The sequence below is a fragment of the Sedimenticola hydrogenitrophicus genome, from assembly GCF_025175675.1.
Classification (GTDB): domain Bacteria; phylum Pseudomonadota; class Gammaproteobacteria; order Chromatiales; family Chromatiaceae; genus Sedimenticola; species Sedimenticola hydrogenitrophicus.
The window spans coordinates 1-57,150 of the sequence record NZ_JANIOA010000030.1 but is presented as its reverse complement, the minus strand read 5'-3'; the positions used below and the strand labels follow the sequence as shown (position 1 = coordinate 57,150).

51 protein-coding genes and 1 tRNA gene are annotated in these 57,150 nt (G+C 62.6%); 20 read left to right on the top strand and 32 right to left on the bottom strand.

All coding sequences use genetic code 11. From position 1 onward, the window contains the following. Positions 1-144 precede the first annotated feature (144 nt). The 9 genes from phoU to NPX02_RS15445 all read right to left on the bottom strand — a co-directional run bounded on the left by phoU (position 145) and on the right by NPX02_RS15445 (position 9,985). Entirely contained in the window at positions 145-873 is a 729-nt protein-coding gene (gene phoU, locus NPX02_RS15485) for a phosphate signaling complex protein PhoU (RefSeq protein WP_260294674.1), read from the bottom strand. A 3-nt stretch (positions 874-876) separates the two neighbouring features. After that, on the bottom strand, positions 877-1,623 hold the full coding sequence (gene pstB / locus NPX02_RS15480) for a phosphate ABC transporter ATP-binding protein PstB (RefSeq protein WP_335342331.1): 747 nt from the start codon (positions 1,621-1,623) through the stop codon (positions 877-879). 217 nt (positions 1,624-1,840) lie between these two features. Continuing rightward, positions 1,841-3,139 carry a phosphate ABC transporter permease PstA gene (gene pstA / locus NPX02_RS15475; protein ID WP_260294670.1) on the bottom strand — a complete coding sequence of 433 codons (1,299 nt, stop codon included), beginning with the start codon at positions 3,137-3,139 and terminating at the stop codon, positions 1,841-1,843. Then, positions 3,132-4,520, bottom strand: coding sequence for a phosphate ABC transporter permease subunit PstC (pstC, locus tag NPX02_RS15470; RefSeq protein ID WP_260294669.1), 1,389 nt, complete (start codon positions 4,518-4,520; stop codon positions 3,132-3,134). The genes pstA and pstC overlap by 8 nt, the downstream gene beginning before the upstream one ends. 120 nt (positions 4,521-4,640) lie before the next feature. Beyond that, positions 4,641-5,687 carry a PstS family phosphate ABC transporter substrate-binding protein gene (locus NPX02_RS15465; RefSeq protein ID WP_260294681.1) on the bottom strand — a complete coding sequence of 349 codons (1,047 nt, stop codon included), beginning with the start codon at positions 5,685-5,687 and terminating at the stop codon, positions 4,641-4,643. A 738-nt stretch (positions 5,688-6,425) separates the two neighbouring features. Beyond that, entirely contained in the window at positions 6,426-7,724 is a 1,299-nt protein-coding gene (gene phoR, locus NPX02_RS15460; protein ID WP_260294668.1) for a phosphate regulon sensor histidine kinase PhoR, read from the bottom strand. Next, positions 7,721-8,419, bottom strand: a complete 699-nt coding sequence (gene phoB / locus NPX02_RS15455) for a phosphate regulon transcriptional regulator PhoB (protein ID WP_260294667.1) — start codon at positions 8,417-8,419, stop codon at positions 7,721-7,723. The genes phoR and phoB overlap by 4 nt, the downstream gene beginning before the upstream one ends. Positions 8,420-8,551: 132 nt before the next feature. Then, positions 8,552-8,884 (bottom strand): DUF2782 domain-containing protein, encoded by a 333-nt coding sequence (locus NPX02_RS15450; RefSeq protein WP_260294666.1) that lies wholly within the window; start codon positions 8,882-8,884, stop codon positions 8,552-8,554. 387 nt (positions 8,885-9,271) lie between these two features. Then, complete coding sequence (locus NPX02_RS15445) at positions 9,272-9,985, bottom strand: LOG family protein (protein WP_260294665.1); 714 nt, start codon at positions 9,983-9,985, stop codon at positions 9,272-9,274. A gap of 208 nt (positions 9,986-10,193) precedes the next feature. On the opposite strand from NPX02_RS15445, the gene rep reads away from it, so the two are divergent. Then, positions 10,194-12,203 carry a DNA helicase Rep gene (gene rep, locus NPX02_RS15440; RefSeq protein ID WP_260294664.1) on the top strand — a complete coding sequence of 670 codons (2,010 nt, stop codon included), beginning with the start codon at positions 10,194-10,196 and terminating at the stop codon, positions 12,201-12,203. A 301-nt stretch (positions 12,204-12,504) separates the two neighbouring features. On the opposite strand, the gene NPX02_RS21510 is transcribed toward rep, so the two are convergent. Further along, on the bottom strand, positions 12,505-13,065 hold the full coding sequence (locus tag NPX02_RS21510) for a c-type cytochrome (protein ID WP_335342588.1): 561 nt from the start codon (positions 13,063-13,065) through the stop codon (positions 12,505-12,507). 444 nt (positions 13,066-13,509) lie between these two features. On the opposite strand from NPX02_RS21510, the gene NPX02_RS15430 reads away from it, so the two are divergent. From NPX02_RS15430 to NPX02_RS15385, 10 genes are all read left to right on the top strand, one after another. After that, positions 13,510-13,586, top strand: a tRNA-Arg gene (locus tag NPX02_RS15430). A 407-nt stretch (positions 13,587-13,993) separates the two neighbouring features. Beyond that, positions 13,994-14,341 carry a metalloregulator ArsR/SmtB family transcription factor gene (locus NPX02_RS15425; protein ID WP_260294663.1) on the top strand — a complete coding sequence of 116 codons (348 nt, stop codon included), beginning with the start codon at positions 13,994-13,996 and terminating at the stop codon, positions 14,339-14,341. 37 nt (positions 14,342-14,378) lie between these two features. Beyond that, positions 14,379-15,479, top strand: coding sequence for an ACR3 family arsenite efflux transporter (gene arsB / locus NPX02_RS15420; RefSeq protein ID WP_335342587.1), 1,101 nt, complete (start codon positions 14,379-14,381; stop codon positions 15,477-15,479). Between the two features lie 2 nt (positions 15,480-15,481). Next, on the top strand, positions 15,482-16,399 hold the full coding sequence (locus tag NPX02_RS15415; protein ID WP_260294662.1) for a sulfurtransferase: 918 nt from the start codon (positions 15,482-15,484) through the stop codon (positions 16,397-16,399). A gap of 129 nt (positions 16,400-16,528) precedes the next feature. Further along, positions 16,529-17,536: an ArsJ-associated glyceraldehyde-3-phosphate dehydrogenase gene (locus NPX02_RS15410; RefSeq protein WP_260294661.1), complete on the top strand. Its 1,008-nt coding sequence runs from the start codon at positions 16,529-16,531 to the stop codon at positions 17,534-17,536. Between the two features lies 1 nt (position 17,537). Then, positions 17,538-17,984, top strand: a complete 447-nt coding sequence (locus NPX02_RS15405; RefSeq protein ID WP_260294660.1) for a C-GCAxxG-C-C family protein — start codon at positions 17,538-17,540, stop codon at positions 17,982-17,984. Beyond that, positions 17,981-19,282 (top strand): organoarsenical effux MFS transporter ArsJ, encoded by a 1,302-nt coding sequence (gene arsJ / locus NPX02_RS15400; protein ID WP_335342586.1) that lies wholly within the window; start codon positions 17,981-17,983, stop codon positions 19,280-19,282. Before NPX02_RS15405 ends, arsJ begins: the two co-directional genes overlap by 4 nt. Before the next feature lie 55 nt (positions 19,283-19,337). Continuing rightward, the gene (gene sigZ / locus NPX02_RS15395) at positions 19,338-19,868 is read left to right on the top strand and encodes an RNA polymerase sigma factor SigZ (RefSeq protein WP_260294659.1); all 531 of its coding nucleotides are present in this window, start codon (positions 19,338-19,340) and stop codon (positions 19,866-19,868) included. Positions 19,869-20,014: 146 nt separating this feature from the next. Further along, positions 20,015-21,076 (top strand): permease, encoded by a 1,062-nt coding sequence (locus NPX02_RS15390; RefSeq protein WP_260294658.1) that lies wholly within the window; start codon positions 20,015-20,017, stop codon positions 21,074-21,076. Between the two features lie 138 nt (positions 21,077-21,214). Continuing rightward, positions 21,215-21,508 carry a thioredoxin family protein gene (locus NPX02_RS15385; RefSeq protein ID WP_260294657.1) on the top strand — a complete coding sequence of 98 codons (294 nt, stop codon included), beginning with the start codon at positions 21,215-21,217 and terminating at the stop codon, positions 21,506-21,508. A gap of 61 nt (positions 21,509-21,569) precedes the next feature. On the opposite strand, the gene NPX02_RS15380 is transcribed toward NPX02_RS15385, so the two are convergent. From NPX02_RS15380 to NPX02_RS15370, 3 genes are read right to left on the bottom strand one after another with little or no spacing between them, the layout of a single operon-like run. Further along, positions 21,570-22,307 (bottom strand): ABC transporter permease, encoded by a 738-nt coding sequence (locus tag NPX02_RS15380; protein ID WP_260294656.1) that lies wholly within the window; start codon positions 22,305-22,307, stop codon positions 21,570-21,572. After that, the gene (locus NPX02_RS15375) at positions 22,304-23,266 is read right to left on the bottom strand and encodes an ABC transporter ATP-binding protein (protein ID WP_260294655.1); all 963 of its coding nucleotides are present in this window, start codon (positions 23,264-23,266) and stop codon (positions 22,304-22,306) included. Before NPX02_RS15375 ends, NPX02_RS15380 begins: the two co-directional genes overlap by 4 nt. Before the next feature lie 19 nt (positions 23,267-23,285). Continuing rightward, the gene (locus NPX02_RS15370; RefSeq protein WP_260294654.1) at positions 23,286-24,224 is read right to left on the bottom strand and encodes an MBL fold metallo-hydrolase; all 939 of its coding nucleotides are present in this window, start codon (positions 24,222-24,224) and stop codon (positions 23,286-23,288) included. A 134-nt stretch (positions 24,225-24,358) separates the two neighbouring features. On the opposite strand from NPX02_RS15370, the gene NPX02_RS15365 reads away from it, so the two are divergent. The 4 genes from NPX02_RS15365 (at position 24,359) to NPX02_RS15350 (ending at position 29,559) form a co-directional block, all read left to right on the top strand. Next, positions 24,359-24,985: a Crp/Fnr family transcriptional regulator gene (locus NPX02_RS15365; RefSeq protein ID WP_260294653.1), complete on the top strand. Its 627-nt coding sequence runs from the start codon at positions 24,359-24,361 to the stop codon at positions 24,983-24,985. A 416-nt stretch (positions 24,986-25,401) separates the two neighbouring features. Beyond that, complete coding sequence (locus tag NPX02_RS15360) at positions 25,402-25,854, top strand: archease (RefSeq protein ID WP_260294652.1); 453 nt, start codon at positions 25,402-25,404, stop codon at positions 25,852-25,854. Positions 25,855-26,063: 209 nt separating this feature from the next. Then, positions 26,064-27,272, top strand: coding sequence for a GGDEF domain-containing protein (locus NPX02_RS15355; RefSeq protein ID WP_260294651.1), 1,209 nt, complete (start codon positions 26,064-26,066; stop codon positions 27,270-27,272). A 244-nt stretch (positions 27,273-27,516) separates the two neighbouring features. Next, the gene (locus NPX02_RS15350) at positions 27,517-29,559 is read left to right on the top strand and encodes a methyl-accepting chemotaxis protein (RefSeq protein WP_260294650.1); all 2,043 of its coding nucleotides are present in this window, start codon (positions 27,517-27,519) and stop codon (positions 29,557-29,559) included. A 13-nt stretch (positions 29,560-29,572) separates the two neighbouring features. Here the strand turns inward: NPX02_RS15350 and NPX02_RS15345 are convergent, their stop codons facing one another. Genes NPX02_RS15345 through NPX02_RS15335 form a run of 3 tightly spaced genes read right to left on the bottom strand, consistent with a single transcriptional unit; the run spans position 29,573 to position 33,194 of the window. Next, positions 29,573-30,904, bottom strand: coding sequence for a sigma-54-dependent transcriptional regulator (locus NPX02_RS15345; RefSeq protein ID WP_260294649.1), 1,332 nt, complete (start codon positions 30,902-30,904; stop codon positions 29,573-29,575). Further along, on the bottom strand, positions 30,901-32,364 hold the full coding sequence (locus tag NPX02_RS21505) for a sensor histidine kinase (RefSeq protein ID WP_260294648.1): 1,464 nt from the start codon (positions 32,362-32,364) through the stop codon (positions 30,901-30,903). Before NPX02_RS21505 ends, NPX02_RS15345 begins: the two co-directional genes overlap by 4 nt. Then, positions 32,361-33,194 carry a substrate-binding domain-containing protein gene (locus NPX02_RS15335; RefSeq protein WP_260294647.1) on the bottom strand — a complete coding sequence of 278 codons (834 nt, stop codon included), beginning with the start codon at positions 33,192-33,194 and terminating at the stop codon, positions 32,361-32,363. The genes NPX02_RS21505 and NPX02_RS15335 overlap by 4 nt, the downstream gene beginning before the upstream one ends. Before the next feature lie 367 nt (positions 33,195-33,561). Here NPX02_RS15335 and dsrO (NPX02_RS15330) point away from each other — a divergent pair, with 367 nt between their 5' ends. From dsrO (NPX02_RS15330) to NPX02_RS15310, 5 genes are read left to right on the top strand one after another with little or no spacing between them, the layout of a single operon-like run. Further along, entirely contained in the window at positions 33,562-34,305 is a 744-nt protein-coding gene (gene dsrO / locus NPX02_RS15330) for a sulfate reduction electron transfer complex DsrMKJOP subunit DsrO (protein ID WP_260294646.1), read from the top strand. A 2-nt stretch (positions 34,306-34,307) separates the two neighbouring features. Beyond that, complete coding sequence (nrfD, locus tag NPX02_RS15325) at positions 34,308-35,261, top strand: NrfD/PsrC family molybdoenzyme membrane anchor subunit (protein ID WP_260294645.1); 954 nt, start codon at positions 34,308-34,310, stop codon at positions 35,259-35,261. Between the two features lie 11 nt (positions 35,262-35,272). After that, positions 35,273-37,798: a molybdopterin-containing oxidoreductase family protein gene (locus NPX02_RS15320; RefSeq protein WP_260294644.1), complete on the top strand. Its 2,526-nt coding sequence runs from the start codon at positions 35,273-35,275 to the stop codon at positions 37,796-37,798. Next, a complete protein-coding gene (locus NPX02_RS15315) occupies positions 37,795-38,505 on the top strand; it encodes a TorD/DmsD family molecular chaperone (protein WP_260294643.1) in 711 nt (236 codons plus the stop codon). Before NPX02_RS15320 ends, NPX02_RS15315 begins: the two co-directional genes overlap by 4 nt. Continuing rightward, a complete protein-coding gene (locus NPX02_RS15310; protein ID WP_260294642.1) occupies positions 38,492-39,187 on the top strand; it encodes a tetratricopeptide repeat protein in 696 nt (231 codons plus the stop codon). The genes NPX02_RS15315 and NPX02_RS15310 overlap by 14 nt, the downstream gene beginning before the upstream one ends. A 91-nt stretch (positions 39,188-39,278) precedes the next feature. On the opposite strand, the gene NPX02_RS15305 is transcribed toward NPX02_RS15310, so the two are convergent. From NPX02_RS15305 to dsrO (NPX02_RS15230), 16 genes are all read right to left on the bottom strand, one after another. After that, a complete protein-coding gene (locus NPX02_RS15305) occupies positions 39,279-40,604 on the bottom strand; it encodes a sigma-54-dependent transcriptional regulator (RefSeq protein WP_260294641.1) in 1,326 nt (441 codons plus the stop codon). After that, the gene (locus tag NPX02_RS15300; protein WP_260294640.1) at positions 40,601-42,040 is read right to left on the bottom strand and encodes a sensor histidine kinase; all 1,440 of its coding nucleotides are present in this window, start codon (positions 42,038-42,040) and stop codon (positions 40,601-40,603) included. Before NPX02_RS15300 ends, NPX02_RS15305 begins: the two co-directional genes overlap by 4 nt. Further along, entirely contained in the window at positions 42,037-42,918 is an 882-nt protein-coding gene (locus NPX02_RS15295; protein ID WP_260294639.1) for a substrate-binding domain-containing protein, read from the bottom strand. The genes NPX02_RS15300 and NPX02_RS15295 overlap by 4 nt, the downstream gene beginning before the upstream one ends. Positions 42,919-43,106: 188 nt before the next feature. After that, on the bottom strand, positions 43,107-43,937 hold the full coding sequence (locus tag NPX02_RS15290) for a hypothetical protein (RefSeq protein ID WP_260294638.1): 831 nt from the start codon (positions 43,935-43,937) through the stop codon (positions 43,107-43,109). Positions 43,938-44,269: 332 nt separating this feature from the next. Next, complete coding sequence (locus NPX02_RS15285) at positions 44,270-44,737, bottom strand: rhodanese-like domain-containing protein (protein WP_260294637.1); 468 nt, start codon at positions 44,735-44,737, stop codon at positions 44,270-44,272. Positions 44,738-44,778: 41 nt separating this feature from the next. Continuing rightward, the gene (locus NPX02_RS15280) at positions 44,779-45,531 is read right to left on the bottom strand and encodes a hypothetical protein (protein WP_260294636.1); all 753 of its coding nucleotides are present in this window, start codon (positions 45,529-45,531) and stop codon (positions 44,779-44,781) included. 13 nt (positions 45,532-45,544) lie between these two features. After that, entirely contained in the window at positions 45,545-46,489 is a 945-nt protein-coding gene (locus NPX02_RS15275) for an Mrp/NBP35 family ATP-binding protein (protein WP_260294635.1), read from the bottom strand. Further along, positions 46,486-47,568, bottom strand: a complete 1,083-nt coding sequence (locus tag NPX02_RS15270; RefSeq protein WP_305792898.1) for an Mrp/NBP35 family ATP-binding protein — start codon at positions 47,566-47,568, stop codon at positions 46,486-46,488. Before NPX02_RS15270 ends, NPX02_RS15275 begins: the two co-directional genes overlap by 4 nt. 183 nt (positions 47,569-47,751) lie before the next feature. After that, positions 47,752-48,036, bottom strand: coding sequence for a hypothetical protein (locus tag NPX02_RS15265; protein WP_260294634.1), 285 nt, complete (start codon positions 48,034-48,036; stop codon positions 47,752-47,754). 142 nt (positions 48,037-48,178) lie between these two features. Next, positions 48,179-49,342 carry a 4Fe-4S binding protein gene (locus tag NPX02_RS15260; protein WP_260294633.1) on the bottom strand — a complete coding sequence of 388 codons (1,164 nt, stop codon included), beginning with the start codon at positions 49,340-49,342 and terminating at the stop codon, positions 48,179-48,181. Next, positions 49,333-49,767: a methylglyoxal synthase gene (locus NPX02_RS15255; RefSeq protein ID WP_260294631.1), complete on the bottom strand. Its 435-nt coding sequence runs from the start codon at positions 49,765-49,767 to the stop codon at positions 49,333-49,335. Before NPX02_RS15255 ends, NPX02_RS15260 begins: the two co-directional genes overlap by 10 nt. 394 nt (positions 49,768-50,161) lie before the next feature. Then, a complete protein-coding gene (locus NPX02_RS15250; RefSeq protein ID WP_260294630.1) occupies positions 50,162-51,316 on the bottom strand; it encodes a glycosyltransferase in 1,155 nt (384 codons plus the stop codon). Beyond that, positions 51,313-52,035, bottom strand: a complete 723-nt coding sequence (locus tag NPX02_RS15245; RefSeq protein ID WP_260294629.1) for a TorD/DmsD family molecular chaperone — start codon at positions 52,033-52,035, stop codon at positions 51,313-51,315. Before NPX02_RS15245 ends, NPX02_RS15250 begins: the two co-directional genes overlap by 4 nt. Before the next feature lie 97 nt (positions 52,036-52,132). Beyond that, positions 52,133-54,802, bottom strand: coding sequence for a molybdopterin-containing oxidoreductase family protein (locus NPX02_RS15240; protein WP_260294628.1), 2,670 nt, complete (start codon positions 54,800-54,802; stop codon positions 52,133-52,135). Positions 54,803-54,812: 10 nt separating this feature from the next. Beyond that, entirely contained in the window at positions 54,813-55,700 is an 888-nt protein-coding gene (gene nrfD, locus NPX02_RS15235) for an NrfD/PsrC family molybdoenzyme membrane anchor subunit (RefSeq protein ID WP_260294627.1), read from the bottom strand. Positions 55,701-55,711: 11 nt separating this feature from the next. Then, the gene (gene dsrO / locus NPX02_RS15230) at positions 55,712-56,434 is read right to left on the bottom strand and encodes a sulfate reduction electron transfer complex DsrMKJOP subunit DsrO (protein WP_260294626.1); all 723 of its coding nucleotides are present in this window, start codon (positions 56,432-56,434) and stop codon (positions 55,712-55,714) included. Positions 56,435-57,150 lie beyond the last annotated feature (716 nt).

The window sequence follows — 57,150 nt, the reverse complement described above, 5'->3', positions numbered from 1 at the left end:
TAATTTCGCAGTACCGAGGGCGTAACTGGGCCACGCTGGCAAGGCACGCTTTGCAGGCAATGGCCGTTCCCTTGCCAAAAAGCGTAACGCCGCCAGCGGGGTCCAGTTGCGACCGAATACCGAAACTTATTTTTGCGCGAGCCCTTACCTCAGCGACGCGGCGATCTCCGCCTCCACCGCCTCCAGATCCTTGTGACGGACGTCCTTGCCCTTCACCAGAAACACCACATAGCGACTGATATTCTTGGCGTGTCCGCCGATGCGCTCCAGGCCACGCAGCCCCAGTACCACATCCACCATGTGACCGACACTGCGGGCATCCTCCATAATGAAGGTGGAGAGGCGACGCAGGGCCGAGCGGAAATCATCCGAGACCACACCGTCACGCCGGATCACATCCAGTGCCCGATCGAGATCCAGCTCATCGAAGGCCATTACCGCATCCCCCACCATGTCATTGACGAACGCCGCCATCCTGATCAGGTCCTGCAGCAACTGGTGGTTGGGCGGCGGCGCATCGCCCTCGTAGAAGCGGATCGTCAGGCGTGCCAGGCGCCGTGCCTGGTCGCCGATGCGCTCCAGATCGCCGACGATCTTGGCTATCGTCATAATCTCCCGCAGATCCCGCGCCATCGGCTGACGTTTGGCGATCAGCCGCAGGATCTCCTCGTCCGCCTTGATGTCCAGGGCGTCGATCTCACGATCGCTGACAATCACGCGCTGGGCCGCAACGACGTCCTCGTCTTCCAGTGACTGAATCGCCTCCCGTACCTGCTTGCAGGCCAGATCCTTGATCTCGATCACCAGCTGATGCAGGTGATTGAGGTCCTTGTTGTAGCTGCTGACGATGTGGCCGTCGGTCATTTCATTCATACCTTATCCGAACCTTCCGGTTATGTAGTCCTCCGTCAGGCGATGACGGGGGGTGGTGAAGATGTCATCGGTCTTGCCCACCTCGACCAGCTCGCCGAGGTGGAAATAGGCGGTGCGCTGGGAGACGCGCGCCGCCTGCTGCATGGAGTGGGTGACGATGGCGATGGTGTACTGCTCGCGCAGCTCATCGATCAGCTCCTCGATCCGGGCGGTGGCGATCGGGTCCAGGGCCGAACAGGGCTCATCCATCAGGATCACCTCCGGAGCCACGGCGATGGTGCGCGCGATGCAAAGCCGCTGCTGCTGTCCTCCCGACAGACCGGTACCCACCTCATCCAGGCGGTCCTTCACCTCATCCCACAGCCCCGCCTTCAGCAGCGCCTGCTCGACCACCTCATCCAGGTCATTTTTATTGCTGGTCAGACCATGGATACGCGGCCCGTAGGCCACGTTGTCATAGATCGATTTGGGGAACGGGTTGGGTTTCTGAAACACCATCCCCACCTGGGCGCGCAACGGCACCACGTCCAGACCGCTGTCATAGATGTCCTGATCATCCAGCCGGATCTCGCCCTCCACGCGGCAGATGTCGATGGTGTCGTTCATCCGGTTCAGGCAGCGCAGGAAGGTCGACTTGCCGCAGCCGGACGGGCCGATCATGGCAATCACCTCGTTCACGCCGATGTCCAGGCTGACATTGTTGATCGCCAGCTTGTCGCCGTAGTAGACATTCACATTGCGCGCGGTCATCCGGGGGTCGGCGGAGGTGATGTCACCCACCGTGCCGTTGATCGCCCGCGCGTCGTCCGCGACCGGGCTGAAACCGGCGGTGATGACACCCTTTCGGGCTGCGCCCAAGGCTACCGTGTCTGGTGTTATGCTCAACATTTCGTCACTCCTGTTCTGCATTCAGCTATCTGCTCTGTTACTGCTCGTCAATTCAATATCCGCCCTGTATCGGCAGCGCTTACCAGCGGCGTTCGAAGCGCTTGCGCAAAATGACCGCAATCACATTCATCAGGATCAGGAAGCCCAGCAGCACCATGATGGCGGCCGAGGTCTTCTCCATGAAGGCCCGTTCCGGGCTGTCGGCCCAGAGGAAGATTTGCACCGGCAGTACCGTGGCCGGATCCATGGGCCCGCCGGGAATATCCACGATGAAGGCCACCATGCCGATCATCAGCAGCGGCGCGGTCTCGCCCAGGGCTTGGGCCATGCCGATGATGGTGCCGGTCAGCATGCCGGGCATGGCCAGCGGCAGGACGTGGTGAAACACGGTCTGGGTGCGCGAGGCGCCAATACCCAGGGCCGCCTCGCGGATCGACGGCGGCACCGCCTTCAGCGCCGCGCGGCTGGCGATAATGATGGTCGGCAGGGTCATCAGGGTCAGCACCATGCCGCCCACCAGCGGGGCCGAGCGCGGCAGGCCGAAGAAGTTGATGAACACCGCCAGGCCGAGCAGGCCAAAGACGATGGAGGGCACCGCCGCCAGATTGTTGATATTGACCTCCACCAGGTCGGTCCAGCGGTTGCGCGGGGCGAACTCCTCCAGATAGAGCGCCGTCGCCACACCGATGGGAAACGACAGCAGCAGGGTGACGATCAGGGTGTAGAGGGAGCCCATCACGGCACCGCCGATACCGGCCAGTTCCGGCTCGCGTGAATCGCCGCCGGTGAGGAAGCCGAGGTTGAACTGCTTTTCGATCGCCCCGCGGGCCTCCAGCTGCTCCACCCAAGCGAGCACCCGGTTCTTGATACGACGCTCCGACTCCGGCGCGTTGCGGTCGATACGCCCCTTCACCAGCATGTCGATATCGTCATCCGCCGGCAACCAGAGCGCCTGGCGGCTACCGATCAGTTCAGGATCACTCATCACCCGTTGCCGCAGCACCAGGGCGGCCCCGCTGCTGACCATGCCATAGAGTTCGCGCTTCTCGCCACGCCCCTTCACATCCGGGTACAGGGCCCGCAACGCGGACTTGACCAGGGCGGCGTAATCGGCCGCCGACAGCGTGGCGGGATCGCGCTCCCCGGCCGGATCGATCACCTCCTGGCGGTACTCGATATCCAGCAGGATACGGGTCTGATAAAAGGCGCTATAACCTTGACTGATGATATTCAGGAACATCAGGGCGACAAACAGCAGGCCCAGGATCACCGCGGCCAGACCAAAGCGGCGAAAACGGCGCTCCCGGTTGTAGCGCTGCTTGAGGGTGGCATTGACCCGGTCAATGGTGCGGGTCTGATCGACTGCAGGCTTATTCATAGGCTTCCCGATATTTTCTCACCACGTGCAGGGCCACCACATTGAGTACCAGGGTAATGAGGAACAGCAGTAACCCCAGGGCGAAGGCGGCCAGGGTCTTGGGACTGTCGAACTCCTGATCGCCCACCAGCAGGGTGACGATCTGTACCGTTACCGTGGTCACGCTCTGCAGTGGATTGGCGGTCAGATTGGCCGACAGTCCCGCCGCCATCACCACGATCATGGTCTCGCCGATGGCGCGGGAGACCGCCAGCAGGATACCGCCGACAATCCCGGGCAGGGCCGCCGGTAGGATCACCTTGCGCACGGTTTCCGAATGGGTGGCGCCGATCCCCAGGGAGGCGTCACGCATGCTCTGGGGCACCGCGTTGATCACATCGTCGGAGAGCGACGAGATGAACGGGATAATCATGATGCCCATCACCAGACCGGCCGCCAGGGCGCTCTCGGATGAGACATCCAGGCCCAGCAGCGCGCCGTTGTCGCGGATGAAGGGGGCCACGGTGAGTGCGGCGAAGAAGCCGTACACCACGGTCGGAATACCCGCCAGGATTTCCAGCAGCGGCTTGGCCCAGGCGCGGAACCGGGCACCGGCATACTCGGACAGATAGATTGCCGACATCAGGCCGATCGGCACCGCCACCAGCATGGCAATCAGGGCGATCAGCAGGGTGCCGGCAAACAGGGGGATGACGCCGAAGGCACCCGAGGACCCGACCTGGTCCTCGCGGATGGCCATCTGCGGACTCCAATCCAGACCGAACAGGAACTCGCCGATGGGCACCATTTCGAAGAAGCGAATCGACTCGAACAGCACCGAGAGGACGATACCCAGGGTGGTGAAGATGGCGATGGTGGAGCAGCCCACCAGCAGCCACTTGATCACCGACTCGACCCGGTTACGGGCGCGGAACTTCGGCGACACCAGGCGCCAGCCGACGGACAGGCCGAGCAGCGCCAGGCTCAGCACCACCACCACCGAGGCGGCGAAACTGGTCTGCCGCAGGCGCTGGTAATGGGCCGCCGCCCGCTCCATCTCCAGGCTCACCTCGCCGGAGACGATATTGCCCTGAGCCAGGTTCTGGATATCGTTGATCACCAGGCCCAGCTGGGCGGGGGGCAGTGTGCGCACCGCCTCCGGCAGATCCGCTATCACCAGATCCCGGATCACCCCCGACTGCAGGGAGACCCAGAGAAACAGCACCAGCAGCGCCGGCAAGCCGCACCAGATGGCGGTAAAGAAACCGTAGTAGGAGGGCAGCGAGTGGAGGTCACGCACGCCGCCGGGACCGCCCACCAGCCGCTGGGAGCGGCGCATGCCCAACCGGTAGGCCAACGCCATCAGGCCCAGCAGGATCAAAATGAGTAGGGTGTTAGACATAATACTTCAGCAACAACGACTCGGCTTATCAACGGCAATGCCCTCTCCCGGTAACCGGGAGAGGGCCTTGTTACAGCACGTCGCGCCATGCATGCACAACGATTTGCATGAGCGATCGACTTACTTGGTCAGCTTGAGCAGATTCAGCCCCTTGACGTCGGCGGCGAACTGGTTGCGCTCCTGTTTCGGCATCGGGATCATGCCCTTGTCCACCAGATAGCCCTCGTCACCCCAGGCCTTGTCGCTGGTGAATTCAGCCAGGTACTCCTCGATACCCGGGATCTTGCCGACGTGCGCCTTCTTCACATAAAAGAAGAGCGGACGCGAGACCGGATAGCTGCCGTCGGCGATGGCCTCGAAGGTCGGGGCGATCTTGTCGACGATGGAGCCCTGCACCTTGTCGGCGTTCTGGTCGAGGAAGCTGAAGCCGAAGATGCCCAGCGCCTTGGGGTTGCTCTCCAGCTTCTGCACGATCAGGTTGTCGTTCTCGCCCGCCTCGATATAGGCACCATCCTCACGGATGGTGTGGCAGATTCCCTTGTAGGCCTTTTTGTCCTGCTTCTTCATCGCCTTGATGAAGTCGAAGGTCTTACAGCCGCCTTCCATGGCCAGTTCCACAAAGGCGTCGCGGGTGCCGGAGGTGGGGGGCGGACCCAGCACTTCGATCGCGGTGTCCGGCAGGCTGGCATTGACATCCTTCCAGGTCTTATAGGGGTTGTCGATCAGCTCGCCACCACCATTCACGTTCGGCACCTTCTTGGCCAGCGCCAGGAACACATCCCGGCGGGTCAGGTGCATCAGCGGGGCGGACTTGGAGTTGGCGATGACGATACCGTCATAGCCGACCTTCACCTCGACGATGTCGGTGACGCCGTTTTTGGCGCAATTCTCGACTTCCGAACTCTTGATCCGGCGTGACGCGTTGGTGATATCGGGATGCTCGACGCCAACACCGGCACAGAACAGCTTGAGGCCGCCGCCGGAGCCGGTGGACTCGACCTTGGGGGTCTTGTAGGCGCTGGTCTTGCCGAAGGTCTCGGCCACCACGGTGGAGAACGGGTAAACGGTGGACGAGCCGACGATCGAGATGTAGTCGCGCGAAGCGGCTTGGGCGGTGGTGACGGCGGTGGCAGCCAAAGCGGCAGCCAGGATGATGCGATTGTTGATCACTGTGACCTCCAGGTCATTTGGGTAATTGCTGTTTTCAACCTGGAGGAGATTATCGGGATCTTTTGTTACAGGAATCTTGGTTTAATGTTACAGATTTATGACAACGCCTTCCCTCTGCAAACTTCAAATGTAACTACTCACCAGAAGTGTCCATTAAAGCCCCACCAATGCACCACGGAGACACAGAGGACACAGAGATAAAACTGAACAACGTAGCGTAGCGGATCATTGGGCATAAGCTTCTCTCGATCCTGGAATGCACCATTTACGGTCCTGAGGATGGAGAAGCGTGTAGGATGGGTGGAGGCGCGGCCCCCTTGTCGACGGCGGTTCGCGGTGCTCGGGCGCGCCGTAACCCATCTTCGGATGCGGGTGCAGGTGCGCGATGGGTTGCGCGCCAAAGACGGAGCCGGCAGAGAGTTCATGGGGGCGCTCCACCCATCCTACGTCCGGATGTGGCCCGGCCCACTATGGGTAAAGCGAAAAACTTGCGGAGCGAATCATGGTGACAGCCAGTGCACCCGGCCCCTCCCGATCCTGGGATGTACCGTTTACGGACCTAAGGATGGAGGAGTGGTACAGGGATGTACCGTTTACGGACCTAAGGATGGAGGAGTGGTACAGGGATGTACCGTTTACGGACCTAAGGATGGAATCCACGGGAGAATCTTATGATTTCTCTGTGCTCTCTGTGTCTCCGTGGTACGAGTAGGGGCAAGTAGTTACCTTCAAACTTCAGGAAGCCACCCGGGCATGCGGAAACCGGCAGGTGAAGACGCTCCCCTTGCCCGGCTCGCTCTCCACCACCAGCTTGCCGTCGTGCCGGCTCAGTACGTGTTTGACGATCGCCAGGCCAAGCCCGGTGCCGCCGCTCTCCCGGGAGCGCCCCACGTCCACCCGGTAGAAGCGCTCGGTTAGGCGCGGGATGTGCTCGGGGGCGATGCCGATACCACTATCGCTGACGGAGAAACTGGGGCCGTTGCCCGACAACCACCAGCGGATACGGATATCCCCACCCTCCGGGGTGTAGCGAACCGCGTTATAGACCAGATTGGTGAAGGCGCTCTCCAGCTCATGGCAGTTGCCCACCAGGCGCAGCCGCTCGTCGGCCTCCAGGCTGATCCGGTGCCCCTGGTCGCCGCTCAGGTGGTGCGCGCCCTCGACTATCCCGCGCAGCATCGGGTAGATCCCGACCACGCCCTGCCCCCCGTTGCTGCGCTGGGTCTCCAGTCGCGACAGCAGCAGCAGGTCTTCGACGATCCGCTGCATGCGCAGGGTTTGGATCTGCATCTGGCCGAGGATCCGTTTCCAGGGTCCGAGAAACGCCTCGCGGCTCTCCAGCATGGTCTCCACATAGCCGTGCACCACGGTCAGGGGGGTGCGGATCTCGTGGGAGACGTTGGCCACAAAGTCGCGGCGGACGATCTCCAACTGGTGCAGCCGGGTGATGTCCCGCGCCTGCAGCAGGCGTTTGCCCTTGCCATAGGGGACGATACGCACTTCCAGGCTGACATTGGCATTGACCGGCGCCGGCATCTGCAGCGGCCGGCCGTAGTGGCCGGCGTGCAGATAATTCAGGAACACCGGATCGGCGATCAGATCGTCGATCAGCGCCCCCTTGTCCCGTTTCCGGTCCAGACCGAGGAATTCCGCCGCCACGCTGTTCCACCAGTCGATCCGCCCCTCATCGTTCAGTACCAGGGTGGCGTCGGGCAGCGCCCCGGTGGATTCGAGGAACCCGCTGAGCATGCGGCTGAGCTTGCGTTTGCGTTTCTGGCCGCGGCCGGAGAGTTCGTCCACCCGCTGCATCAAGGGACGCCAGATACCGAACAGATGGGGGCGCGGGTGACTCTTGGGTTTGCCGAGCCAGCGGGTGAAGCGATAGAGCTGGTACAGGTGCCAGGCGAGGTAGAGGCTCAGGCCGCCCCAGAGGAGGACAGCCAGGTGACCGATGCCCAGGCCGAGCGGGATGAGCAGGAGGGTGATAAATCCGACACCAACCAGTTCACTCCGCCACGCCTGGTCCAGGCTCATCGAGTGCTAACCTGCTCCGAGAATCGATAGCCTGCGCCGCGGACCGTCTGGATCAGACCGTCCATTTCAAAGGGCTCGAGGGCCTGGCGCAGGCGCCGGATATGCACATCCACCGTGCGTTCCTCTATATACACGTTGGTGCCCCACACCTTGTCCAGCAGCCGGGAGCGGCTGTAGACCTTGTCCTGATGGGTCATGAAGAAGTGCAGCAGCTTGAATTCGGTGGGTCCCAGCTCGATCGGCCGGTCGCCCAGGGTGACCCGGTAGGAGACCGGATCCAGGCGCATCCCGCCCGCCTGCACCGCCTCCTCGGTGGCATGCGGGGCGACCCGGCGCAGGATCACCTTGATGCGGGCCGCCAACTCCTTGGGAGAGAACGGCTTGGTGACGTAATCCTCGGCGCCGCACTCCAGCCCGCGCACCTTGTCATCCTCCTCGCCGCGGGCGGTGAGCATGATGATCGGGATATCGCGGGTGACAGGATCCTGCTTCAGTTCCCGGGTGTACTCCACCCCGCTGATGCCCGGCAGCATCCAGTCCATCAGGATCATATCCGGCGGCGCAGCCGCCATGCGCTCCTTCGCCTCGTCCACGCTCGCCGCGCCGATCACGTCGTAACCGGACTGCTCAAGCACGAACTGGATCATCTCCCGTACCGCGGATTCATCTTCAACGACCAGTATCTTTGTCGCCATGTCAGCTCACTCTGCCTTCTGTTATTGCTATCAGCCTGGGAGTGAATATTACACAGCCGCAACATTACAGTTTGATGACAGGCGTTCCCACCAGCCGCGCCGACAGTCCCCGGAACGATCCGTAGCAGGCTGTCACCAGCTGAACAGCACCCACTGCGGGATGGAGATGTTGCCCGGACGCGCCTCTTCACGCACATCCAGCTCCCCATCACCATCGCTGTCCAGCAGATAGTAGGCCGGTCCGGTGATCGGGGTGATCTTCACCATATAGAGCCGGCCGTTGATGCGGTACTCCTCGGTGGTGCCGCGGTCGCTCTCGATAATGGTCACCTCCGGCTCCAGCACCTCGCCGCTCTCCACCTTGGGCGGCAGATCCGGCGACTGGGGCTGCGGGGCCGACTCCTCGGCCAGTAGCTGATACGGCGTGATCAGCAGAAGCAGTGTGACCAGCAATGTTTTTTTCATCTTGTTATCTATTCCTAGTGTCCGGGCAACCTGCTCCAATAGGTAGCAGATTCTGCCCTCGATTTCTGAGACCCGGGTCCAACACCCGGCATGACGCCGACCCAAGCCCATGAAAATTTGGACGGCAAACCGTCGGTGGTGTTCCCTGTTTTAAGTCTAGTCACCCCGTTCCGAATTGCTTGTACCGCGTCGATCCGGCCGAACGCAGGCCGGAAGCGGAATCATATTAGGCCATTGCAGGGAAAAATTGTACCTAATGTTCGGATGCAGACGGGATGCGATGCAAGGCACGACGAGCGCGGTGTGGCTGGCCCACACAAGCGAGGAGTAACGCCGCAGCGCACCCGTATGCGCCGCACAAAGGTACAATTTTGACCGGAAATGGCCTTACAGTTCCAGGAGGATTTCCTGCTCTGAGAGCGACGGCTCGAAGCCACGCGACTCATAGTGGGCAAAAATGGCATCCACCACCTCCTGGGGCTCCTCGCAGATCTGCACCAGATCCAGTTCACTGGCCGAAATGGTGCCGCTGACGCACAGGGTGTTGCGCATCCACTCCAGCAGGCCGCTCCAGAACCCGGCATTGACCAGGATGATGGGGATGCGCCGGGTCTTGCCGGTCTGGATCAGGGTGAGGATCTCGGCAAACTCGTCCAGGGTGCCGAAGCCGCCCGGCATCACCACGTAGGCCGAGGCGTATTTCACAAACATCACCTTGCGCGAGAAGAAGTGCTTGAAATGCAGGGAGATATCCTGGTAGGCGTTGGGCAGTTGCTCCTTCGGCAGTTCGATATTGAGCCCCACGCTGGGCGCCCGCCCCCGGTGCCCCCCCTTGTTGGCCGCCTCCATGATGCCGGGACCGCCGCCGCTGACCACCGCGAAGCCGCTCTCCGACAACAGGTAGGCGATCTGTTCCGCCTTCTTGTAGTCCGGGCTCTCCCGCCCGGCGCGCGCCGAACCGAAGATGCTGACCGCCGGCCAGATTCCCGAGAGCTGTTCGAAGCCCTCGACAAACTCCGCCATGATCTGGAACACCTTCCAGGATTCGCGGGAGAGTTGGCTCTGTTGTGGCCGCTCGCTGTAATCTTTGTTCTTCGCCATCTGGTCTATTCCTCGTCTTTTCCGCATAATACCGCCAGTGACCTGCCGACGCTCCCATCCGAATAGTGGCACCCAAATTACCAGATTCTATCCTGTTTTCTGTTCACGAGCCGCGAAAGCTCCGTTCCGTGGCACCGAATGCGGGGAGTTATCCATTTGACGCCGACCCCTATAGGAAGTAATTCTTGCAAGAGCCCTTAAATTAGCGATGTCCGATCTGAACCCCAGCCAGCAAGAGGCTGCCCGACACATCGATTCCCCGTTGCTGGTGCTGGCCGGGGCCGGCTCGGGCAAGACCCGGGTGATCACCCGCAAGATCGCCTACCTGATCGAATCCGTCGGCATGCAGCCGCGCCACATCACCGCCGTCACCTTCACCAACAAGGCGGCGCGGGAGATGAAGGAGCGGGTCGCGGCCCTGCTGCGGGGAAAAAACGCCAAGGGGCTCGGCATCTCCACCTTCCACACCCTGGGACTCAACATCATCCGCCGCGAGCACAAGCTGCTGGGACTCAAGTCCGGGTTCAGCATCTTCGATGCCCAGGACGCCGAGGGGCTGCTCAAGGAGCTGCTGCGCAAGGGCGCGGGGGACGACGAGGTGGCCGCCAGCTACCAGTGGCGCATCTCCGAATGGAAGAACGACATGTTCAGTCCGGAGGAGGCCCTGTCCCGCGCCGAGAGCGACCTGGACCAGCGCTCGGCGCTGCTCTACGCCCACTACCAGCGCTCCCTGCGCGCCTTCAACGCGGTGGATTTCGACGACCTGATCCTACTGCCGGTGCGGCTGTTCCGTGAATCCCCCGACACCCTGGAGCAGTGGCAGAACCGCATCCGCCACCTGCTGGTGGACGAGTACCAGGACACCAACCTGAGCCAGTACGAACTGGTGCGCCAGCTGGTGGGGGTGCGCCAGTCCCTCACCGTGGTGGGTGACGACGACCAGTCGATCTACGCCTGGCGCGGCGCCCGGCCGGAGAACCTGATCCGCCTGAAGGAGGATTTCCCACGCCTCAAGGTGGTCAAGCTGGAGCAGAACTACCGCTCCTCGGGGCGCATCCTCAAGGCCGCCAACACCCTGATCGCCAACAACCCCCACGTGTTCGAGAAACGCCTCTGGTGCGACCTGGGCCCGGGCGAGCCGATCCGCGTGATGAGCTGCAAGAACGAGCTGCACGAGGCGGAGAAGGTGGTTTCGGAGATCATCCACCACAAATTCACCTCCGGCGCCGCCCACGGCGACTACGCCATCCTCTATCGCGGCAACCACCAGGCCAAGCTGTTCGAGTCGGCCCTGCGCCAGCACAACATCCCCTACTTCCTGAGCGGCGGCACCTCGTTCTTCAGCCGCGCCGAGATCAAGGACGTGATGGCCTACCTGCGCCTGCTGGCCAACCCGGAGGACGACGCCGCCTTCCTGCGCATCGTCAACACCCCGCGGCGCGAGATCGGCGCCAGCACCCTGGAGCGGCTAGGCAGCTACGCCACCGAGCGCGATGCCAGCCTGCTGGCCGCCTGCGACGAACTGGGACTGGAGCAGCACCTCTCGGCGCGGCCGCTGGAGCGCCTGCACGAGTTTGCCGGCTGGGTCCGGCAGTTCCAGCAGCGGGCGGAGCGCGACCACCCGGTCGAGACCGTGCGTGACCTGCTCAAGGAGCTGCAGTACGAGGATTGGCTGTACGAAAAGGCCTCCAGCGACAAGGTGGCGGAACGGCGCTGGGAGAATGTCCTGGAGCTGGTGCAGTGGCTGGACCATCTGCACAAGGGCGACAAGGTGGGCGAGAGCCTGGCCGAGATGGTCAGTCACCTGGCGCTGCAGGACATCCTGGAGCGGCAGGACGATGACAGCGGCAACGACCAGGTGCACCTGATGACCCTGCACGCCTCCAAGGGTCTGGAGTTCCCCCATGTCTTCCTGGTGGGCGTGGAGGAGGAGCTGCTGCCGCACAAGAGCAGCATCGAGGAGGACAACATCGAGGAGGAGCGGCGCCTCGCCTACGTCGGCATCACCCGCGCCCAGCGCACCCTCACCATCAGCTTCGCCGAGAAGCGCAAACGCTTCGGTGAGATCATCGCCTGCGCCCCGAGCCGCTTCCTGGCCGAACTGCCGGAGGCCGACCTGAAGTGGGAGGGGCGCCAGGGCGACAGCCTCTCCAGAGAGGAGAAACAGGAGCGCGGCAACGCCCACCTGGCCAACCTGCGCTCGCTGCTGGGCCGGTAGGGGGCTGTCGGACTTAACGCTGATCTACCGTGGATACCGTAGGGTGCCGGTGAGCTTGCGAACTGCACCGTCGCCGGAGCCCCATCCGATGCGGTTCGTTTCACTCACCGCATCCTACAGTCTATGCTACGCCGGCGATGTTCATGTTCAAAGGCCGTTCCCGCCGACGGCGCCCATGGGGCGCCCCATGACTGGTTTTCACCGCAGGCAGCTGGTAAGCCACGAACCGTACCGTGTGCTGGCCCCCAAACTCAAAAGGGCATGCCGTGGCATGCCCTTTTGTCGGCTATAGCCTGACGCCCTAGCGCGGCTGCTTGCTCAGCCAGGCAGCGATCGCCTGCATCTCCTCGTCAGACACCGTCGCCATGATCCCCTTCATCACCGCACTCTGGCCGTTGCTGCGGGCACCGCTCTTGATATCCTTCATCTGATTCACAATGTACGGCTCTGGCAGGGCGGCCACCTTGGGATAGGTAGGCATGATCGGCGCCGTACCCCCGGCACCATGACAGGCAACGCAGCCCTTGGCGGTATAGAGTGCCGCACCCGAATCGGCTGATGCAGCCAGTGCTGCCGGTGCTGCGGTGGCCGGGGCCGGCTCCACCGGAGTGGCGGCCGCTTCGGTCGCAGCCCCCCGGGCAGCCGCTTCAGGTGCGGGCGCTTCAGGTGTGGGCGCCGCGGCGGGAGCGGCGGCAGGGTTCTCGGCCGCCTGGGCCTGCCCCTCGATCGCGACCTGACCGACCGGCTTGATACGCTCGATCACCTCGGCCCGTTCCTGTGCCATCAAAGGGGTGCTCACAACCAGGGCGGCGATGGCCGCCAGGGACATACTCTTGAACAGGGATACACCTTTAGGGCTCACAATCTAACTCCTTATACTTCAGGACCAAATGAACGGGCGTCTGGCGCCATGGATCGGCCCCGCCCCCGATTTAAGGGCTCGCGCAAGAATAAGTTCCTGTGTTCAGTCGTTCCTGGACCCCGCTGGTGGCGTTAAGCCTTTTGCCAAGGGAACAGCTTTGTCCAGGGATGGACTTATGCCGCGGAGACCATGGATGGTCGGGAGCGGCCATGCCGGCAAAGCGTGCCTTGCCAGCGTGGCCCAGGAACGCCCTCGGTACAACGGAATTATTCTTGCGCGAGCCCTAACGGGGCGCAGTATAGCGACAACCGCCATAAAGATCGACTGTCAAGCCGGTCTTCCCGCCTGGAAATAGGCGCCATGGGATAGACGCCACCGGTACCTCAGGGTAAGATACGCCCTCTTCGGCCGCCGCCGCCCCATAACGGTGGCCCACGATCTCAAGCGCCCGTAGCTCAGCTGGATAGAGTACTGCCCTCCGAAGGCAGGGGTCACAGGTTCGAATCCTGTCGGGCGCGCCATATTAACCTTTCTATTCAGTCACTTACAACAGACTTCGCAGTCACCTCCTTGCCGCATTCCGGCAACGTGAAACCCAAACGTGAAACTTGGCCCCCTTACAGCGGCCTGTCCAACACCTCGAGCGCGGCCCCCCAGATCCTGCGGCGACAGGTGGGCGTATACCTGTGCAAGGACTGGCGCAAAAATAAGTTCCGGTATCCAGTCGCCACTGGACCCCGCCGCCGGCGTTACGCTTTTTGGCAGGGGAACAGCCATTGCCGGCATGGCCCAGTGACGCCCTCGGTACTACGAAATTATTCTTGCGCGAGCCCTAAGCCTGCGAACCCCAACACGCTGTATCTTGCGCTTGTGCTAATCGGAAATTCCGCTAATATATCTACCTATCTAGATATAGAGGCAGATAGATATGGATCCCACCCAACTCTTCAAGGCGCTGTCGGACCCCACCCGCCTGCGTTGCCTGTCGCTGCTTGCCGAAAGCGATGAGCTTTGCGTCTGCGAGCTGACCCAGGCGCTGGATCTGCCACAGCCCAAGATCTCCCACCACCTCGGCGCCCTGCGCAAGGCGGGGCTGGTACTGGACCGCAAGGAGGGGCTGTGGATCCATTACCGGATCAACCCCGGTCTACCGACCTGGGCCAGGGATGTGATACGCACCACCGCGGCGGGCATCCGTGACCAGGAACCTTTCGCCGGGGACAGCGCCACGCTGCAGGCAGCGACCCAGCGCGCCGTCGAGCTCTGCGCCACCTGACACCCGCAGCCCCAACACCCGATTAAAAGGATCCCCCATGTCCAGCCATTGTGCCAGCCAACCTGAAGGTGCCGCGAAACAGCAGAGCGGCGCCCGGATGAATCTTTTTGAACGCTACCTGACCCTCTGGGTCTTCCTCTGTATTATTGCCGGCATCCTGCTGGGCCATCTGCTCCCCACCCCGTTTCAGCTGCTGGGCCGGATGGAGATCGCCCAGGTCAATATCCCGGTGGCGATCCTGATCTGGCTGATGATCATCCCGATGCTGCTGAAGATCGACTTCGGCGCCCTGCAGCAGGTCAGGGAACACTGGCGCGGGGTCGGCGTCACCCTGTTCGTCAACTGGGCGGTCAAGCCCTTCTCCATGGCCCTGCTGGCCTGGATTTTTATCCGCGGCCTGTTTGCCGACTGGTTGCCGGCCGACCAGATCGACAGCTATATCGCCGGGCTGATCCTGCTGGCCGCCGCCCCCTGCACCGCCATGGTCTTCGTCTGGAGCAATCTGTCGAACGGCGAACCCCACTTCACCCTGACCCAGGTGGCACTCAACGACACCATCATGATCTTCGCCTTTGCCCCCATCGTCGGGCTATTGCTGGGACTCTCCGCCATCAGCGTGCCCTGGGACACCCTGTTTCTCTCGGTGGTGCTGTACATCCTGATCCCGGTGGCGGCGGCCCAGCTGTGGCGCCGCCTGTTGCTGCACAGCGGCGGCCCGGCGGCGCTGCAACGCACCCTGGAGCGGCTTGGCCCGCTCTCCCTGATGGCCCTGCTGACCACCCTGGTGCTGCTGTTCGGCTTCCAGGGCGAGCAGATCCTGGCGCAGCCGACGATCATCGCCCTGCTGGCGGTGCCGATACTGATCCAGGTCTACTTCAACTCCGGCCTCTCCTATCTGCTGAATCGCCGCTTCGGCGTCGCCCACTGCGTGGCGGCACCCTCGGCCCTGATCGGCGCCAGCAACTTCTTCGAACTGGCGGTGGCCACCGCCATCGTGCTGTTCGGTTTCGAGTCCGGCGCCGCACTGGCCACCGTGGTCGGCGTGCTGATCGAGGTGCCGGTCATGCTCTCGGTCGTCAAGATCGTCAATAACACCAAAGGCTGGTATGAATCGGCCATAAAATCACCTGGAGGATAACCATGAATCTCATCAACAAGGGGCTTGCCGCCCTGCTGTTCCTGCTGCCTGCCCTGGGCTGGGCCGCCCCCGCCTTTCTGGTCGATTCGGAGTGGCTCGCGGAGCGCATCGACGAGGAGAACCTGATCGTGCTGGAGGCGCGCTACTATCCGCACCGCCACTACACGGTCGGCCATATTCCGGGCGCGGTGCAGGTGCAGCGCTTCCGGGACCTGGGGGATAACCAGGCCGCGCCGCTGATGCGCTTCCCCTCGCGGGAGGCGTTCCAGGCGACCCTGCGCCGCTGGGGGGTCAACGACGACTCCACCCTGGTGCTCTATGACGACTCGAACACCGCCCTGGTGTCGCGTATCCACTATCTGCTGGAGCTCTACGGCTTCGACATGGCACAGGTGAAGATCCTCAACGGTAGCACCGTGGAGTGGAGTGCCTTCGAAGAGATGAGCAAGGAGCCGACAGCGCAAAGGACGCCGGGGACGGTGACCCTGCAACCGGCCAACCCGGAGCTGTTCGTCGAATGGACCGATGTCTATGACGACGTGCTGTCGCGGCGCGATCCCAACGTGGTGCTGCTGGATGCACGGCCCCGCGACATGTATACCGGCCAGGTGATCCAGCACGCCATCCAGGGCGGCCATATCCCTGGAGCCGTCAACGTGGTGAGCCTGGAGGGGACCAGCGGCCAGAAGTGGAAATCCGATGAGGAGCTGGCGGCACTGTACCGGGATATCCCGAAGGATAAGACCGTCTACGCCTATTGCCACGACGGCTTCCGCATGAGCCTGGCCTATCTGCAGCTGAAATATCTCGGTTACAAGGATGTGCGACTCTATAACGGCGGCTGGTCTCACTGGGGCAACGAGCTGACCCTGCCGGTGGTGCAGGGCGAGGCGCCCTACAGCGGCGACTACGAACTGTGATCCGCCACAGCCCGTAGGTTGGGGTGAGGAACGAACCCCAACATCATGACGCACGCGCATGAATACCCGTCGGGGTTCGCAGGCTCACCCCAACCTACGAGCTAACAAACAAAGAGGCACAGAACAGACATGACAATCAACGTAGGCATCAACGGTTTCGGCCGCATGGGTCGGCTGAGCCTGCGCGCCGGCTGGCAGCGGCCGGACTTCGACTTCGTCCTCATCAACGAGACCGCCACGGACGCCGCCGGCTCCGCCCATCTGCTGCAGTTCGATTCGGTGCACGGCACCTGGGACCGGGCGGCGGTTGCCCGGTACGGAAGCATCGTGATCGATGACCAAGCGCTGGCCTACGCCAGCCATGTGGCGATTGCCGACGGCGACTGGTCCGGTTGCGACATCGTGATCGAGGCGACCGGCAAGCACCACAAGAAGCCGGAGACCCTGCAACACTACTTCGACCAGGGGGTGAAAAAGGTGATCGTGGCCGCGCCCACCGAAGGGGCGCTGGACATCGTCTACGGCATCAACGACGACCGCTACGACCCCGATATCCACCACCTGCTGACCGCTGCCTCCTGCACCACCAACTGCCTGGCGCCGGTGGTCAAGGTGATGCACGAACAGGTCGGCATCGTGCATGGCTGCATGACCACCATCCACGACATCACCAACACCCAGACCATTATCGACAAGGGCCACAAAGACCTGCGCCGGGCGCGCGCCTGCGGCCAGTCGCTGATCCCCACCTCCACCGGTTCGGCCCGGGCGATCACCAAGATCTTTCCGGAACTGACCGGCAAACTCAACGGCCTGGCGGTGCGGGTGCCGCTGCTCAACGCCTCCCTTACCGACTTCGTGTTCGAGGCGGCGCGTCCGGTGACAGCGGAGGAGATCAACGGCTATTTCAAGGCGGCAGCCGAGGGCGAACTCAAGGGCATTCTCGGTTACGAAGAGCGTCCCCTGGTCTCGGTGGACTATCTCAACGATCCCCGCTCGTCGATCGTAGACGCCCTCTCCACCATGGTGATCGACGACACCCAGGTGAAGATCTACGCTTGGTATGACAACGAGTGGGGCTATGTGAACCGACTGATCGATTTGCTCCAGAAAGTGGTTCGTTCGGGAGGCGTATGAGATGAACAACACGAATGGCCTGGGCAAGGCGGCGGCCGCGGGGTTTGAGGCGGGACTCTATTGCGCTGAAAGCGTACTGCAGAGCGTTGCCGATCACTACGGATTCGATTCCCCGCTTATCCCGCGTATTGCCACCGGGTTTTGCAGCGGCATGGCACGTACCGGCGGGACCTGCGGGGCGGTCAGCGGAGCCATCTTGGCGATCAACCTGATGTCCGGGCGCGACGGGGCGGATCAATCTGTCGAACCGAACTATGCCGCAATTCGCCAACTGGTGGAGAGATTTCGGGAACGTTTTGACAGCACGATGTGCAGTGAACTGCTGGGGTGCGACCTGGGGACCCCGGAGGGCCAGGAGCATTTTACCAAAAACGAACTCTGGCACCGATGCCGGGACTTCACCAGCGGAGCCGCTGACATGACAGCGGACATATTGAGTCCGCGATGATGGATGAAGTGAGCTCGTTACGCAATTACCTCGTGGTTACGGGGGGCTACTGGGCCTTCACCATCACCGATGGCGCCATCCGCATGCTGGTGGTGCTCTATTTCCACCTGCTCGGCTATTCGCCGTTCGAGGTGGCGATGCTGTTTCTATTTTACGAGTTCTTCGGCATCGTCACCAACCTGGTGGGCGGCTGGCTGGGGGCGCGCATCGGCCTCAACCTCACCATGCACATCGGCATGGGACTGCAGGTGCTGGCGCTGCTGGCGCTCACGGTTCCGGATGCCTGGCTCTCGGTTCCCTACGTAATGGCGGCCCAGGCGCTCTCCGGCATCGCCAAGGATCTCAACAAAATGTCGGCCAAGGCCTCGGTCAAGTTCATGAGCAGCGGAGGCGAGGGCAAGCTGTTCAAATGGGTGGCAATACTGACCGGGTCGAAGAACGCCCTCAAGGGGGCGGGCTTCTTCATCGGCGCCGCGCTGCTGGAGTCGGTCGGTTTTCGCGGTGCCCTGGCCTTGCTGGCCGGAATGCTGGTGATCGTCCTGATCGCCACCGCCCTGCTGCTGCCGTCCGCTGTCGGGAAGATGAAGACCAAGCCCAAATTCACCCAGGTATTCTCCAAGGTCCCGGCCATCAACCGGCTGGCGGCGGCACGCTTTTTCCTGTTCGGCTCGCGCGATGTCTGGTTCGTGGTCGGCCTGCCGGTGTTTCTCTACGAAGTGTTGGGCTGGTCGTTCAGTCAAGTGGGCGGTTTTCTCGCCCTCTGGGTGATCGGTTACGGCCTGGTGCAGGCCAACGCCCCGCGGCTGCTCCGCTTATTTCAATGGGGTCAGACTCGATTGATCAACTCAAACGACTCGGATCCCATTAAATCAGATCAATCGAGTCTGACCCCATTGAAAACGGATGGCGACACGGCCCGGCTCTGGGCCTTTGTCCTGCTACTGTTCCCGGCGGGTATCGCCCTCGGCCTGCAACAGGGCTGGCCGGCGCAGTGGGTATTGATTATCGGGTTGATCCTGTTCGGCATCGTCTTCGCCATCAACTCGGCCGTGCACTCCTACCTGATCCTCGCCTACTCGGATCACGAACGGGTCTCCATGAACGTCGGCTTCTACTACATGGCCAACGCCGGCGGCCGCCTCGCGGGCACGGTGCTCTCCGGCTGGGCCTATCAGACCCAGGGGCTGGAAGGCTGTCTCTGGTGGTCGGCGGCGTTCGTGCTGATGACCGGCCTGCTCTCCTTCGGCCTGCCCCAGATCGATGAAAACCGACAACAGCTCGAGGACCAGAAAGGATGAGACGGGAACAAGTCCGCCGCAACGTCCAGTCGGCGTATTCCGGGATGGAGTTTGAATGAACTGTATCATTACCGCCTGGGCCAACCATGAGAGCGAACTACGGAACTATCTGCGCCGGCAGATGCACGACACCGCCCTCGCCGAGGATCTGCTGCAGGAGACCTTCCTCAAGGCGCTTGCCCAAGGCAGCCGCTTCTGCCAGCTGGAGAACAGCCGCGCCTGGCTGTTCCGGGTGGCAAAAAACCGCCTGATCGACTACCGCCGGACACACAAGCGACTCGTCGAGATTCCCGATGACCTGGCCGAACCGTCACCCGCCGAACCGCCCGTGGTGGATGACCTGACGCAATGCCTGCCCCGGGTACTCAAGGAGCTGTCAGCACAGGACAGCGAGGTGATCACCTTGTGCGATATCGAGGGTATAACCCAGGCCGAATACGCCACCCTGAAGGGACTCACCCCCGCCGGCGCCAAGTCGCGTATCCAGCGGGCCCGCAAGCGCCTTAAGCAGCAGCTCAAACAGGCATGCCAGGTGCGCTATGACGAGTCCGGCAAGGTGTGCGGTTTCACCCCGCGACCCACCTGAAGTGTGAAGTTTAAAGTGTGAAGTTTGAAAAGAGGGCTTCTTCAAACTTCACACTTCAAACTTCTCAACTGCATCCTTTTACCCGGTCATTCGTCTTCAAGGTTGACTCACCCCTTCGGGGAAGAACCTGACTGGAGACGCCGTAGATGACCGACACATCGACAGAGACCCTTCACGCCACCCCCAACCCCGGCACCTCCGCCTGGCTGATCGGTTTGGCGGTGGCGGTTCCGGTGTGGTTCCTGGCCTATTTCCACCTCACCGACTTCGCAGATGCAGTCCTCTCCCTGACCGGTTTTGACCGCGGCAACCAACTGGGCGAGGCGATCCACTTCTTCTCCTACGACACCCCCAAGGTGCTGATGCTGTTGATCAGCATCGTCTTCTTCATGGGCATTATCCAGACCTTTTTCGCCCCGGAGCGCACCCGCGCCCTGTTGGCCGGCAAGCGCCTGGGGGTGGGCAACACCTTGGCGGCGCTGCTCGGCATCGTCACCCCCTTCTGCTCCTGCTCGGCGGTACCGCTGTTCATCGGCTTTCTCTCCGCCGGGGTGCCGCTGGGCATCACCTTCTCGTTCCTGATCTCGGCGCCGATGGTCAACGAGATCGCCCTCGCCCTGCTGCTTGGCCTGTTCGGCTGGCAGGTGGCGGCGCTCTACCTGGGACTCGGGCTGGCGGTGGCTATCCTGGCCGGACTGCTGATCGGCAAGCTGGGGATGGAGCGGCACCTGCAGGATTGGGTGCGCGAAATCCACGCCGGCGGCGGCCTACCAACCGATGGCGCCGAACTGAACTGGCCTACCCGCTTCATGGCCGGTTGGCACCATGTAAGGGAGATCGTCGGCAAGGTCTGGCCCTATATCCTGATCGGCATCGGGGTGGGCGCCGCCATCCACGGTTTCGTGCCCGAGGATTTCATGGCCTCGTTCATGGGCAAGGAGGCCTGGTGGTCGGTGCCCGCCGCGGTGGTAATGGGCGTGCCGATGTACACCAATGCCGCCGGCATCATCCCCGTGGTCGAGGCGCTGATCGGCAAGGGGGCGGCGCTCGGCACCACTCTGGCCTTCATGATGAGCGTCATCGCCCTGTCACTGCCGGAGATACTGATCCTGCGCAAGGTACTCAAGCTGCCGTTGATCGCCACCTTCGTCGGCGTGGTCGCCAGTGGCATCCTGGTGGTCGGCTTCCTGTTCAATCTGCTGATCTGAGAGCCAGTCAATAAGGGTCGGAGTCAAACCGGATCAATGCCGTGCGGTAAAACCCCGCTAAATTGAACCCGGTTTGACTCCGATCCGAACGAAATTACAACGACATTATTCTTTAAATTTTTGTTTAGGAGAAACCCAATGAAGACAATCAAAGTTCTCGGTACCGGCTGCGCCAGCTGCAAGACCACCCTCAAGCTGATCCAGGAGGCGGCACAAGCCAAGGGGATTGAGGTTACGCTGGAGAAGGTGGAAGAGCTGAGTGAAATCATGCAATACGGCGTCATGAGCACACCCGGCGTGGTGCTGGATGGCCAGGTGGTACATGCCGGCGGTATCCCGTCCAAAGAGAAGATCGACGGCTGGCTCAGCGGCAGCAGCAACAGTAGCGGTTGCTGTGGCGGCAGCACTGCAACCAGCAAGTGTTGCAGTTAACCTAAACCAACTGATGGGCTTTCAATGGCGTCGGGCGGCGCTGTATTTCAGCTGCTGTGTTTCAGCTGATCCAGCGCCGCCTGACGTTGCCCAGGCTGATGGCGAACAGCCCCAGACAGAAGCCGCTCAGGATGATCAGGTCGAGGGCGACCGGCAGGGCGTGGCCACCGTGCACCGCGCCATGCAGCACGTCGGCGCCATAGGTGAGGGGCAGCAGGTAAGCGAGGGGTCGCAGCAACGCGGGCAGATCGGCGATGGGAAAGAACAGCCCGCAGAGAAAGATCATCGGGAAGCGGAAAAAATTGGAGAAGGTCTGGGCCTCGAACACCTCGCTGACCGCCACGGCGATGAACAGGCCGAGAAAGGTGGAGGCCATTGCAATCAGAATAACGGCGCCGATGAATGGAGCCCAGTTGACCTGGGAGAGGTCGACCAGGAAGGCGGCCATGATAACCGGAACGAAGGCGTTGGCCACGCCGAACAGGATGGCGCCCCCAGTCTTCGCCAGCATCAGCAACTCCAGCGGGATGGGGGCGAGCAGCAGCCGCTCGAAGGAGCGGTGCTTCTTCTCGAAGGTCACCGTCACCGCCAGCATGGAGGTGGTGCCGAACAGGATCGAGATCGCCACCACCCCCGGCAGCAATGCCAGAATGCCGTCCAGGCCGCTGCCGGACTTGATGAAGAACATGCCGGTCCAGGCAAGGGGGAAGATGAGGCCCCAGCTGATATTGGGCGGTTTCAGGTAGTAGGTCCGCATATCCTTGAGCAGGATGTTCCAGAAGGCGATCCAGGGTTTCATGGCTTGCCCCGCTCCCGCTGCATCACATCCGCCTCGATGCCGGTGACGCGAACGAAGATCTCCTCAAGCGACGGCCGGATCCGGCGCGCCTCGGCCACCTCGATCCCCTGCTCTTCCAGGAAGCGGACGATGGCGCCCACCCGAACGGGTCCATCCGCCTCGACGCGGATCACGCCCGGCTCCGGGCAGGTGAATGACCGGCCGGGAAAGGCGCCGTCAAGTCCGTTCTCGATGCCGTTCAACGTCGTGTCGTAGGCAATCCGCACCACCTGTCCCCCCTGCAACGGCTTGAGCAGCTGCTCCAGCGTATCGATCCGCACGATACGCCCGGAGACGATGAAGGCGATGCGATCGCACAGCCGTTCCGCCTCCTCGATGTAATGGGTGGTCAGGAAGATGGTGGTGCCGCCGCGATGCAGATCGGCAATAAGCTGGCGCACCTGTCGGGCACTGGCCACGTCGATGCCGGTGGTGGGTTCATCCAGGAACAGGATGGCGGGCCGGTGGATGATCCCGGCGGCGATGGTAAGCTTGCGCTTCATGCCCTTGGACCAGCCGCTGAAGCGGCGCCCCGCCGCGTCACTCAGACCGAAGTCAGCGAGCAGCTCCCGCGCCCGGGTCTCCCGTTCACGTTTTGCCATCCCATAGAGCGCCGCGCAAAAGCAGAGGTTGTCGAAACCGCTCAGCTCCGGATAGAGATTGCTCTCGTCCGGCACCACACCGATGAGATGCTGGGCAGCGCCGGGACGGTGGCGACAATCGATGCCGCCGAGGCGGATGGCGCCCGCATCGGGACGGGCCAGGCCGGTGAGCAGGTTGATGGTGGTGCTCTTGCCCGAACCGTTGGGTCCGAGAAAACCAAACAGCTCGCCCTGGCGCACCCGGAACGATATCCCCGCGACCGCCTCCACCTCGGCGAAGCGTTTGGCGAGCCCTTCGACGATAATGGCGTCGCTCATCCGCGCCGCCCGCTCCGTGCTACTCCCACTCCATCTCCTGGAACACCTGCTGGGCGTTGCGTCCCTTGAGCAGCTCGTAGCCGGCCAGGTTGGCAAATGTCGACTGGTCGAGCTGGCCGATATCGGCAATGCCGCCACCCGCCTCCATGAAGGCGCCAACCGCCTGGCGCAGGAAAACGAGATAGTCCCGGGTATCCCTGCCGGCCTGTGCAAGATCGGTGGCCGGGCCGTGGCCGGGGATTACCACCCTGGGCTCCAGCGCGGCCATAGCATCGAAGGCTGCGATCCAGCCGCGGCTGCTGGAGTGCTCCAGCACCCCGAGCAGGCGCTCGACGAAGACCAGGTCACCGGCAAATACAATGCCCTCCCCGGGCAGCCAGACCAGGCTGTCACCGGGAGTATGGGCGGGACCAGCGAGTCTGATTTCGAAGGTGATGCCACCCAGCTCGAAGCGCGTGTGCTCGGCGAAGGTCTCATCCGCGTAGACGGCCTGCGTGCCGGCCATCCCCTTTTCGCCCACCAGATTGTCCAGTAGGAACAGCTGATCCCGCAGCCGTTTGCGTTGATCCGCCACCGCCGCCTCGCTGGCGATGATGCGCGCGCCGCGCTCCTTGAAGTAGCCGTTGCCGAGCCAGCGGTGATCCTGTCCGCCGCTGTTGATGACGATCCTGACCGGCTTGTCGGTTACCTGTTTGATCAGCGCGGCGATGGCTTCCGCGCCCCGATAGCTGCCCCCCGGATCGATCAGCACCACGCCCTCATCGGTAACCACGAAACCGGAGGTGGAGTTGTTGCCCAGATTCTCCGGGGTGCGATTGCCCAGCGGGCCGACCACGGCATAGACGTGCCCGTCGACCTGGTGCAGGCGCAGCATCTCGTCGCCTCGCGCGGCGTGGAGACCGGCCAGCAGGAGAGCCAGCAGTACGATAAACGATTTCAGAATGCAGGTGCCTCGCATGATCTCCCCATGGATTTGAACACGATTCGAATTCAGTCGGCTCCGATGTTAGTCAGGAACGAGCGGGAGGGTTATGATTTGAGTCATATCCGATTACGGCACGAGACGACGCTTGCATAAGGAGAACTAACGGCATGGCGATTGACTGGGAATCGGTGATCGGCGAACAGCCTGCCCTGGCAATACTCCCCACCCGGTTGCGCGAGGTCGCCCGCCAGCGGCCGTTCGCCAAGGGAGAGACGCTTTTCCGGCAGGGCCAAAGGCCCGAGGTGATGTGGTGCGTACTGACGGGCGAGGTGCGTCTCGTCCGCCACTCGACGGAGGGCACCGAGATCATCCTGCAGCGTTCCTGCGGCGGTTTCATGGCGGAGGCGAGCCTGGATGCCGAGGCCTACCATTGCGATGCGATCGCCGCCGCCGACGGCCGGTTGCTTTGCTTTGCCCGGTCCGCCTTCCGCGCCGCGCTGGACGACGAACCGGTGTTCAATAGATCCTGGATCCAGTTGCTCGCCCGTGAGGTGCGCAGGCTGCGCGCCCGCAGTGAACGGCTCAGCCTGAACAGCGCCGCCGAGCGGGTCCTGCACTATATCGAAGCGGAGGGCACTGACGGCGTGGTGGCATTGAACCAGCCGCGCAAGGTCTGGGCCGCAGAGCTGGGGCTCACCCACGAAACGCTCTACCGCACCCTGCGCCAGCTGCGGGAGGGCGGCTTTCTGGTGATCGACGAACAGCGGATCGCCCTATCCGCTCAAAAGAAATAGCGCGCCCGCAGCTCCACCCGCCAGTCGTTCTGGCGTTCGCCGAAGTCGCTGTTCCGCCCGCCACCGACACAAGTCCCAATCAAGTTACCTCATGAAAACGCCGGTGTGCGTACTGTTACTTCACAACAACCGGCAGCGGGTGGCCGGCCTCGACAGCACTGTGATAACCTTGCCTCGTGGCCCATCTCACTCAATCGTCCGCAGAAAAATTGAACCGCGAATGAAGGCGAACCCGCTGCGGCTCCGGTACCGGCAGAGCAAGCATGCAGGACCGCCACCCACAGCTTCACGGTGTTCAACAGGGCATGCCTGGTAAAGAAGGGAACCTCTGACGCGGATATTGCTGAGGTAATAGGATGAACCGCACAGCGGATCAACATGTCTGTACTTCAAACAGCGACAACGGAAAAATTACCATGGCAAGTTACAGTTTCAGTGAAGACCCGAACGGCGGCGTGGGCCTGGAAGTCATCGCCCGGGATCATAACGAGATGTTCAATGCGGCCTCCGCCGCGCTCTGTCTCTACATGTGGGACCAGGATACCGTGGAGGAGCGGGAGGAGATCCCGATCAGCTGGTATGGCTTCGATATCCCCACCACCGTGGTCGGCCTGCTCTCGGAACTGCTGTTCCAGATGGACAACGGTTGGGTGTTCAAGCGCTTCGTCACCCAGTCGCTGGAGGAGGTCGACGACCTCGATGAACGCCATCGCAAAAAACAGTTGAAGATCAGCGGTGTCGCCTATGGCGAGCGCTTTCGCCCGGACCATCACCAGGCCCGTTTTCCGGTGCAGGCGGTGCTGCTGCCACGGCTCAAGGTGAGAGAAATCGACGGCGGCGTAAGACTCTACTGCGTACTGGACGCCTGACGGGGTTGATTCAGGCTAAAGTTGCAGGGCAGTCGGACGCTGTAGTGGGCGAGATAGCAAAATTGGTTTTAATTAGGCTGCGTTGGCGCCGCGGGAGGTTGCCAATGCTAATGGCTCGGCGCGGTGACCGTGCAGCGGAAGACCTAACAGACGGCCTGGAGGCGCTATTCCCGTAAGTCGGTCAAAAGGGCAAAAAGCGTGGAGTGGAGATGCATCCGATCAAGAGATTCCTGAATACCATCACATCGCGATTGCTTGTGGATGTTACCGGTGGCGACCTCTCGTTCCTTGTGCGCGCGTCCATGCATTCCCGCCTGCTGGCCAGATATCGCGCGGGAATGATCATCTCGCGGGTGCGCCTGGTGTCGGCGATGTTTGCGGTGCTGACGCCGCTGTGGATCATAGTGGATTTTCTGGTGTTCGATGCTCCGCTGTCTGTGATGCTGGGCGGCGGACGGCTGGTCACCACACTGGCCTTCGTGATGCTGGCATTGGCCTACGAGAGTTCTCCGTACATGAAGGATGCCTACCGTTCGCTTGCCATCATGTTCATTATCCCGACGGCATTCTTCATCTATTCCCACCTGCTGCTTGCCGATTTCGATAACGAAGGCGGGGCGGCCGTCATCGCCGCCGGTTATGCCTTCCTGCCGTTCGTGCTGGTGGCGGGGCTGAGCGTATTTCCGTTGACCGCGCTGGAAGGCATCGTGTTCTCCCTGCCGGTACTGCTTTCCTCGGCGCTGGTGGCGATAATGCAGATGGACCAGATCAACTGGAGCACGCACCTCGGCGCGTTCTGGCTGCTGCTGCTGATCGCCGCTACCGCGACGCTGGCCGGCATGAGCCAATTGGCCTTCGTGTCGGCTCTGGTGCGCCAGGCCAACCATGACCCCCTCACTCACTGCTTCAACCGTGCCAGCGGGGAGGAACTGTTCAACCTTCAATTCAGCAATGCCGAGCGCAACGAATTACCGCTGACGGTGGTGTTCGCCGATCTTGACAATTTCAAGTCGATCAACGACGGCTATGGGCACGATACCGGTGATCGGGTGTTGATCGCCGCCGTGGAGGCGATACGCGGCACACTGCGTGCTGGTGACGCGCTGGTGCGCTGGGGCGGCGAAGAATTCCTGATCATGCTGCCCAATACCGACTGCCGCTCCGCCGTCGCCATGCTGGCTCGGCTGCGCGCCAACGGCCTGGGACTTCGCCCGGACGGGAGCCCGGTGACGGCAAGCTACGGAATCGCGGAAAAGTCGGCGGATCGCGCCAGGGACAGCCGGCACCTGCTCGAGATGGCCGACCAACGCATGTACCAGGTCAAGGCGAGCGGAAAGAACCGCTGGATGGGATGCGACCGGATCGAGTGCAACAGCGCGGATGTGCCCTGCCGCAAACCCGATGTACAGGCATTATGATCCTCTCCGCCCTCGCCCAGTCCAGCCCACCCGCCCGCGGGCAATCATTCGGACCGTCCCGGTAGTAACGCATCTGCTGAAGCCGCCGGTAGCCCAGCAGCAGATGGACGCTCAGCCGCATGGCCGTTATGAAACGGCAACTCCAAAACAGGGTTAATTCACCCTAAAGATGCCGGGTAATCGGACGCTGTAGTATTCAACTGATCACTATTACCCACGCAGACGCACCGCGACAGGACGCCCCATGCCCAGCTTCAACAACCTCAAGATAAAATGGAAAATCACCCTGGCGGCCGCCATCGTGTTTCTACCGGCGATGGCAGGCGGCACGTTCTACTTCTACCAGCAGGTCTACGACCTGGAGGTGAAGAACGCCCTGGGTGGCCTGATGAACTTCGTCGATGCCAAGCAGCAGGGGGTCATTCGGTTCCTTGGCCAGAATGAAAAGTTCGCCAGGCAGCTGGCGGTACTGGCACAGGAGGCCGAGCCGGGTGTGCTGCGGAAGTATTTCAAAGAGGTGGTCGAGAGTGATGTATTCCAGCTCAAGAACCACCCCTTCGCCAGCGAGATCGAGGATAACAGACGCCAGATCCCGACCTGGCGCACCTATCAGGCAATCGACCTGGTACGCAATGGCAGCATCGTCCTCTCCTCCGATCCCGCGCGCGAGGGGCGTGCATGGCGAACCGAAATCGATTTGCGCTACGGCTACTCCGACGTCTGGCGGGAAGGCGACAAGGCCATGCTCACTTTCGGCGCCCCTGTTGCCGGCGGCATGGTCTATGTTCACGCCGACGCGCGCATGCTGACCAATATCGTCAATGGGGAGATCGGCAACCTGGAGGGTGACATGGGCACCTTTTATCTGGCCGGCGTGAGCAAGACCTTCGACTACTACATGGTCAATGCCGACAACCGGATGATCACCGAGTCACGCACGCGGCCGGATGCCCTGCTCAAGCTGCAAGGCAGCCGATATCCGTGGCAACTGACCCAGCAAACCGAAAAGACCATAAATTGCAGCCAGGGGGGCACCTACGTCACCAATGCAGGCATCACGACCGGCTGTCGTGAAGCCATGGGCTTCTACGAGGGACCGCAGGGCAAACTGATGCTCGGCGCCTCGATGCCCTTCTATGATTCCGGCTGGAGCATTGTGGTGGAGCAGGAGGCGGAGGAGCTGCTCGGACCACTGGCCCAGTTGCGCAACCTGATGCTGGTCATTGGAACCCTGCTTGGCGGGTTCTCCTTCCTGTCCTTCATCTACGTGGTGAACCACTATGTCACCCGGCCACTGAGCCGTCTGACCGGCACCATCAAGGCACTGGCCGCCACCGATGGCGAATTCGACCTGACCCGTCGCCACGAGGCGAATCAGCATGATGAGATCGGCGATATCACCCAGGTAGTCAATGACCTGCTCGACGCCTTCGTCAGGATCGTGTTGCACATCCGTCGTGATGCCGAACAGGTCTCCAGCACCGTTGCCCACCTTACCACCACCTATAACTCGCTGGCCGAGAGTTCGCGTCACCAGATGGACAGTGCCACCTCGGTGGCCGCGGCAGTGGAACAACTCACCGGCAGTATCTCCCAGGTCGCCAGCGCGGCCGGTGATACCAGCGATCTGGCAACCCAGGATCTGGCCTATGCCACCGATGGCGCCCAGGTGGCGGAGTCAACCGCACAGGAGATGGAGCGCATCGCACAGTCCGTGGAAGACTCATCCAGACTGGTCGACGCCCTCAATACCAGCGCCGGCCAGATCAGCGGTATCATTCAGGTCATTCGCGGTATTGCCGAACAGACCAATCTGCTGGCGCTGAATGCCGCCATCGAGGCGGCACGCGCGGGCGAAAACGGTCGCGGCTTCGCCGTGGTGGCGGACGAGGTGCGCGCGCTGGCCGCACGTACCCAGCAGGCCACCACCGAGATCGGGCAACTGATTGAATCGATAAACAGCGAGGTAACAGCTACCGTCGGCAGCATGGAACTGACCCGTGAGCAGGCAAGCCAGGGCGTATCCATGGTGGCGCGCGTGCGGCAAGCGCTGGACAATATCCGCGCCAGCGCCCGCGAGACCGCCGCCAAGGTCAGCAGTATCGCCGCGGCAACCCGGATGCAAAGCACCACCAGCGATGAGGTGGCCCATAACGCCGAGAGTATTTCCCGCAGCGCGGAAACCAATCATGCGGCGGCCCAGGAGACGTCGCACGCCGCCGGTCAACTACGGGAACTCGCCCAGCACCTACAGCAGGCCGTGGCGCACTTCAAGACCGGGGGTTGACCGGCTGCAGGAGTTATTCGGACTCGTTCAACCCGAGCTTGCGCATCTTGTCCCACAGCGTCTTGCGGCTGATTCCCAGGGCGGCGGCGGTATTGGCAATCCGCCCCTCGTTCTCATTCAATACCCGGCTGATGTAGTCGCGTTCGCACTGTTGGATGTAGTCCGCCAGACGCTCCTCGCGCTGCCCGCTCATCACGTTGCGCACGCGCGACCAGGCATCGCCAAACAGCCCCTCGGGCGTCAGCACCGTCGCCTGATTGAACACACAGGCGCGCTCCAGGCAGTTGCGCAGCTCACGGACGTTGCCGGGCCAGGGGTAGGCAAGCAGCGCCTGCTCGGCGCGCGGATGCAGGGCGCAGGGACGATCCTTCGAGCACTCGGCAAGCTCGTCCAGAAACAGCCGGGCATACCAGAGGATATCCTCCGGCCGCTCCCGCAGCGGCGGAACATGAATGTTCACCACGTTGATGCGGTAGTAGAGATCCTCCCGAAACTCCCCCGCCTCCACCATCACCGCCAGGTCGCGGTGGGTGGCACAGATCAGGCGTATATCGACCGGTGTCGACCGCTCGGCGCCGATGCGGGTGATCTGGCGCTCCTGGACCGCCCGTAGCAGCCTGACCTGCATGGGCAGCGGCATGTCACCGATCTCATCCAGAAACAGGGTGCCGTCGTGCGCCTGCTCGAAATAGCCCCGCTTGTCGCGTACCGCCCCGGTAAACGCGCCTTTCAGGTAACCGAACAGCTCCGCCTCCAGCAGCGACTCGGGGATCGCGCCACAGTTGACGGCGATAAAGGGTTTGCCGCCGTCGGGGTCGCCCGCCTGGTGTAGCGCGCGCGCCACATACTCCTTGCCCACGCCCGACTCCCCGGTCACCAGCACCGTGGAGGCACTGGCCGCCAGGCGGGGCAGCATCGCCTCGATCGCCTTCATGCCGGGTGAACCGCCCAGTGGCAGGCTGCCACTGTCGCCGGGGATCTGCCGCTCGCAGAGCGCACGCACCTTGTTCAGCAGTTCGGCCACCGCGAACGGCTTGGTGAGATAATCCTCGGCCCCCAGCTTGAGCAGGCGGACCGCCTGATCCACCGCGCCGTAGCCGGTGATGAACAGGAAGGGCGGCGGTACGCTGCCCGCTTCCAGCAGTCCCCGGTAAAGCACCTCGCCGGTGATGTCGGGCAGATGAATATCACTCACCGCCACACTGTAACCGGGCTTGCGCAGTCCCGGCAGGGCGCTGCTACCGTCCTTGAACCAGTCGCAATCAAAGCCCTCTACCGCGAAGCGATCGGCCAGTGCCTCGCCGAGGATCTCATCGTCTTCGATCAGGCAGATACGGTGTTTCATGCCGTAACCTCGTCTCTTTCCAGGGGCACACTCACGGTGAATCCAATGATCTGTTCATCACAGACCACCTCGATACGCCCCATCATCTGGCTGACCAGCTGATAGGTGACCCAAAGGCCCAGCCCGTGCCCGCCCTGACGATAGGAGACGAAGGGCTCGAAAAGGTGTTCCAGGTGTTCGGGGGGGATCGGCTCACCACTGTTTCTGACCTCCATAAGCAGATTCCCGTCGGACGATGTCACGACACAGTGCACCCAACCACCCGGCTCGGCCGCCGCCACGGCGTTGTTGAGCAGATTGATCAGCACCTGACGCACCGGACCGGCAGGTACCGGCAGCAGGGATGCCACGTCGACCTCGACCTCCAGCCGGACCCCGCGTTTCGCCGCGGCCGGCTGCAGCAGGGTTTTCACATCCAGCAGATCCTGTCGCCCAAGATCACGCTTTTCCTGACGCGCCTCCACCAACAGCGCGGCCACCGTATCCCGTACCTGCAACAGTCCCCGCTCCAGTAGACCCAGGGTGCGCTGCGTGCGCTGGTCGAGATCGCCGTGCAGCTTCAGGGTATCCAGCGCCGTCAACATGCCCGCCAGCGGGTTGTTGATCTCGTGGGCGATACCGGCGGTGAGACGTCCCACCGCCGCCAGGCGTTCGGCACTGACGATGCCCCGCTCCAGCAGGGCCTTCTCGTGCAACGCCTCGACCATGCGGTTGTAGGCCTCGAACAGCCGCCCCAGTTCATCATGGTAGTTGTAGAGCTCCGGCTCCAGATGTTCCGGCAAGCGGTCCGGGATCTCGTCCATGCGTTGCGCGAGGCGGACCAAAGGCGTGGCCATGCGTTGACCCCAATACCAGTTGATCGGCAACAGTATCGCCAGCACCACCAGTCCCAGCAGACCTGCGCCCAAGGCGCTGCGCAGAAACATGGCGTAGAGCGCCGAGCGCGAATAGACCAGCAGCAGTGTCCCCAGACGGGCACCACCATCAATCATCGGCACCGCCACGAACAGCCGCTCGGAGTCGGCTGGCTCGACCACCATCACCGGTACGATCTCGGATGGGGCGATGGCATCGGCCAGTTGCGCGAAATCCCGACCGGCCGCCCTCACCTCCTGCAACATCGGATAATGATCCGGGTCGCTGGAGACAAAAATGATCTGACTGGTCGTCACCACCATGGCCACCTCCGGCTGCACCGGATTGTCCGGGTCCCGTTCTCGAAAAGGGGCACGCACGATTTCATAGCCACGCCAGACGTCATCATGCAGCAGCGATGGAATCAGCGTCTGCGCCAGGGTGGAACCCAGGCTGGTCGCGCTGGTGACCAGGGTCGACTTCAGGTCCGTGTAGGCTTGATACATCAGCGTCCCCGAAACGGACAAGGTGGAGACGATGATCAGCGCACCACCCCAGAGCGGTATTTTATGTTGAAAACTGAGATCGAAGAGTCGCCTTATCACGCCGGGTCGTACTCACCGAAGACCCGCATCATCTCCGCAACACTGTCATAAAGCTCGGGTGACTGAACACTGAAGCCATCCAGATTCAGGCGCTTGAGCAGATCCTGCCCCTCGGGCTCCGCCGACATCCCGAGCAGCAGCTCCTGCATCAGCTGGAAATCGGTCTCCCCCACATTGGTGCGATGCGCCACCATGGGTGGAAAACCGTAGCCGGGGGATTTCCAGGCTATACGGGTACGCCTGGTCAGTTCCGGATCCAGTGCCGCCAGGGTATCCCAAACATAACTGTCAACCGCGCCACCCTGGGCCAGGCCGGATGCGACCGCCTCCACCACCTTGCGATGGGACCAGGTGAAGAAACTCTTCTTGAAGAACCGCTCCGGATCCTCGCCGAGCAGGTGGATCTGGTAGCGCGGTACCAGATAGCCGGAATTGGAATAGGGATCGGCATAGGCGAACAGTTGACCGCGCAGATCAGCGATGCCCCGGCTCTGCGCATCACGGGCATTGACGATCAGATAGGAGTGGTAGACCGGCTTACCCTGGTAGAGCGGCACCGCGAGCAGTCGCACCAGGTGGCGCAGATGCAGATAGGGGTAGTCGCAGACCCAGGCGAAATCGAGTTGATTGAGCCGCAACAGGTCCATGGTTTCGCGGTAGCTGTCGCGCTGGGTGAACTCGACCTTGACGCCCAACCGACGGGTCATGTAGTGGCGCCAGTCCTCCAGTAGGGAGTGTTGATCGTGCAGAAAGGCGGGGGTCATACCGAAGCGTACCCCAAGGTTGCCGGCCCAGGCCGGATTCCCAATCCCGGGAAGTATACTTTTCATACCTGGGAATAGAGTGCCGCTTCCCAATAAATAGATCGGCAACAAGGCAGCCGATTGGAGAACTCTTCGTCGGTTACGACTCTGTAACCCGTTCATGAGCAGATACCCCGCGTTGTTACGTTTTTGTAACCCTAATTCCCGTAAAAAAACAAAGGTTACACGACCGTAACCAATACCCTTGCATTGATTCGACCGGATCACCAGCAGGAAAAATATTATCGTTGTTTTTCATCTAATTACGGCTATTTTGCAGGCTGGCACCATAAATGCTTAAAAGTAACCGGAAGCACTATTACAACAAAATTTCACAACCGTGACACAAGAAGTATCACCTTTCATTTCAAATGTCACCCAGGAGGCAAAGCCCATGAGTGAATCCAAAACCCAGGTCTCCCGCCGAGACTTTCTAAAGAAACTCGCGAGCGGTTCGGCGGTGGCGGCCACGGCGGTGGCGGCACCCGGCGTCGCCATCTCGGTCGAGAAACCGAAACGTTACGGCATGCTCATCGATACCCGTCGCTGCGTCGGCTGCGAGGCCTGCAGCGTTGCCTGCAAAACAGAAAACGACGTCCCGTTGGGCGAGACGCGCAGCTGGGTCGAGTTCATAGAGAAGGGTAATTTTCCCAACGTCAGTCGCAGTTTCCTGCCCAGACTCTGCAACCAGTGCGAAAAACCACAGTGCGTCTCCGTCTGCCCCACCGGTGCCACCTACAAACGCCCGGAGGACGGCATCGTGGTGGTGGACAGCGACATCTGCATCGGCTGCAAATACTGCCTGCAGGCCTGCCCCTACGGGATGCGCTTCATCAATACCAAGACAGGTACCGCCGACAAGTGCGATTTTTGCCTGCACCGGGTAGCCAACGGCTTGGTCCCGTCGTGCGTCAACACCTGTCAGGGCAAGGCGCGCATCTTCGGTGATCTCAATGATCCCGAGAGCGAGATATCCAGGCTCCTGGCGACCAACACCACCACGGTATTGCGTCCCGAGATGGGCACCGAACCCATGGTTTATTACATCGACGCGGATCATACGGATGAACGTGACGCGGCCCGTCAGGGCCTCTACGTCCGTATCGAGACCCATCGTCGCCAACAGAAGAGGGTCTAATCATGCATGAACTCAATTGGGGTCTTCCCGTCATTCTCTACCTGTTTCTGGGTGGCATGGGCGCTGGCGCCGGCGCGGTGAGCGCTTCGATATTCCTGCGCAGCGGCGGCGGCGATCTGGCCGGTTCCAATTTCCGTTTTGCCCGCTGGGGCGCCATGCTGGCCCCCCCGCTGGTCATCCTCGGCACCGCCATGATCGTGCTCGAACTGGGATCCTTCCAGGCCGGAAACTGGTTCCGTTTCATCAATCTGTTCCTCACCATCAACCTCTCGCCCATGTCCATCGGTTCCTGGGTGCTGGCATTGTTCATCCTGGTGAGCCTGGCCTACGCCTACACCTTCATCAGTAAAGCGGCACGTCCGGGTGATGAGCTACACAACATGCGCAAGATGCTGGCCTGGGCGATGGTCCCGCTGGGCGTGGGTGTCGCGCTTTACACCGGTATCCTACTCGGCGCCATGCCGGCGCGCCCGTTCTGGAACTCGCCGATCCTGGCCATGCTGTTCCTGGTTTCGGCACTCTCCACTGGTGTCGCCGCCATCCTGTTGGTCAGGAGCCTGTTTGGCCACAAACAGAAGGTAAACGAGCAGGCATTCGAACAGCACAGCTACCTGCTGAGCTCTTCCGATATGCTGCTGATTGGCATGGAAATACTGGTGATCTTCCTGTTCGTCATGTATGCCCATCTGACCATCGGCAGTGTCGAGGAGGCTGTCGCGGTGATCATGGGCGGCGAGCTCACCACACTGTTCTGGTTCGGCTTTGTGGTGCTGGGATTGCTGTTGCCCGCTGCCATTGAACTGAAATACGTGATGCCGACGCTGCTCTACCAGAAAGCCTACGCCATGCCGCGCACCATGGAGATCCTGATCTGCGCACTGGTCATAGTCGGTGGTTTCATGCTGCGCTATATCGTCGTCATTGCCGGTCAGGTTACCGGCCCGGTCGGAATCTGAAGGAGACAACCATGTTGAATCGTAGAAACTTTCTCAAATTGGGTGCCGCCTCGGCCGCTACCGGCCTCGCCGGCACCGCGGTGATGACCAGGGCGGCGGATATGCACGCCTGGGGCAACCAGGACTTTTCACCCAAGACCGGCCGTGAGCGCAAGGCGGTACCGAGTGCCTGTTACCAGTGCGTCACCCGCTGTCCCAACGTCACCTATGTCGAGGACGGACGCGTGGTCAAGATCGAGGGACAGATCAATTCGATCCGCTCGGAAGGGGTGATGTGTGCCAAGGGCCAGGGCGGGGTCAACCAGCCGAACGATCCCGATCGTATCCTCTATCCGCTGAAACGGGTCGGCGCCCGTGGCGAGGGGAAGTGGAAACAGGTCTCCTGGGACGAGGCGCTGAGCGAACTGGCGGCCCGCATCCAGACGCTGAAGGACCGGGGCGAACCAGAGAAATTCATGTTCCATTACGGGCGCATGAAATCCTCCACCAGCAAAATGGTGAAGACCTTCCTGGGTTCCGTGGGTACCGCGACCATCGGCGACCACACCTCGATCTGCGAGGGGGGCAAGTGGACGGCGCAGGAACTCACCTGGGGTGGGCACTACGACACCTGGGACTTCGACCATACCCGCTTCGTGCTCAACTTCGGCTCCAATGTGTTCGAGGCCGGCACCAATCACGTTCCCACCTCCCACCGCCTGATCAGGGCCATGGCGGAGCGCAATGTGCGCATGGTCACCTTCGACGTGCGGCTCTCCAATACCGCCGCCAAATCTTCCGAATGGGTCCCGGTCAAACCCGGTACCGATCTGGCGGTGGTTCTGGCCATGTGCAACGTGGTGATGAGCGAGGATCTGTACAAGGGCGACGGCGAGGCCTTCTTGAGCTTCTGCAAGGCAACCGGCGACAATCATGCAGGCACGGAAGAGAAGGTCGCCGCCCTCAAGGCCCATTTCGGCCAGTACACCCCCGAATGGGCGGAGAAGATCAGCGGCGTGGAGGCCGACACCATCCGTCGGGTCGCCCGCGAATTCGCCCTGGCACGACCCGCCTGCGCCATCAGCTACCGCGGCGCGGTGGCCCACTATAACGGCAATGACACCGAGCGGGCACTGCAGACCCTGGCGGCAATCACCGGCAATATCGACAACCCGGGTGGCCGCTGCAAGGCGGTGGGACCCAAGTGGCACTCTCCCAAGGGTCCGAAGGATCTGCCCAAGGCACGCAAGCTGGCGATCCTGGATGGCCCAAAGGGGGCCGCCGCGCTGCCCACCCATCACATGAGCCACAATGTACTGAAGATGATCAAGGAGGGCAGCGCCGGGCGACCCGAGATCTACATGACCTACAAGTACACCCCGATCTACGCCAACGGCGAAACCCAGGAGAATATCGAAATCCTCAAGGACGAGTCGCTGATCCCCTACTTTGTGGTGTGCTCACCATTCTATGACGAGAACGCGGCGCTGGCCGACCTGATCCTGCCCGAGCCGACCTATACAGAACGCTGGGATTGGGAAGACATGGTCTCGCCGGTACAGATCCCGGAGTTCTACATCCGCCAACCGGCCGCCAAGCCCCTGGGCGAAACGCGCGACTTCGGTGACGTGGTGTGTGAACTGGCCGAACGGCTCGGTACCCCGCTGGGATACCAGACCAAGGAGGAGTTCGTGCGGCTCTCCTGCGAGATGACGCCGGAGGTGGCGGCGGTCGGTGGCTTCGAGTACATGAAGCAGTATGGCGTTTACCACGACCCGAAGGCCGAACCGCTCTACTTCAGCTACCGCAAGGAGCTCAAGCCCGAGGCGTACGAGAAGGATTCCGTGGTCTACGATGCCGAGACCGGCGTCTACTGGGATTGGAAGAAGGCGCATGCGGAGTCGCGTGAAGCGGCGCTGGAAAAGGGCTACACCCACACCAAGAAGTCGTACACGGGTTATGTGGGCCAGCGTATCGGCGACAAGGTCTACTCGGGCTTCAAACCGGACAAGCTCAACAAGTCGGGTTACCTGGAGATCTACTCGGGACTGGTTGAAGAGAAAGGCTTTCCGCCCCTGCCCACCTGGACCGCCATTCCAGAGCATGAAAAGATGGGGCCGGACGATCTGATCATGACCACCTTCAAGGTGGCCACCCAGATCCATTCACGCTCGGTGAACTGCAAGTACCTGACCGAGCTTTATCACAAGAATCCGGCCTGGATCAATCCGGTGGAAGCCGCCAAGCGCGGTATCAAGGATGGTGACGAAATCAAGGTCAAGTCACCCATTGGAGAGATCATCACCGAGGCGAAAGTGACACCGGCCATCAATCTGGGAGTTATCGCCATCTCCCACCACTGCGGGCACTGGGAGTATGGCCGCTACGCCTCGGGCAACAAGGCACCCGGTGGCCGTGATGATGATCCCGATCTGGAGCGCATCTGGTGGAGGGACGATAACGGCATGCATCCCAACTGGATCATCGCCAACTCGCCCGATCCGATCAACGGGCAACAGCGCTGGATGGATACCGTGGTACAGGTGAGTAAGACATGAGCACTTCATCAACCCAAGGCAGCGGCGATCGGAGGGTCGCCGCCTCAACCCTCGCCATGGCCGGGCTGGCCCGTGAGCGCGCCGCGCTCTACGGCCTCCTGGCCACCCTGTTCCGCCACCAGCCGAATCAGCAACTTCTGCTGTCACTGCGCAGCACCGAACTGCGCGAGGCATTGACCCTGGCGGGCATGAATCTGGACGAGGATTTTTTCAACGCCGACGTGGATGAACTGTCAGATGAACTGGCGGTGGAGTTCACCCATCTGTTCCTGCTACCTGGCCACCTGATCTCACCCCACGAGTCGGTGCAACTCAAAGGGGGCTCCGGTCTGCTGCGAGGCCCGGAAACCGCGCGTGTGCGTGAATACTATACAGCGGTGGGGTTCGAGATCGATCCGGCGACACCCATGGAGCCGGATCATGTCAGCATCGAGCTGGAATTTCTCGGTCATCTCGCCGGTGAGGAGGCCTCCGCCTGGGAGAGTGGGGATTCGGGCAAGGCGTCCGATGCGCTACACTATCAGCAGGACTTCCTTGAGAAACATCCCGGCCGCTGGCTGTTCGATTTCCTGCAGAAAGTGGAATCAGAAAGCGGCAGTGATTTCTATCGCGGGCTGGCGCGTCTGACCGCTGACCTGTGTGCCGAGCAGCAGGAGTTGTTGCCGCAATTGATAAACCGGTTCGAGGCCTACCATGAAGCGTCGTGAGACGCTCCCCTTCGCCGAACCCGGCCTGGTTGGAATGAGCCGACAGCTGCTTTACACCCTTGTCGCCGGCAGCCTGCTGGGACTGGGCGTTACCATGCCCGGCAGCGTCTTCGCCTGCGGCTGGTGGGGGGACGCGGAGAACGACACCAGTCAGGATGTCATCACCGTGGATGGCGACGGGCAAGTACGGGAAAGCGGCGGGCAGGCCGTGCAGAGTCCGGAAGCGCTAACCCGGCAGGCCAACCGGCTGCGCCGCTTTGGCGCTTCCGGCCACGCCGGCGCTGTCAGGCTCTATCGCCAGGCGGCACAGGCCGGCTACGCCCCGGCCCAGAACAACCTGGCGGCGATGTACGAAGAGGGGCTCGGGGTAGCGCCCGACCTGAGCGAAGCCGCGCGTTGGTATCGCCTCGCCGCCGGGCAGGGTGAGGCACACGCCCAGCACAGCCTGGGCGAGATGCTGCTGGCGGGACGGGGGATAGAACGCAATCCCGCCGAGGGCATTGAATGGATCGAACGGGCGGCCAGTCAGGGGCATGCCTCCGCGTGTGCCGATCTGGGACGTTTCTACAGCAAGGGCGAGCATCTGGAGAAGAACCTGGACAGAGCCCGTTACTGGTGGCAACAGGCCGCGCGGAGCGGCTATCCGAACGCGCAAGCAGCCATCGAGGCATTGAAACCCTGAGGCGCGGGCAGCGCGACCGGACCTGGCCCGCCGCCCGGTTGCGCCAACGGATTGCATTGGCGGTATGGTATCCGGCCCCGGGGTTGCCATCTCACTCCGGCTGCGAGATCCCGTAGCGCTTCATCTTCTCCCACAAGTTCTTGCGGCTGATACCAATACTCTCCGCGGTCTCGGCAATACGCCATTCATGGTGTTGCAGCGTTTCCCGCAGCAGGCGCTCTTCGTAATGCTCCATCGCCTCTTTCAGCGATAGCTGCTCCGAGGCCGGCAGCGACTCTTCGCCGGTGGCGCCAAACTCGCGCGGCCCTAACACCTCCTGCGGCGAGAGGATGCAGGCGCGTTCCACGGCATTGGCCAGTTCACGCAGGTTGCCGGGCCAGGGCTGGGCTTCGAGATAGCGTTCGGTCAGCGGCAGGATCAGGCGCCGCGCCTTGTGTTGATGGAAGTAGTTGTCGACGATGCGATGGGTGAGCCAGAGGATGTCCTCCTTGCGCTCGCGCAGGGGCGGGATGTGCACATGGGCCACGTTGACCCTGAAATAGAGGTCCTCGCGGAACTCACCCCGGTCGACCATCGCCTTCAGATCCCGGTTGGTGGCGTAGACCAGGCGCACATCCACCGGAATGATCTGCTCGCTGCCGATCGGCTGCACCACCCGTTCCTGGATGGTGCGCAGCAGCTTGGCCTGCATGCGCGGCGAGGTCTCCCCCACTTCATCGAGAAACAGCACCCCGCCGCTGGCCTGCTCGAACATCCCGCGGCGGCTCTTGGTCGCCCCGGTGAAGGCACCCTTCTCGTGGCCGAACAACTCGGCTTCGAGCAGGTCCTCCGGCAGCGCGGCGCAGTTGATGGCGATGAAAGGCCCGGCGTCGCCCTTGTTGCAACGCCTGGCGAAATAGCGCGCCGCGTACTCCTTGCCGACGCCGGATTCACCGGTAATCAGCAGATCGACCCGGTGCGCCGCCAGCCGGTCGAGGGTATTTTTCAGCTGCCGCATCACTAACGACACGCCCAGCTCGGCACTCCCCTCGTGCATATCCTCGAACAGCGAGGGCGAGACTTCACGCAGCTTGAGCAGCAGATCGTCGAGATCAAAGGGCTTGGTGATGTAGTCGCTGGCCCCCAGCTTGAGCAGGCGCACCGCCTGGTCGATAGTTCCGTAACCGGTAATGAATATGGTCGGCGGCGGCAGCTGCCCGGCTTCGAGGAGCCGGGCATAGAGTTGCTCGCCACTCATGTCCGGGAGGCGGATATCGCTGATCAGCGCCGCGTAGTCGCGCTGCGCCAGCGCGTCCACCGCCTCGCCGGCGTGGATAAAGCAGTCACAGTCGATGCTCTCGAGCTTGAAGCGCTGACACAGCGAGGCGCGCATGATCGCATCATCTTCAACAAGGCACAGGCGCGGAGACTCGGTCATTGCGGTTCCTTTATCGGCAGTTCCACGGCGAATTGCGTCTTCCCATCCCGGGATTTTACCTCAATATTACCCTCCAGCTGATGCACCAGCTGATAGGTCACCCAAAGCCCCAGGCCGTTGCCCGTGGCGTTCTCCGAGAAGGGTTCGAACAGGCTCAGCAGGCGCTCCCGGGAGATGGTCGGCCCATCGTTGATCACACAGATGCGCAGCAGGCCCTGCTGGCTATCCACCGAACAGTGCACCGCGCCGCCATCGGGCGAGGCCTGCACCGCATTCAGCGACAGGTTGATCAGCACCTGGCGGATCGGCGTCGAGGGCAGTGCGATCTCCGCGTTCAGCCGGTTATGCCACACCAGGCTGATCTGTTTGCGGCTGACGTCCGCCAGCAACAGCATGCGCACATCATTGATATCCTTGGGACTCAGGCTGTGGCTGCGCGGATTGGCCTCCACCAGCAGCGCGGAGACGGTTTCACGGATCTGCTGCAGGCCGCGCTCGATGAGGTCGAAGGTCTCCCGGCCGAGTTCGTCCGTCTCGCTGTAGCGCCGAAAGGTATTGAGCGCATTGAGCATGCCGCCCAGGGGGTTGTTGATCTCGTGCGCCACCCCGGCGGCCAGCCGGCCCACGGCGGCCAGCCGCTCCGAGGCCAGCATGCCGGACTCCAGGCGCTCCTTTTCGTCCAGCTCCCTGAGCATCTGCTGGAAACTGATGCCCAGCTGGCCGATCTCGTCCTTGCCCTGGCGCAGGTCGCAGACGATCTCCTCGGTACTGCCACGCCCCACCTTGGACATGCAGCGGGCCAGGTGCCCGAGCGGCTTCACCATGCGATTGCCCAGATACCAGCCCAGCGGCAGCAGCAGCACCGTCACCAACAGGGCGGAGAGCACCACCCGCTCGACAATGTCCGCAAATCGCGGCCAGAACAGTGCCCGGTCGTAACCGATCACCAGGGTGCCTATGGCGACACCGTCACTCAGCATCGGCAGGATCACGTAGAGGCGCCGGTCATTGGGATACTCATAGGGTCGCGGATTCAGATTGCCGGTCAGTCGCAACACCTCCGCCTCGACCCGCGCCAGCTCCGCCCCGTGGACCCGCAGCGGCGTGGTCACCGCCAGCTCCTTGGGACTGTTGGAGACATAGATCCGGCCATCCCGGTCGAGCACCACCAGCAGCCGGCTGGAGGTCTCCCCGGACCACCCCTCGGCCGCCTGCACCAGCCGGTAGGCCCCCCAGAGGTCGTCGTGCAGCATGGTGTTGGGCAGGCTGTTGGACAACACGCTGCCGATCTCCACCGCGTTGTTGAATACCTCTTCGCGCAACTCCTCGTAGGCGCGCCAGGTGAGCGCCAGGGTCACCACGCTGGCGGTGATGAGGATCACCAGGGTGAACATCAGGGGCACCTTCAAGCGGTAGCTGATATCGCCGATTTTCATTCTATTCCATCCAGTATTCGCACCGACTCGGCCACGCCATCGAACAGGGCATCCTCACCCTCGCTGAAGCCGTCGAGGTTGAGCCGCTGTAACAACCGTCTCCCCTCGGTATCGGACGACATCTTCAGCAAGGCGTTTTTCAGGGCGTAAAAATGTTGCGGGGGAATATCCTTGCGCACCACCAATGGCGGAAAACCAAACAGCGGCGATTGGCTCACCAGCCGGGTGCCGGCGGTCAGCGCCGGTTCATGCCGGGAGAGCGTCTCCCACACATAACCGTCCACCGCCCCACCCTGCGCCACCCCGTCGGCCACCGCCTTGACCACATCCCGGTGCGCCCAAGTGAAGAAGCTCTTGGAGAAGAAGTGCCGCGGCTCGATCCCCTCGCGGATCAAACTGACCTGGGGATAGAGAAAACCGGAGTTGGAATCCGGATCGGAGTAGGCAAACACCTTGCGTTTCAGATCCGTGATCGCCCGGGTCGAGGTATCCGTCGCGGGCACGATCAGGTAGGAACGATACAGCGGCGCACCGTTGAACAGGGGTACGCCGAGCAGTTTCAGTTGATCCCGGTGACGCACATAGGGATAGCCGCAGGTCCAGGCCGCGTCCAGGTCACCGCTCAGCAGCAGCTCCGTCACCTCCTGATAGGTCTGGCGCTGGACGAACTGCACCGGGTGTTGCAGCCGGTCGGAGAGATAATCCTGCCACTCTTTCAGAAACGAGGTCTGGTCGGTGAGGATCACCGCCGTCAGCCCGATGCGATAGGTCTTCGCCGCATCGGCCAGCAGGTTCCCCGCCAGCAGCAGGCAGGCGAGGAACAGAAAACCCGTTACTGTTTTTCGACTATTGGTCATCTTGCGTTTGCTACCACTCATCCCTCTGCATGGGGCTGTAGACATCATGGATTGACCTGCCCAACCTCGACATCGTGGGTTATGTTGTTGGGGTTGGAAAAACACCTTTAACACAGAGCCACATCGAGGGGGCAGGTCAATCCATGATGTCTACTCCGAAAACCGGTCATAGGGCGCCCCGTGGGCGCCGTCGGCGGGTCCGGCCCGCCCTAGGGCCCCGCCCGGAATGCCAGCGGCCTGGTCTCGTCCACCAGCACCCGCTGATCGGGATCGGCCCTATCCAGCCCGCCGGCCCGGAAGCGGTAGATCAGCTTAGCACGAATCACCCTGGCCGCTTCATGCAGCGGCACCTCGACCACCTTGCCGACGCCCGGCGGCAGGCTGTTCTCCCGCCATCCGGCGGTCGGCGAATGCAGCCAGCCGAAGCGGTAGTGACGCTCGACCACCACCCGCCCCCCGGCATCGCGCTGTTCAACCAGCAGCCAGACCGCGCGCCCGGTGGTGCCCCCGGGCAGGACGTGGCCGGCCCGGTGGCGGATCCGCAGCAGGGCGGTATCGCCGGCCGGCTCGCGCCGGAAGGCGATGGTCAGGGTGGCGATCCCCTGTAGAAATCCGCGCCGCTTCGGCCCGCGGAAATCGTGGCTGAACCCCTCGCCGGGCAGATGGCAGGAGAGGCAATCCTCGCCGCGGCGCGCCGCCGGCGAGTCGCGAAAGCTGCGCAGGGTGAGCTCGCCCGGGGCATCGTGGCAGGGTGCGCAAACCGCCGGCAGCGACAGCCTCGGATAGGGGTGACCGGCCGTACCGTGACAATCGGTGCAGACAACACCCGCGCTGCGGCTGGGAGCGTGACAGGCGAAACAGGTGTCCGGCCGTCCCTTGCGCCGCCACTCTTCGAGGAAGGCGGGCGCGCGCGCCGCCATGGCCATGTGACTGCGCTGAAACTCGGCCTGTTGACGGGGGTGGCAATCGCCACAGGGGGTCGTTTCATCACCGGGATAGCCCGTCCCCCCCCAGGCCAGCAATGGGGCAATAAACAGCATGGCGGCAAGCAGCGGCTTAGGGCCCGCGCAAGAATAATTCCGTAGTACCGAGGGCGTTCCTGGGCCACGCTGGCAAGGCACGCTTTGCAGGCAATGGCTGTTCCCTTGGCAAAAAGCGTAACGCCGCCAGCGGGGTCCAGGGGCGACCGAATACCGGAACTTATTCTTGCGCGGGTCCTTAGCCACCTGTGCGGGCGTGTTACCTGCTGCGGAAGAACACCGCAAACCCCTCCCTGGGCAGCCCTCCCTGGCTGCGGACACCCGCTGCAGCAGGTGACAGGCCCGCCTCCAGACCATTCCCGGGTGGTTAACCTGACCTGGGAACGACATCCTCAATCGAACACCTGTGAGGGTTCACCCGCCTCGCATAGCCCCTTTGGAATCAGGAACGGTACGCTGCCGGGCCGGGTATAGCTGAATTCCGGTACTTCCGTCGTGCCACCGGCCTCGATCCAGCCCGCCAGCCCGCCCTCCAGTATCCACACCTGGTGGCCGGCATTGGCGAGACGCGCGAACCAGGCATCGATGACCCGTTCGTCGGCATCCTCCGGCAACAACAGCACCAGGCGTCCGCCGTTGCCATCCGCCAGATAACCTCGTGGGTCCACGCCGCCATCCAGCGCCCCGGCAATGGTCCCGGCACGGTAGTCGGCGCGCCCACGTACATCCAGAATCAGCGGCGGATCGATCGCATCCAACCAGGCGCGCAACTGTTGCGCACTAATGGTCGGCCAGCGCGCCGACACATCGCCTGATCCCAGCAGGGCGAGAATCACACCGATCAGGATAAGGACCCGCACAAGATTACGTCCCTGCATTCGGCGGGCCCCAAGCGCCAGACTCACACCTGTCCTACTTCGGCTTCCCTGGGTGCAATGTGAATCGGAAAATCCTGCAGGGGAACCGACGGTATCAGCGCCTGCCTCAGGCTCTCCACACCTGCATCCCGCGCCAGCACATCGGCCACCACCACCGCCGCCGCGCCGCCGGCCCTGGCCAGGTTGCGCAGGTAGCGCCGCTCGGGAACGCCGCCGGAGATCCAGATCTCCAGCGGACCACCACGCGCCTTGTCCAGCATCTCCAGATCCAGCCCCTTGCCCCGGGTCTCGGCCTGCTCGGAATGGAGCCAGAGATTGGCAAAACCCAGTTCGGTGGCGCGGGTGATCGCCTCGGCCAGCGAACGATCCGCGTCGGTCACCCGCCAGCCCTGGATCGCCGCCGTGTCCGGTATGTAGAAGGAGAACCCCTCACCCATCGCCGGACCGGAAAAGCGGTAGCTGGTGGCCGGCTTGAACACCGTCAGTTGCGGCACCCAATTCAGCCCCGGCCACTGGTCGCGCCGCCGGGCGGTCTCCGCCAGCCCCTCCGCACATACCCAGTAACAGTGGCTGTTTTCCAGCCAGGCCGCATCCCGCTCCGGATCACCACCCAGCAACAGGGCCGTCTCCACCGGCAGTTCGGCGAAGTGCTCCGGGATGCAGCCGCAGGGGTTTATCACCAGGGCATCGGCACCGGTCATCCAGGCAGACTGCTCCTGTTGTGCATCCGCGCTTTCAGGTTGGTACTGTACAAACAGTTTGGTCTCTTCACTCATAACCCTACCTCTATCAATCATCCAGCAGATTTTCCCAGAAGGCCTCATGTTCGGCGCGCATTTGTTCGTTGCTGTCCCGCGCCCGGAAGGCGCGCTCGCGCTCGACCGCACTCGCCAGCTCCGCCGCGACACCGACAAACAGCTGGGCGACCGTCCCTTGCGGACGACTCACCACCAGTGGCGTACCGCCGTCGGTGAGCAGCTGCCCTTCCGGATCGAGCGGGATGCCGCCGAGGAACTTCACCGATTTGCGCTGCGCCAGCGACTCCGCCGCGCCGTCCGGAAACAGCGCCTGCACCTCGCCACAGCAGGGGCAGATATAGCTGTTCATGTTCTCCACCAGGCCGAACACCGGGATGTCGAGATCATGAAACATGGCGATGCCGCGGGCGGCGTCGACGATCGAGAGTTTCTGCGGCGTGGTCACCAGCACCGCCCCGCTGACGGGAATCTGTTCCAGGATGGTCAGCGGCACATCGCCGGTACCCGGCGGCAGGTCCACCAGCAGAATATCCAGCTCCGGCCAGGCGATATCGTGGAACATCTGGGTCAGGGCCTGGGTCACCAGCGGACCCTTCCACACCAGCGCCGCCTCGGGCGGCAGCACATTGCCCACCGACACCGTCCAGACGCCGTGATTCTCCACCGGCAGGGTGCGTCCCTCGTCATCGACCGGAAGCTCCCGTTCGGTACCCATCATGCGGGTGATCGACGGGCCGTACAGGTCGGCATCGAGTATACCGACACGCTTGCCGGCCTGGGCCAGGGCACAGGCCAGGTTGACGGTGACAGTGGATTTGCCCACCCCTCCCTTGCCGCTGGCCACCAGGACGATATCCTCGATTCCGGCGACCGCGGCCTGGGGTTCCGCATACCAGGCCGACTCATCCGCGGCGGACGCCGGATTGGCCTGCGCCGGGATCTGGATCGGGATCGGGAATTCCGGCAACCGGCTCATAGCACCACCTCCGTCTGTAGTTCCTGCGCTTGTTCAAGTTTCAGGCCAGCGGCAACCTGCCTGGCCAATGCATGAAACGGCGCCCCGACGCCGGTGTGTTCCCGCGCCACCGGCGAGCCGTCATCCGAGCCCACCGCCACCCGCGGCATGAACGGCAGGCTGGCCAGCAGCGGCAGTCCGGTCAGGTCGGCGAGTTCCCTCGCCCCGCCCGCCCCGAACAGCGCACCCACATGGCCGCATTGGCGGCAGGCGACCCCGGCCATGTTCTCCACCAGCCCCAGGCAGGGGACCGCCAGATCGGCGAACATCTCCAGCCCGCGACGCACATCGTCGATCGCCACCTGACCGGGGGAGGTCACCGTGATCACCCCGGAGAGCGCCACGCTCTGCGCCACCGCGATATGCACATCGGAGGTCCCCGGCGGCAGATCCACCAGCAGGATATCCAGCTCGCCCCAGGCGACATCGTGGAACAGCTGCGGCAGCCCCTGGTCGATCAGGGAACCGCGCCAGATCAGCGCCTGCTCCTCGGGCAGCAGCAGGCCGATCGACATCATGCGCACGCCGAACGCCTCCCGGGGCTCAATCCGGTCACCCGCGGCGGTGGTCTCGGCACGCCCGCTCACCCCCAGCAGGGTCGGTGCCGAGGGGCCGTAGACATCCGCGTCCAGCAACCCCACGGCGTAACCCTGTTGCGCCAGCGCCACGGCGAGATTGACCGTGAGGGTCGACTTGCCCACCCCGCCCTTACCGCTGTGCACCCCCACCACATGGCGAATGCCCGGCAGGGAGTCCCGCTGGGCGATGGAGCGCGGACGCGGCTTTACCACGGCACGCTCGACCCCCGGCAGGGATTCCACCAGCGGCGTGATCGCCTCGGCCAGCGCCTCCTGTTGATCCTCGGCAAGATGCTCCGGATCCAGCAGTATCCGCACCGCACCGCCCGTGGCCACCACGTCATACACTTGGCCGGCGCTTACCACGTCCGGCCCGCCGTCGCTCAGGCAGACCCGGCTCAGGGTCTCCAGAACCAACTCTTCGATACTCTGTATCGATTGATGGGATAGATTCATCGGCATTCAAACTCTTCCTTCATTTATCGGGTGGGGTCGGAGTCAATCCATGTGACAGCGGTGGCACTTGTCAGGGGTCGGAGTCAATCCATGTAACGACCATGGAACAAACGTTCGGGGTTGGATGGATTGACTCCGACCCCGGTGCCTGCCGACCCCGCTGCCTGGATTGATATGAATGGTGCCTGTTCATGGACATTGAAACGCTTCCTTCAGGTAGTGTTGTATCACCAGCGCCTCGGCTTCACTGATCACCTGGTCCGCGCCGTGTTCGCGGCGCATCACCTCGACGATCGCGGGCCGCAACGCCGGCGCGAATTCACACAGTCGCTCGATACGCAATTCGTGGCAGCTGGCGCAGCGCACGCGGAACAGCTCCTGCGGCGTGCGCGGCTGCATCCACCACCAGGCAAACGCCCCGGCCAGGAGGGTCAACAGCACGCCCGCCCCCGCCCCTGCCCAGCTAACCCGCATCGTCCATCATGGTGATGCTTCCAATCCCGGCTGGTGCGGTTCGTACCTCACCGGCACCCTACGATCGGTCTCGCCGCACCTGTAGGATGCGGTGAGTGAAACGAACCGCATCGATCGCACGCTGGACAGGCACAGTCACTCCCTAACCGGACAGCATGTCGAGCCACTCGTCATCCAGATCCTGTTCATTACCGCAGACCCGGCAGTTCTCCTCCGCCGGGTCCCCGGGGACAGAACGGGGGACAAAGGGGGTACCGCAGCGACCACAGGGCCGTTGCGGGAGGTGGCACAACAGCGAACGGCCCGCTTCCAGCTCATCCAGGGCGAGCGCGGAATGCGGCACTATCGCCCCTTCGGGGCAGATGCGCTCGCACAGCAGGCAGTCGGTGCAGAGCAGCGGGTCGAAGCTCAGCTCCCGCGCCTGGCCGCTCTCACTGGCCTGCAGGGCACCCGTGGGGCAGCGTTCGCCGCAGGCCAGACAGCCACTGCACAACGTATTGACCGAGCGCAGCTTCCAGGGCAATGGCGCGCCGTCGCTCCAGGGCACCCGGCCAACCCGGCTCGCCAGCACCGCCTGGTACTGGACCGTGCGTTGCGGAAACACACTGCTCTGGTAGAAAGGCAGGGCATCCGCGTCCGCCTCCTCCGGGCTGAGGCCGGGAACGATCCATTCCGCCGCCTGGGTCATCGCCTGGGCGCCGCCGAAGCGCAGGAAGGCACGGCGACTCAGATGGGGTTGATCCTGGTATTCGCGCGCCGCCTTGCGCGCCCCGTCAGCGGGCGCCAGATCCAGCAGCGGCGCCGCCTCGCCAAGCCATTCGACCAGGGTTTCGGCAACCTGCCGGAGCGTGTCGCGGGCATCGCCGTAACGGCATTCGGCACAGTGATCCAGGCCATGCAGGGCCAGCGTCTCCACCCCCTCGGCCCGGGCCGCACTGATCAGCCGCGCATCAAGTACGCTGTGACAGGGGATGACCACCCCGCCGCCCGCCCCCGTGCTGGCGCGGCAGTGCAGATCGACCCGCTCCCGGCCTGCCAGGGCGGAGATGAAACGTTCCGGGACAAAGCCGCTGGAGCGCAGGGCGCCGGCCGGACAGCTCGGCAGGCAGCTGTTGCAACCGGTGCACTTCTGCTGGTCCAGATCCACGGCATCCGCCGACAGGCTGAGGGCGTCGGAGGGACAGACATCGCGGCAACGCGTGCAGTGCTCCAGGCGGCCGCGCAGATTGATGCACAGCTCCTCCTCGACGATCATTTCGGATAGCCGCAGATAACCATCGGCCTGTTCGGAGGTGGTCAGTCGCATGCTGCGTTCTCCCTTGAATCACTCGCCGCTGCCGGCGCGGCGATTTTGCGCCCCAGCCAGTAAGTCAGGGCGACGGCGCTGACCATGTTGGTGGCCAGGGGCACGTTGTTCAGATCGCAGGCGCGGTAGAAGGGGCTGATATCCGGCTCGTCGGCGGCCGGGTTCTCCGGGTCACGGATAAAGTAGACCGCCCGAATCGTGTTGGTGCAGACCAGGCCGCAGAGCTGGATCTCGCCGCCCTTTTTACCGGAAAACAGGTGTGTCACTTCCAGCGCCAGTTCGTGTTCGATCGCCTCGCCGGTCTCGGACGTCGCCAGCAGCCGGTATTCCTTGAATACCGGCTGCTGGATCTTCATCAGTTTGATCAGTTCCGGCAGCTTGCGCTCATGCGCAATCAGAATCACTGTCTGTCCCGCACCCGCCATCTTATGCACTCCTCAAGATTGTGTGGAAGTTTCGTAGGGTGGGTTAGCGGCGCACAGGCACCACCCTTCCCGACTACGACAACAGCCGGGCGCCGCGTAACCCACCGACTCCCCGACCGCCAAACGGTGGGTTACGGCGCGCGCACGGCGCAATGCAAACGGCCACCCCCTGTGCCAGGCGCGCCTAACCCACCCTACAAAACTTACGCTTCGTAGGTTGGGGTGAGCCTGCGAACCCCAACGGGGTTTCATGCGTGTGCGCCATGATGTTGGGGTTCGTTCCTCACCCCACCCTACGGGCTTCATAAGGCGCCTGAGCCGCGAAAAAAAATGAAACGTCCCTGTCTCAAATGGGTACCGGAGTTCCGCAAAAAATCGGTTACGCATGGTTGATTCAGACCTCGGAAAGCGGTGCGAGAAAGGCCGGAAACCGATGCATATCACTGCCCGGCAGACGTTCTTCACGGACTTTCAGGTAGAGCTGCCGGTGGCCCTCGGCGAGCCGGTCGATAGCCGCCAGCGGATCGTCCATGGCCGCGAGACTGTCCCTCACCCCGGACAGCCAGTGGGTCTGCTTCAAGCGGCGCTCCATGGCCGCATGATCGTCATGGGAGAAGGTACAGCCGTGCACGTCCTCGCGAAAATCGGCGCCCTGCACCCGGTCGGAGCGCAGCACCGGCAGACGCAACGCGGCGGCCAGATCGAGCAGCGGACTCTTGCACTGTTTGACATAGGGCATCAACAGCAGATCGGCATCCCGGAACAGGGCGGCCACCTCCCGGGGTGCCACATAGCGGTCGATCAGGGTGATGCGCGCGGCACGGCTGGCGGCATCAAGCAACTCGTCCGATATGCCGCTCAGCACCTCCTCGCCCGCCACGACCAGATGCATCGCCTCGGGCCAGTGGTTGCCGGCCACGGTTTCCAGCAGCCGGTCCAGCCCCTTGCGCCGGCAGCCGTGACCGAAGAACAGCAGTCGACGCTCACCCGCCACTTTTTTTGGAGCCGGCGAATCAACCTGGCATTCCAGCACCTGCAACGCCAGAAAGTTGGGACTGCCGGGCAACAGCGTCAACCGCTCCCCGGGGGTGTCCAGCAGCTCCTCCAGCGCCCAGGCCAGGTGCGCATCACGCGCCACCACCCGGTCAATCATGCGATACAACAAGCGGTAGGCGGGCATCAGCAGCCAGCGCTTTTCGTGGGGCAGGATGTTGTGCGGGGTATACACCACCCGCACTCCCCGTTTGTGCGCCCAGCGCACGAAGCGCAGGGCGCGGAAGGGATTGTCGACCCACTGCAGGTGGACGATGTCGGGGCGCGTTTCGATAACCTGCCGGCGCACACAGCGCCAGCCGAGCCGACCACCGTCGAGGCAGGTCTGCTTGTGAAAGGACACCGCCCAGCCTTCCAGCTCGTCGCGCCGGCCGGTCAGCAGCTGGGTCTCGATACCGGCCCGCTGCAGGCCGAGCGCCAGGGCGTGGCTGTAGTGGCTCAGGAAGCCGCGCCCGGAGCCCTCCACCAGCAGCACCCGTGGGGCACGCGTGTTCATAGACCCGAGGCCTTGCGGAAATCGGCGTCGTAGTCCAGGCGCTTGGGCTCACGCCGGTTCAGCGCCGCCAGTTCGCGTAGGCGGCGCCGCTCAACCCGCTGTTCCAGCTCCGACCAGAGCGCCTGTTCGGCCATCCCCAGCAAGCGTTTGTAAAACGGCAGCAGTGCGGCGTCGGCGGCGCGCTGGCACCAGCCCGGCCCCCACTCGGCCAGCTGTTCCAGCAGGAAGGCCTCGCGCTGTGTCTGGTACTGTTCGGCCCGTTCGCTATCCCCGGTAAGCCGTGCCGTCGCCTCGGCTTCGGCCAGCTTGGCATAAAAACCCAGCATGGTGCCGATATGGTCCGGGAACTCACCGCTCAGGCGGTTGCGATAGTCCCAGCCCGCCTGGCGGTAGGCCGCGGCCGCGCGATCCGCCGGCTCCTTGAACATGCAACCGGTCTCGACCACCGAGGCATAGGGGCTGATGCAACCCGGTGCCACGAACAGTCCCGTGTACTCCTCGGCCAGGACCTCCACCAGGGTCGCGGTCGGGGTGTGATAAAATTCCTCGTCGAATCCGAGGCCGGCCGCGGCCAGCGGTTCACGCAGTTCGCCGCGGATCAGATCGATCAGGGCCGCATCCGCCTCCTCTTCGATACAGCGGGCCAGGAAGCCGAACAGCCCGGCCAGGGCCTGGGTCTCGGCTACCCGCTCATGCTCATGTTCAAAACCGTTTTCCATTATTGTTTCCGATGCCATAGTGGTTGTTGTCTGCATCTCTTCTCCTCCCAATCAGCAAATACACCCCCGGCGTCCGGGACACCGGGGGTGTGGCAGGTTAATGGCCGCCGCTGGGCAGCGCAGGTTCAGGGAGACTGTTCCAGTCGATATCCACCTCCTGGTGCTTGGAGCGGTGGATGTCGCCGGTGTAGGCGTAGCGCAGGGTCTCCTCGTAATCCTTCATCGAGGCCTCCAGGCTGGCGTTGGTGTCGCCGTATTTATCCCCCGACTCCGCCTTGGAGACGGTGACCACCGTGTCATACCAGCCCTGGGAACCGCCGATGGGATCGACCGCCAGGCGGATGATCGGGTTGGGATGCACCCCCTTGTCATTCCACCAGACGTTGTTGGCGATATCCGCATCACCCCCCTGCACATAATCCGCCGCCTGCTCGCGCTGCTTGAGTTGGGCCAGGCGGCCGTAGGCGCTGTGGCCGCAGGCGGTGGAGATGGCCACCACATCCGGGTGGATCCCCTCGGTGACGTGGGCACGGGTCACGATATAACCCAGCGAGGAGGTGACCCGGATCAGGTCCCCGTCGCTAAGCCCGCGTGCCGCCGCCGTCTTCGGATTGATCCAGGCCGGATTCTTGTGGTACAGCTCGGCCAGGTATTTCAGCGAGGCGGTGCGGCTCTGGGTGTGGACATTCACCTTGTAGGTGGTCAGCACCAACTCATCCGCCTTCTTGTCCCGGGAGGGCAGACGCTTGTAGACCGGCAACGGGTTGAAGCCATACTTTTTGTAGCTCGCCTTGTAAAGCTCCATGCGCCGCGAGGGGGTACCGAAGCCGACCATGTTGCGGCCGTTGACTTGCACGCCGATGGCCTGCCCGTCCTTCTTGATGGTGCCGTCGGGATCGACCTCGGCCCCGGCCATGTCGGAGGCGGAGATCTCCTTGGTGTAGAGGCCGTAATCGGGCTCCACATCGTTGCCGTTCTTGTCGACGATCTTGGCAGTCACCTTGTCCACCTCGCCATAGATGGGCCAGACCCCCTTCTTCTTCATGAAGTCCCAGCCGCCATCCTCCTTGAGGCCCGGGATCGCGTCGAAGTGGGCGCGCATCCAGTCTTCAACGCTGTTGAAGGCGAAATACTTCTTCATCCCCTTCGAACCGTCCGGATCGACCTTGTGGATCACATCGATCAGGGTCTGGCGGAACTCCTGGGTGCCGCCCAGGGGCTTGACCACCGGCTGGCGGATGGAGAGGCAGGGATAGAGCCCACCCGGCATCGACTCGGGATCGTGCCGTTCCAGGTAGGTGACATCGGGGATGATCAGGTCCGCCAGCTCCGTGGTTTCCGACATGTAGGGGCTGAAGGAGACCTGGAACGGGATCAGCTTTTCGTCGCTCAGCATCTCCTTCCAGACATGGCTCGACGGGTAGGTGTATACCGGGTTGTCGTAGTAGTGCATCCACACCGACACCTTGGCCTCGCCCTTCTTGATCATGTAGGGGGCATGGGTCGATACATGGTGCGAGGCCAGCGGATAGAGCGGCGGCGCGGCGATCAGGCTTGCAGTCTTGCCCTTGGGCGGCTCCGGCTGCGGCTGCGGCCAGCCCATGCCCCGGGGCAGGCAGTAACCGCCCTTCTTCTCCACGTTACCGGTAATGACGTTGAGCATGTTGATCGCCGCCTCCTGGTAGGAGCCCCAGACATGCTTGCAGGGTCCCCGGTAGGAGAAGGTGGTGGCCGGTTTGGTGGTGGCGAACTCACGGGCGATGCGGCGAATATCCTTCGCTGACATCCCCGACTCCTCCTCGGCGAACTCCGGCGTGTAGGGTTTCAGGTGATCGATCAACTGCTTGACGCTGACGTTGGTCCAGTTGCTGATGAAATCAGCATCGTGCAGCCCCTCGTTCATGATCACATGGGCCATGGCCAGGGCGATGGCGCCGTCGGTGCCCGGATAGGGGAAGAAGGCCTCATCGGCAAAGCCCGAGGTGTTGGACATGCGCACATCGAAGCTCACCAGCTTGGCCTTGTTGCCCACCACGCCATCCACCAGACGCTGGGCGTTGGGATTCATGAAGTAGGCGGTCTCCAGGACATTGGAACCGAAGTTGAGGATGTACTTGGTGTTGGCCCAGTCGCAGGACTCGATATCCGGACCCCAGGTGGGCTCCAGTCCGATCTTCTTCGAGGACTCGCAGATATTGGTGTGGTTGAGCACGGCGTTGGAACCGAGGGCGTGCATGAAACGGCCCACGGCGCCGCCGGTACGATCGCGCCCATACTTGAACACTATCTCGTTGAGGATTTCCGGTTTATGCTCGGCATCGGCGCGATCGATCACCTCGCGCAGCTTGCTTGCCAGCAGGGTGGTGGCCTCGTCATAAGAGATGCGTTTCCACTTGCCCTCGCCGCGTTTGCCGGTACGCAGTAGCGGCGTCATGATGCGGTCGGGATCGTAGACGTGCAGGAAGCCGGAATTACCCTTGGCGCACAGCTTGCCGCGGGTATTCGGATGATCCATGTTGCCTTCCAGCTTGACGATACGGCCGTTCTCCACGTAGGCGACACCGCCGTCCTCGATATTGCAGGCCATGCAGGTATAAGGCACCGCCTGGCGTTCCGCGCCGGTGGCCGGCGAGTAGTCCTTGCCCCCCAGGTCCTGCTCCATGGCTACCAGGCGACTGCTGGTCAGGCCCAGGGCGCCGGCGGCGGTTCCCACCGCGCCGCCGAATTTCATAAAATCGCGGCGGGTGAATTTAATAGAGTCACTCATCTTTGTCTCCTCAGAAATTGATCTGGGTGAGCTGACCGGCGTAGATCAGCACTTCCCTGAAGCTGTAGGCACCCACCGCGCTCAGCACCGCCGCCAGGGTCAGGATTCTTGGATCACGCCCCAACTTGGGCATGGCCACCAGCACCAGCGGCGCCAGGATCCCGATCAGGAAGGTCATCCCCCAGTACTTGAAGCCGAACTGCTGGTTGATGATCTCCCAGGCCTGCTGCTTCTCGCCAGTGCCGTAGTTGAGCACCACCCACTCGGCCAGGAACAGGGCGAAGGTGACCGCCAGAGCGAGATAGAGAAAGGCGTGCAGAAACTCGACGGCTTGCGCGGTGAGCTGGCCGCGCACCAGCTGGATGACCGCCACCACCGCGGTGCCGGAGCTCATGGAGAGAATCACAAACAGCAGCGGGATGGTCGGGTTGCTCCACAACTCCCGGGTCTGGTTGACCATCAGGTCGAGCCCGGTATAGAGCGGCATGGAGAGCGCCAGCAGCGAACCCAAAATACCCGTGACCCGCATCAGCTCCTGATTCCCCTTCACCAAGCCGAAGTAGAACCCGATGATGCAAAGGCCGAACAAGGGGAGGAACAGCGACCCCCAGGAGAGCGGCGAGGTCCAGTGGAAATAGAGGATCGGGTAGAGGAACCGGCTCGGCTGTCCCAGATCCATGATCAGCAGCGGACCACAGATGGCGAGCAGGATCAGTGAAACCAGCAATCCGATCTTCTGGAACGGCTCCATCGACTTCGCCACACCGCCGAAGACATTGCCGAATACCGCCGGCGCGGCGGCATAGACGAAGGTCATGGCGGCGGCACCGATCAGAAAGAAGTAGATAACGATCTCTTGCCCCCAGGGGGCGATGTTGTATTCCATGTACTCAAACATGATGCATTCCCCTATAGGACACCGGAAAAGAACTTGCTGCCCCGATTGTGCCGGTAGAAATCCTCGGCATCGGAACGGGCGGCATAGGAGTGCGGGGCACTGAACACCTGCTCGGTCTGGGCGCGGTCCGGCTTGATGTAGTACACCTGGGGACGCGTGCCCTTGTCGGGTTTCAGCACCACCGTCTTGTGCCGCGCCACCAGGCGGGATACCTCGCTGTTGGGATCGTTCAGATCACCGAAGATGCGCGAACGGCCCAGACAGGTCTGCACGCAGGCGGGCTGCAGCCCCTTTTCCACGCGGTGATTGCAGAAGGTGCACTTGTCCACCACGCCACCGATCTTCACGCGGTCGCGATTCTTCGGCAACACGTGCCGGGCGTTGTAGGGGCAGGCGGCGACACAGGTGCGGCAGGCGATACAGCGCTCGTAGCGTTGCAGGACAAAGCCGTCCTCGTGCTTGTAGGTGGCCTCGGTCGGACAGTTCCGGACACAGGGCGGGTTGTCGCAGTGATTGCACAAACGCGGCATGAAATGGCGTTTGGTATTGGGGTAGTGACCGGTGTCTTTGACCTTTACGATGGTACGCCATACGCCAAGCGGCACATCGTATTCAGCCTTGTCAGCACAAACGCAAGCCATACAGCCGATGCATCGACGCAAGTCGACCACCATGGCCCAACGTTTTTTACCGGGCACGCCCAGGGATGGTTCAGCCTGGAGACCAACGGGCATGGGGAATCCTCCTTATGATATTTATGTTGAAAGCGATTAAGGAACCTACAGCCGCCAGGAACGCCATGGCCATTTTTGGATATCTTTTTCGGCACCGTTCCTGAACGCCAATATCCAAAGCAGTTTTCATACCACAGTTTATTTGTAGGTTTTCTATCTTGTTGTAATAACTGGATATTTTTCACATTGCGGGAGGGGAAACCGGGATTTAGCGGATCGAGCGGCGCCGCTGGGTTACCCGATGGTAACCAGATCTCACGAGCCAGCAGTTAACGTATTGTTTTATATTATTATTTTTAGATGTGGTCGAAAAACGCCCTGTGTTACGTCCCAGTAACCAAGGTCCGTCGGCCATCCCCGGCCGGGGTCGTGAGAGCCGGCGCCACCGCCAAAGGCCGAACCGCCGGTACGGGCGAATCCCCACTCAACTCACTGACCATCGGCCCGATTCGAATCGCCGGGTTACGGAATGGTAACTCCACCAGGGTTCAGCACGACACGAGCCTACCTCCGCGCGCGGATCCGGGGTTCGTACAGCTCGGGGCGAGTATCTGGAAAAGTACCTCGACAAGGCCCTATACTGGTGGCAACCAGTGGCACAATACGGTTATCCGCCAGCACCCGAGGCCATCACAGCCCGGCATGGCGTTGTAAAAAATGGTCCGATGAGGGCCGTGGCGGGCCGGTGCCATCCGCGTCATTGAGAAACGTGCAGA

Excerpts from the sequence above, each read along its gene's own strand:
- phoU (WP_260294674.1), bottom strand. The coding sequence starts at position 873 with ATGAATGAAATGACCGACGGCCACATCGTCAGCAGCTACAACAAGGAC.
- pstB (WP_335342331.1), bottom strand. The coding sequence starts at position 1,623 with ATGACCGCGCGCAATGTGAATGTCTACTACGGCGACAAGCTGGCGATC.
- pstA (WP_260294670.1), bottom strand. The coding sequence starts at position 3,139 with ATGAATAAGCCTGCAGTCGATCAGACCCGCACCATTGACCGGGTCAAT.
- pstC (WP_260294669.1), bottom strand. The coding sequence starts at position 4,520 with ATGTCTAACACCCTACTCATTTTGATCCTGCTGGGCCTGATGGCGTTG.
- phoR (WP_260294668.1), bottom strand. The coding sequence starts at position 7,724 with ATGAGCCTGGACCAGGCGTGGCGGAGTGAACTGGTTGGTGTCGGATTT.
- phoB (WP_260294667.1), bottom strand. The coding sequence starts at position 8,419 with ATGGCGACAAAGATACTGGTCGTTGAAGATGAATCCGCGGTACGGGAG.
- NPX02_RS15450 (WP_260294666.1), bottom strand. The coding sequence starts at position 8,884 with ATGAAAAAAACATTGCTGGTCACACTGCTTCTGCTGATCACGCCGTAT.
- NPX02_RS15445 (WP_260294665.1), bottom strand. The coding sequence starts at position 9,985 with ATGGCGAAGAACAAAGATTACAGCGAGCGGCCACAACAGAGCCAACTC.
- rep (WP_260294664.1), top strand. The coding sequence starts at position 10,194 with ATGTCCGATCTGAACCCCAGCCAGCAAGAGGCTGCCCGACACATCGAT.
- NPX02_RS15425 (WP_260294663.1), top strand. The coding sequence starts at position 13,994 with ATGGATCCCACCCAACTCTTCAAGGCGCTGTCGGACCCCACCCGCCTG.
- arsB (WP_335342587.1), top strand. The coding sequence starts at position 14,379 with ATGTCCAGCCATTGTGCCAGCCAACCTGAAGGTGCCGCGAAACAGCAG.
- NPX02_RS15415 (WP_260294662.1), top strand. The coding sequence starts at position 15,482 with ATGAATCTCATCAACAAGGGGCTTGCCGCCCTGCTGTTCCTGCTGCCT.
- NPX02_RS15410 (WP_260294661.1), top strand. The coding sequence starts at position 16,529 with ATGACAATCAACGTAGGCATCAACGGTTTCGGCCGCATGGGTCGGCTG.
- NPX02_RS15405 (WP_260294660.1), top strand. The coding sequence starts at position 17,538 with ATGAACAACACGAATGGCCTGGGCAAGGCGGCGGCCGCGGGGTTTGAG.
- arsJ (WP_335342586.1), top strand. The coding sequence starts at position 17,981 with ATGATGGATGAAGTGAGCTCGTTACGCAATTACCTCGTGGTTACGGGG.
- sigZ (WP_260294659.1), top strand. The coding sequence starts at position 19,338 with ATGAACTGTATCATTACCGCCTGGGCCAACCATGAGAGCGAACTACGG.
- NPX02_RS15390 (WP_260294658.1), top strand. The coding sequence starts at position 20,015 with ATGACCGACACATCGACAGAGACCCTTCACGCCACCCCCAACCCCGGC.
- NPX02_RS15385 (WP_260294657.1), top strand. The coding sequence starts at position 21,215 with ATGAAGACAATCAAAGTTCTCGGTACCGGCTGCGCCAGCTGCAAGACC.
- NPX02_RS15380 (WP_260294656.1), bottom strand. The coding sequence starts at position 22,307 with ATGAAACCCTGGATCGCCTTCTGGAACATCCTGCTCAAGGATATGCGG.
- NPX02_RS15375 (WP_260294655.1), bottom strand. The coding sequence starts at position 23,266 with ATGAGCGACGCCATTATCGTCGAAGGGCTCGCCAAACGCTTCGCCGAG.
- NPX02_RS15370 (WP_260294654.1), bottom strand. The coding sequence starts at position 24,224 with ATGCGAGGCACCTGCATTCTGAAATCGTTTATCGTACTGCTGGCTCTC.
- NPX02_RS15365 (WP_260294653.1), top strand. The coding sequence starts at position 24,359 with ATGGCGATTGACTGGGAATCGGTGATCGGCGAACAGCCTGCCCTGGCA.
- NPX02_RS15360 (WP_260294652.1), top strand. The coding sequence starts at position 25,402 with ATGGCAAGTTACAGTTTCAGTGAAGACCCGAACGGCGGCGTGGGCCTG.
- NPX02_RS15355 (WP_260294651.1), top strand. The coding sequence starts at position 26,064 with ATGCATCCGATCAAGAGATTCCTGAATACCATCACATCGCGATTGCTT.
- NPX02_RS15350 (WP_260294650.1), top strand. The coding sequence starts at position 27,517 with ATGCCCAGCTTCAACAACCTCAAGATAAAATGGAAAATCACCCTGGCG.
- NPX02_RS15345 (WP_260294649.1), bottom strand. The coding sequence starts at position 30,904 with ATGAAACACCGTATCTGCCTGATCGAAGACGATGAGATCCTCGGCGAG.
- NPX02_RS15335 (WP_260294647.1), bottom strand. The coding sequence starts at position 33,194 with ATGAAAAGTATACTTCCCGGGATTGGGAATCCGGCCTGGGCCGGCAAC.
- dsrO (WP_260294646.1), top strand. The coding sequence starts at position 33,562 with ATGAGTGAATCCAAAACCCAGGTCTCCCGCCGAGACTTTCTAAAGAAA.
- nrfD (WP_260294645.1), top strand. The coding sequence starts at position 34,308 with ATGCATGAACTCAATTGGGGTCTTCCCGTCATTCTCTACCTGTTTCTG.
- NPX02_RS15320 (WP_260294644.1), top strand. The coding sequence starts at position 35,273 with ATGTTGAATCGTAGAAACTTTCTCAAATTGGGTGCCGCCTCGGCCGCT.
- NPX02_RS15315 (WP_260294643.1), top strand. The coding sequence starts at position 37,795 with ATGAGCACTTCATCAACCCAAGGCAGCGGCGATCGGAGGGTCGCCGCC.
- NPX02_RS15310 (WP_260294642.1), top strand. The coding sequence starts at position 38,492 with ATGAAGCGTCGTGAGACGCTCCCCTTCGCCGAACCCGGCCTGGTTGGA.
- NPX02_RS15305 (WP_260294641.1), bottom strand. The coding sequence starts at position 40,604 with ATGACCGAGTCTCCGCGCCTGTGCCTTGTTGAAGATGATGCGATCATG.
- NPX02_RS15300 (WP_260294640.1), bottom strand. The coding sequence starts at position 42,040 with ATGAAAATCGGCGATATCAGCTACCGCTTGAAGGTGCCCCTGATGTTC.
- NPX02_RS15295 (WP_260294639.1), bottom strand. The coding sequence starts at position 42,918 with ATGAGTGGTAGCAAACGCAAGATGACCAATAGTCGAAAAACAGTAACG.
- NPX02_RS15290 (WP_260294638.1), bottom strand. The coding sequence starts at position 43,937 with ATGCTGTTTATTGCCCCATTGCTGGCCTGGGGGGGGACGGGCTATCCC.
- NPX02_RS15280 (WP_260294636.1), bottom strand. The coding sequence starts at position 45,531 with ATGAGTGAAGAGACCAAACTGTTTGTACAGTACCAACCTGAAAGCGCG.
- NPX02_RS15275 (WP_260294635.1), bottom strand. The coding sequence starts at position 46,489 with ATGAGCCGGTTGCCGGAATTCCCGATCCCGATCCAGATCCCGGCGCAG.
- NPX02_RS15270 (WP_305792898.1), bottom strand. The coding sequence starts at position 47,568 with ATGCCGATGAATCTATCCCATCAATCGATACAGAGTATCGAAGAGTTG.
- NPX02_RS15265 (WP_260294634.1), bottom strand. The coding sequence starts at position 48,036 with ATGCGGGTTAGCTGGGCAGGGGCGGGGGCGGGCGTGCTGTTGACCCTC.
- NPX02_RS15260 (WP_260294633.1), bottom strand. The coding sequence starts at position 49,342 with ATGCGACTGACCACCTCCGAACAGGCCGATGGTTATCTGCGGCTATCC.
- NPX02_RS15255 (WP_260294631.1), bottom strand. The coding sequence starts at position 49,767 with ATGGCGGGTGCGGGACAGACAGTGATTCTGATTGCGCATGAGCGCAAG.
- NPX02_RS15250 (WP_260294630.1), bottom strand. The coding sequence starts at position 51,316 with ATGAACACGCGTGCCCCACGGGTGCTGCTGGTGGAGGGCTCCGGGCGC.
- NPX02_RS15245 (WP_260294629.1), bottom strand. The coding sequence starts at position 52,035 with ATGGAAAACGGTTTTGAACATGAGCATGAGCGGGTAGCCGAGACCCAG.
- NPX02_RS15240 (WP_260294628.1), bottom strand. The coding sequence starts at position 54,802 with ATGAGTGACTCTATTAAATTCACCCGCCGCGATTTTATGAAATTCGGC.
- nrfD (WP_260294627.1), bottom strand. The coding sequence starts at position 55,700 with ATGTTTGAGTACATGGAATACAACATCGCCCCCTGGGGGCAAGAGATC.
- dsrO (WP_260294626.1), bottom strand. The coding sequence starts at position 56,434 with ATGCCCGTTGGTCTCCAGGCTGAACCATCCCTGGGCGTGCCCGGTAAA.